Raw genomic sequence first — 46,358 nt, 5'->3', positions numbered from 1 at the left:
CCGCTTTTTCAGCGACCGCGCAATTTGTTCGAACACCGACTGCATGCCAGCAAACTGGCGAATGCCTCTTCTGTTCCAACCATTGTTTCCACGACCACAGGCAAATCCGCAGTCGCTCGCCTGGACCGGCGCCGCAAAGCACGCGACCCCGCGTGAGCGGCTTCTCGGCACAGGACGATTGGACGCCCGGCTTTCCGAGCCGGGATTCCTGAACCCGCAAGGGCGGGGTTCGATATCCGGCGCGGTTCGAAAGAGCACACAAAACGCTCCTATGAATCAAAACCGCCTTCGCACCGCTACCCGCATAAGCTTGCGGCCAAGGAGAGCCTCTCTTGACGCAAGCGCGGATCGTGTCCCTGGGAGTGGTGTAGCTGACGGCTTTGGTCGCCGTGCTCTCCGGCATTGGCCGGGCTGATCAGCGCGCCACGGCTGGCAAGCTGATCAGAGGATCATCGCTCATTTGCGACATCGTTTCCGGTGTCATGTATCTTGCGCGCTGGACGGCCCATTCATCGTTCTGTTCGAGCAGCAGGGCGCCGACGAGGCGCACGATCGCATCGTCGTTCGCGAAGATTCCGACGACCTCGGTGCGCCGCTTGATCTCGCCGTTGAGACGCTCGATCGGATTCGTCGAGTGGAGCTTGGCGCGATGTTCCTTAGGGAAGGTCATGTAGGCCAGCACGTCGGGCTCGGCGTCGTCCATGATTGTCGCCAATTTCGGCACCTTCGGCCGGATCTGGTCGGCGACGGTGCGCCATTGTACGGACGCGGCCTCGGGCGTCTCCTGGGCGAAAGCGGTGCCGATGAAGGCTGAGACGACCCTGCGGCCGCTCTTGCCGGCATGGGCCAGCACGTTCCTGATGAAGTGGACGCGGCACCTCTGCCATGTCGCGCTGAGCACCTTGGTGACGGCCGCCTTGAGGCCTTCGTGCGCATCGGAGACGACGAGCTTGACGCCGCGCAGGCCGCGACGGGTCAGCTTGCGCAGGAACTCCGTCCAGATCGGCTCGGCCTCCGAGGTGCCGATCTCCATGCCAAGCACCTCGCGCCGGCCGTCCGCGTTGACGCCGACGGCGATGATGACGGCGACGCAGACGATGCGGCCGCCACGGCGCACCTTCAGGTAGGTCGCATCGATCCACAGGTATGGCCAGTCGCCTTCGATCGGCCGGTCGAGGAAGGCCTTCACCTTGCCGTCGATCTCCTCGCACAGCCGAGAGACCTGGCTCTCGGAGATGCCGCTCATGCCCATCGCCTTGACCAGGTCGTCGACCGAGCGTGTCGAGATGCCCTGTATATAGGCTTCCTGGATCACTGCGGTCAGCGCCTTCTCGGCCATGCGTCTCGGTTCGAGAAAGCCCGGGAAGTAGGAGCCCTTCCTCAGCTTCGGGATGCGCAGCTCGACCGTGCCGGCGCGAGTCTCCCAGTCCCGGTCGCGGTACCGTTGCGCTGGGCCGTCCGAAGTGGGCTCTTCTCGCCATAGGCAGCACCCGTCGCGGCGCCCACCTCCATCTCCATCAGACGCTCGGCGGCAAAGCCGATCATCTCACGCAACAGATCGGTGTCGGGTGTCTTCTCCACGAGCGCGCGCAGGTTCATCATGTCGTCGGTCATCGGTAGTCCTTCCGGTCAAAGGTTGTGTCGCAACCAGACCCTACCGGAAAGCGCCGATGACCACCGCAAAGCCGCTCGCTCCCTACAGCGCCATCGAGGGCGCGCTCGCGAGCAGCTTTTGCTACCGCCGAGCTACACCACTTACGGGGACACGACCCAAGCGCGGTCATTCAACAACTTATCAACCACCCACAATGCCGCGTGGCGTGGCATTCGACGTCTAGAACAAAGAACCTATGTAGTCAGACGGCGAAAGCAGCGATCTTGACGGTGAAGTTCTCCTTGTCCAGCAAGCCCACAAGACTCTGGAACCTCCGATTGGTGTTTTCCTGAGATATCGGCCAGATCACGGTGAAACCGACAGCCAGTGATTTGGGCACGGATTTCTGCAGCGTCATGAGGGATCGCAAAGGCCTTTCGCGCGTAACGATCGTGCTGGTGGCAAGCACGGCGCGGTACCTATGTGAGCCCGCGTTTCAAAATCAGCAGGAACTTCTCTTACCGGATAACGTTTTCATTTCGGAAACCAGGAGATCACTGCCATGGATTGGGACCGCGTCGAAGGAAATTGGAAGCAGGTTAAGGGCAAGGTCAAGGAACAGTGGGGCAAACTTACGGACGACGACCTAGACCGCATCGGCGGTAAACGAGACCAACTTGAAGGCATCATTCAGGAGCGCTACGGCCTGGAGAAGGATCAGGTTCGCCGGGACATTGACGAGTGGTATGGCAGGCAAGACTGGTAGACGGTTGCCGCGACGCTCGAACGGCATAACAGATTCGTGGTATCCCTTGCTGGCCTCAAGCTCATGCTGCGGACAGCTGATAAGCACCTATCGGCCGTCATTGGCGAGGCTTCGAGCGGCGGGATTGCCCTTTCCATCGTGCGTTGCCGGAATCCGATCAGGACGTGCCGTTCACGGCGGAATTTGGCGAGCGCATCGTGCGCAGAAACTTCCCTGCCCAGCTTCAACCCGCTCCAGCTCGGCGGTGCTTCTTCAGCCTGGTAATCGCAGCCTTGTCGACAGTAATCAGGCCTCCGCAATCAATTCGCACCGTCAATTTATCGGCTTCGCGATCGACGCGAGTAACATCCCCAACGAGAACGACCTTATCTCCTGCTCGGGTTTTAGGTGGCGGATCGATCGCATAGGGATGGTTATATGATGGGATGCTTACTCTAGCGCGCCCGCTGGGGAGAACCGTGATCACCGTACTGGTCAGCGCCACTTCGTCACCGATCTCAAATTCCCGAGGCATGCTATGGTGCAACATGGGTTTCCTGCGGTGCTTTTTCTTAATAATGCTGGCAAACTGACTTGGTTGCGCGAAATCGTAGCGAATGGCGAATGCCGAACTCATTTCTCTCGGAGGGCCCCGCCAGCGTGAAATTTCCTTCCATCGAAACCACGCAGGACAGCGATCGGCTCGGGCCATCTGCTGACCTGCTCCCACCTGGCGATGCTCGGCGCCTCCGTATCGGCACCTCCCACACCACTAAATTTGGTGGGCTAGCCAGATCGGAAGCTAAGAGACGATCACGAACGGTGCTGCGGCGCTCACGTCGCGCCAGCCTGGCACTCCTCCTTGCTTTGCTCGCACCTGCGCACTCAGCAGACATGAACCGCCGCCATCGCGCAGCCGGTAGTGTCTCAGTTTGAAATTCGCCGACCTCTGCGGCGCTGCTTAGAAAGGGCCTTCAATAGGTCCGCTTCATCTGTGATCCCGTTCTGGAAAGCGTTGACGACTTCCTCGGCGAGTGCTTCCATCTGCGCCACGTCTTTCTTGGCGAGGAAGCGCTCCTTGGATATTTGGTCGAACACTCGCTTTAGCAGGGCCAGATCAGCGGCGTCGAATGCTCCGCCATAGCGTCGCAGTGGCATTTGCCGTCCTTCAAACTTGGCTTGATTGCCTGACTGTCTCACAAACGATGAATGACCGCTACCAGCCGTACACGGGAATGGCGCGGCTTTCCCATTATCCAACTTGGAGGGGCGCAATGCTGGAGGTGGAAGGCTGGAAAATCGCTTGGGGCGTGGTTTTCGAATTTGTTTCATATATGGACACTAGCCTTCGGCCTTATGATCCGAAATCTACCGGGCATCGAAGAAATTTCACTGCTCGCTGAAAATTTTCCTATGCGCCCTCTTGAAGCCACAACGCCCTGTTATAAATAACTAATTGCCGGTCGCCAGATGGGGCCGGTAGAGCCTAGGAGGCTTCAAGGCGATCCTAGGCCTTGTTGCAAACCATGTTGCTCAAAGGAGGATATGGCTATGAGGACAAACCTTGATTTTGCCCCCCTGTTCCGGTCCAGCATCGGCTTCGACCGCGTCTTCGACATGCTGGAAAATGCGAGCCGCGTCACTGCGACAGACAATTGGCCGCCCTACGACATCGCCAAGGCTGGTGAGGACGACTATCGCATCACCATGGCGGTCGCCGGCTTCTCGCAGGATCAGCTGACAATCACTCATCAGCCTAACCTGTTGGTTGTGAGTGGGTCGCAACCTGGCGAGGACAATGGCCAGTACCTCTATCGCGGCATTGCCGTGCCCGCTTTCGAGCGTCGGTTCGAACTGGCCGACCATGTGAAGGTCGTCGGCGCCAGCCTGGACAATGGGCTGCTGAACATCGATCTCAAGCGCGAGCTTCCCGAAGAGATGAAACCGCGCCGGATCGCCATCGCCGGCAGCACGGCAAAGGCAGCGCCGCGGCAGATCGAAGCCGAAAAGAACGCGGCCTGAAGTCATCGTGAATCAGAAGCGTCAGGCACCGGCAATCGTCCGGTGCCGCGCGGTTGAACGTGGAGGTGAACGAAGATGAATATGCGTGACCTTATCCCGTGGGGCCGTAACAACAACCAGGCCCCGAGCATCTATAGCGGTGGCGATCCCTTTCTTTCGCTTCACCGCGAGGTGAACAGGCTCTTCGATGACGTGTTGAGGAGCTTCGAGACGCGCTTGCCTACTGCGGGGCAGCTTTCGCCTTTCGATGGCGGCTGGCCGAAGGTGGAGATCTCGGAGTCGGATAATGAGCTTCGCGTCACCGCCGAGGTTCCCGGCATGGAAGAGAAGGACATTGAAGTCCTGCTCGATGAGGACATGCTGACCCTGCGTGGCGAGAAGCGGTCGGAGACCGAGGAGAAAGGCTATTCCGAGCGATTCTACGGCCACTTCGAGCGGCGCATCCCCCTCGGCTATGAAGTCGAGGACGACAAGGTCAAGGCGTCCTTTGCCAATGGCGTCCTGACCCTGACGCTGCCCAAGAACCCGAATGCGCAGTCGAAGGTGAAGCGTATCCCCATCACCCACTGACGCACAGAGCAGGCCGGAGGCGGTACCTAACTGCCTCCGGCGCATCCTTCGCTCCACGGGAGGGACGAATGATGCCGAAGCAAGCAAGTGAAGTCACACTAGTCGTAGAAAGTCTCGGCCCGGCAAACGACAACTGCGGGCGAGCGCTGTCATTCGGCAGATCCGAGTTCCCGCCTGATGCGGTCGCGCGGATCTACAAGCCTTGCCGGTCGGTCATGAGCTCGGGCCGTGCGCGACCGAAAGGATGGCGGCTGGTGTTCGAGCGGCGTATCGCACCCGTCATCGAACCCCTGATGGGTTACACCGGAAGCTGTGACACCCTGACCCAAGTGGAGCTCGATTTTTCGACGGCTCAGGCGGCCATCGACTATGCCGAACGTCAGGGCCTCGCGTACAGGGTTCAAGGAAGCCCGGCGGCCGAAAAATCCATTGTCGAACCTTCCGATGCTGAGAAGCGGCTGCAGCCCGGCGCGGATCTTGTCTGGAACCGCCTCCAGTTGGCGTTGCTACAGACCAGTTACGACGCTGTTTCGCAGGTGTCGCATTATCGGCCCGCATTGACGGACCCGGAGCCACTTTTTGCCTCGCCGATAGAAGTCGTCGTCGACCCCCTTTTGACCGTCGAAGAGAAACGCGCCGTCCTGCGCAACTGGGCGTGGAATGAGTATCTGGTCGATCTCGCAACATCCGAGGGAATGCCGGAAAACGCACGTCCGACCCGGCTCGACGAAGTGGAACAGGCGCTGCTCGCATTGGAACCACGGATGACGGCAGCGAACCTGACCGTTTCGATCTCGGAACAAAAGCAGAAGGCAATGTGAGGTGACGCTATGGATCCGATCATCGTGTTCGATTGTGAAAATGCCGTTCCCAACCGTTTTGCGCTGGCCGTCGCCGCAGCGGGGCGTGCGCTCAGCCGGGGCGCCGAGCCTTGCCCGACAAAGCGACGATGCCAGTGGAACCGCCATGCGCGAGATCGCCGGCAACCGCTTCCGGCCCGACGAGGTCGAGCCTTTCCTTCTGGCCGGCTGGTTCCGCGTGATTGGGCCCGGCAGGTGAAGAAAGCTTCGCGGTGACCACGGACAGTCCTCGGCCGCCGCGCCCGTTCTCAACCAGAGGACGGTTCACTGACCATGTCACGAAAGGAGGATGAACAATGCAGAAATGGCTGAAATCTGAAAATCGTCCGGTGATCGACATCGTCAATTTGGTCGCCGGTATCGCGCTAGCAATATCGCCCTGGTATCTCGGGTTTGCGGCTGAAGCCTATGCGGCCTGGAACGCCTGGATCGCCGGTGCGGTGATCGCCCTGATCGCCGTGGGTGCGCTGGTTGCGTTCCACGAATACGAGGAATGGGCAAACATCGTGGTTGGGCTGTGCACATTGGTCTCGCCTTGGGTCCTCGGTTTTTCGGCCGTGGCAGCGGCCATGTGGGCGCATGTGATCGTAGGCGTCATAGTGGCGGTCCTGGCAGCGGGAAGCCTCTGGTCCTTCGGCAACCGTCCGCTTTCGAAGGCCTGACCAACGCCCTCCTTATCCCGCGTCCGGGCTGCCGTGCGCAGGAACAAAAGCAGATCAAAATGCGTTTCGTCATTCTGACGTGAGGAGAGCGCCATGCAACCTTCGGACCGCGCCAAAAGCGAAAGCATCAATAAGGCCCCTGATGAATGGACTAGCGGTGACGACCCGATGACGCCGGCCCAAGCTTCCTACCTGAAGACGCTTTGTGAGCAGGCGGGCGACGAACAAAGTTTTGCCGAGGACCTCAGTAAGGCTGAGGCTTCCAAGCGCATCGATGCGCTGAGGACCAAATTAAGGCTTTAGAGCTTTTTTGGGGAATCCGGTGACATGCATAGACACTCCCGACCGGGCCATGAGCAGCGGGCGTCGATCGGGTCGTGCTGTGGAATCTTGTCGCCATGAGCGATGAACCGAGGTGACTTGCCGAAGGAACAGCGGTCCCGCGTGCGTCATCACGTCTGCGAGTTTGACGCGGCGTGAAGCGTGCGCTTTGCCAGACGAAACAGCCATCGCCTTGGTTTTGCTTGGAACACCAAGAGCACGGCGATGGCATTTGCACGCGGCAGGGGAACCGGACTAGACGCTCCACGTTTCGATTGATCGAAGTTCACCGGTAGGAATTCTGCGATGGCGGAGAATTTATCTCGCGACGATGAACAGCGCGGCACCAGAAAAGTCCTCAAGTGGGGTGTCGTGATCGCCACCGTGCTTTTTATTGTGCTGCTGGCGATATTCGTCCTCGGCCCGCGTGCGTAGGCCTTCGAGCGGGTCTACGAGCATGTCGGTTGCGGCAAGCGCGCGCCTTTTGGCTTTCCTCCCTTGGCCAAGGCAACCCTGCCCCACCGAAGACGATCGCCACCTTTGAAGTAGCAGCGCTGGAGGAGAGCCGCGCGCCGGCGGCGTTCGAGGCTGATCGCCACCCGTCGTGGTCTTGGGTGTGGGATCCTTGTCGGTCTCTATCTTGAGGGCTCTGCGTTACACCGGCTTCGGCCAGTTCTTTGCCACAGGCGACGGCTGCTGGGACATGACGAACTTTCTCGAGCCCGCTGGAGAGGCCGCGACCACTGCGGAAGGCGTGCTCGTACTCTCCGCCACGCCGGAACTGGGCAGGGTGCCTGGTTCCAGCAATTTCGCCGAGCGCTATGCGGCACGTTTTGGACCGATTGGAAATTACGCCGTGTATTCCTACAACTCAGCCCGCGTCCTGATCGCGGCCATCAAGGCTGCCGCCGATGAAGCCAAGCGGTATCCCAGCCGGCGCGACGTCACGGCGGCAATGCGCAAACTCCGCTTCAAAGGCATCGCCCATGGCGATCCGGTCGAATGGGACGAGAAGGGCGATAATTTGGCCGCCGTGACGGCGCTCAACGTGGTGGAGAGCGGCTACTTTCGACAGGTGGCCGAGATTCCGCGGACCCCCGGCTGATCGGTCATTGCGTTCCCCTTCCTGCCTCTGGCTCACCATCTTTTCCGATGCTTCCCTCGGATCGTTGCACAGCAGCGCCACTACGATCCGGCCCGCTCGGGAACAGCACCTTCAACTTGTGCTCCGCGCCTGCCCAGCTGCGCGAATGATATTGCCACAGGCACCAATTGCTCACCGCAAAGGCGAGAATGCCGGCAACCACGGCGAGACCGAGCGTCGACCCGATGACTGCCTTGGTCATGACGCCGGCAAAGACGCCGGCGATTGCGCCATTGACGACATTCACCATGCCCGCCGTGCTGGTGAAGGCCTGCCAGGGTCTGGGCCTGAGGCCGACATCGGCCAACAAGGCCAGACGTCGTGGGTGGAGTGAACCAGATATCGCGCCATCGAGGGAGTGATCTCCGTGTAGTAGTGCCGGATGCGCGCCATGCCACGGGCATGGACCATATCTTCGATGCCCACCTGCACGGCCCTGACGAAGGTCACCAGTCCGATGAAATAGAGGTAAGGCAGCATGGTCAGGCTGAACAGGACGAAGGGCAGCCCCATCCTGGTCACCTGCGCCACGAACGCGAGAGCGATCGTGGTGCTCGACACCGACGTCAAGAACAGGTTGGCGCGCTGGTTGGCCTCCTGGATGGTGGCGGCCCTGGCGGTCTCCAGCACGAAATGTTCCGTCGTCATCATCTGCAGGAGCTGCTGCCGGCTCTCGCTTTCGTTTGCTTTGATTTCATTTGTATCCGGCATCGCGAACGGATCTATCGGCGGTCGCTGGATTGCCGGCGCGAGGCCGGCTCTCGGCTCGCGACGGTGGGGTGGCGCCAGTATCAACCGGCGCGAACGAGCAGTCGTCGACCGAAGAACGAATGCCGTTCGGGTAAGGTTCCGGCCCGATCGCCGATCGCTGCTTTCACGCTCCATCTATATCCAGTGATCTGCAAGGAACCGTGCTTATTCGTCGGCACGGTTCTAATTGTGGACGCTCTCCTGATTTTTGCCGCGAAGGATTGCGATCGTCGGGATCGACCAGGTCAGATGTGTCGGTCCTGATATCCGATCCCTTGCGCAACGCTTCTCGTTCCGCGGCCGACCGCTTCAGGTCTGCCTTCGCATCAAAATCCTTGCCGGCATTCTTGGTGTTCTCCCGTTCTTCGATGATGCGGATTTGCTGCTCATGGGTTCGGCGTCCGGTCATCGCTTCCTCAAGGTGTTCGGACCCGGGCCTTTTCTCATGGTGGTAATGGTGGTGGTAATGGCAAGGCGGCTGGATCGTTCCGAACGGCGTCGAATAAGCGCTTTGTCGACTGCGGGTATCGGACTCCCCCGGACTGCCTCGCGAAAGCTGCATCGAAATGCCATGTCGGTTCCGCGCTTTCGCGCGGCAGCTTTGCCGCTTCGATGGAACAACCCGGCCCGTCCGCCGTTCGGCCACTGGTCGCGAGATGTCCACGCCCGCGCGTTCGAACGGCTGGAAGCGAGGTGCCGTTCGCCGCAACGCCGGCCAAGCCAAGCACATCAACACCAGAGGAGGCTACGATGCCCAACACCGCCGAGATACTTGTCGACACGCTGATCGCATGGGATGTGCGCGTGATCTTCGGCCTGCCGGGAGATGGCATCAACGGGATCATGGAGGCGCTGCGCACCAGACAGGACAAGATCCGTTTTGTTCAGGTGCGGCACGAGGAATCGGCGGCGTTCATGGCGACGGCCTATGCAAAATGGACCGGCAAGCTCGGTGTCTGTCTCGCCACCTCCGGACCGGGCGGCACCCACCTGCTCACCGGCCTCTACGACGCAAAGCTCGATCAAGCGCCGGTTCTGGCCATAACCGGCATGCAGTTCCATGATCTGATCGAGACCTTCACACAGCAGGATGTCGATCTGACCCGTGTCTTCAACGACGTCACCGTCTTTAACGTCCACGTCGCCGACGCGGCGCATATGGAAAGCGTTGCCGGCCTGGCCTGCCGCTCCGCGCTTGCCGGACGCGGCGTTTCCCATCTGTCGATAGCAAGCGATGTCCAGGAGCAGACAGCGGCGAAGCGCTCAATGCGCAACCTGCCGAAGCACACGCCGGACCGGTGGTTCGAAGGAAGCAAACAACCAGACGAGGCCCAGCTCGATCTCGCGGCCGACATTCTCAACACCGCCTCGAAAGTGGCGATCCTCGCAGGACGCGGCGCGCTGCATGCCAAGGCGGAACTCGAGAGCACCGCCGATCTGCTCGCCGCACCCGTCGCCAAGGCCCTGCTCGGCAAAGCCGTGCTGCCGGATGATCATCCGAACGTCGTCGGCGGCATAGGCATGTTGGGTACCTTGGCCTCCCAGGAGATAATGGAGCAGTGCGAGGCGCTGCTGATCGTCGGCTCGACCTTTCCCTACATCGAATACTACCCCAAGCCCGGCAAGGCGCGCGGGATCCAGATCGACCGCAATGCGCAGCGCATAGGCCTGCGCCATCCAGTCGAGGCTGGCCTGGTCGGCGACGCCGCCGTCACGCTGCAATTGCTCAACAAGAGATTGAAGCAGAAAACAGACAGGTCATTTCTCGAACAGGCCCGGCAAAGCGTGCGGCGCTGGCGCGGCATGATGGCCGAGGCTGAAGGCAAGGACGACGTGCCGCTCAAGCCGCAACGCGTGGTGAAGGCATTCGGCGACCGCATGCCGGCCAACGCCATCCTCGCCACCGACTCCGGCCAAAATACCGAACTTGCCGCCCGCCATATCGATATCAAGGCGGGTCAGGACTTCGCCGTCTCCGGCTCGCTCGCATCGATGGCCTGTGGGTTGCCCTATGCGATTGCCGGCGGGATAGCCTTCCCGGGCCGGCCGGTCTTCGCAGTGGTTGGCGACGGCGGGCTCGCCATGCAGCTTGGCGAATTTTCGACGGCGGTGCGCTACAAGGTTCCGCTCAAGCTCCTCGTGATCAAGAACAACATGCTGAACCAGATTGCCTGGGAGCAGATGATGTTTCTCGGCAACCCGCAATTTGCCTGCGAACTCCAACCGATCGATTTCGCCCTGGCCGCCGAGGCGATGGGCGGCATCGGCTACAGCATCACCCGGCCCGAGGACATTGAAGGCGTTCTTGATGCCGCTTTCGCCACCGTGGGCCCCGTGATCATAGAGGCCGTCGTCGACGCCTACGAGCCTATGCTGCCGCCGCGCATGCCGGATCAATACCGCAAGAACATGCGCACCGCGCTGAAAGAAACGCCGGGTCGACAGGAGATAGAAAAGAACCTTGCCCAGGAGCCCCTGAAGACGATGATGGGCTGACCCTGTCCCGCGCCGCCAGTCACGTCTTGACGTAAGCGCCTGGCTGCCGGCCGCCCTTGGGAGCCTTGGCGTCCTTCGAGCGCTCGGCGACCGCCGGGCCGGCGCCGGACGTCTTTTCGGTTGCCGGGCTCGGGGTGGCTTGCTTTGGCGCACTTTTCCTTGGCGGGTCTTGCCCTTCCGACTGGCGCGTCTTGTCGTCCATCTCGCCCATCCGCCGCGTCAGCCCAATCCCACCGGGAGGCTTCCTGTTGCCGGCCGCAGCCTGGGAGAATTCATCCGCCGCATCCGCGCCGACTTTGGCGGGGTATTTGGTCGCGCCGGTTTCATAGCGGTTTTCGTCCTCGGTCATGACACATCTCCGATTGCATGACGGGTAAACATTTCTGCAGTGCGCGGGTTCCGTCGCATGCATACTGGTTTTGACAGCGAAATATCCCAGATCGGCCGCGGCACATCGAAGATAAATTTTACTGCCGGCTACTGCCACTTCCGGGCCTTTCGCGCGTTGAAGCATCTTCAATGGATGTCCCGCGTGACGGATCGCAATCAGACTTCATCGGTGCTGTTCCCCGACGGGTGCGGACGATGAGCTTCGATCCGCTCTTCTCGACTTCGATCTGTTATGGCAGCGGCGCCCCCGAAGCCGGCTGGACGCTGGCGCTTCCCATCACGTTGCCGCTCGCGGCAGCCGCGTCGCTCTATGCTGCGGGCGCCATCCGGCTTTGGCGGCGGAGCGGACGCGGACGCCCCATGCGATCAAGGCGGGCGTTGCTGTTTGCCGCCGGCTGGGCCGTGTTGGCGGTGGCGCTGGTAAGTCCGATCCATGCCCTCGGCGGGCGCGTCTTTGCCGCTCACATGATCGAGCACGAATTGCTGATGGCGGTTGCGGCGCCTCTGCTGGTCGCTTCCTGCCCGACCGCGCCGATGATGTGGGCGTTGCCGATGCGGGTGCGCCAGGGGCTCGGCGTGGCCGCGCGTGCAGGCATGCTTCGGGCGATCTGGGCATTCATCAGCCGCCCTGTGGTCGCCACCATCCTGCACGGAGCGGCGATATGGGCATGGCACGTGCCGGCATTGTTCGAGGCTGCCCTCCAGCAGGGCCCCTTGCACTATGCCCAGCACGCCAGCTTCCTCAGCACCGGGCTCCTGTTCTGGTGGGTGCTGCTGCCTCGGCCCGGCCACCAGCAAGCCTGTGGCAGGGCCGTCATGCATCTTTTCTTCACCTCTGCGCACACCAGCCTGCTCGGGGTGTTGCTCCTGGTCTCGCCGAGGCTCTGGTATCCGGAAAATGCCATCGGCTCGAAGCTGTGGGACCTCAGCCCGCTCGAGGATCAGCAAGTCGCAAGTGGGCGGCGACAGGCTTCGAACGGCCTACGCCTCGTTTGAATCCATCACCTGAATCCATCCGCAGGCGATTATGGCTCGCAGCCGCGACGGCGTTTCGCTCGCGGTTCCGCGCCGGCCCGGCCGGGAAAACGCAAAACCGCGTCCGGGAGCGCGGTCCCGGCATGTCCGACGGGATTTGGCCCCGCCTGTTCGAAATCGTCCCCGCGCCTTTCCCGGAGCTGTGCAATTCCCGGCGCTGTGAGCACTGCGCGCGCTTTCATCAGGCGGACAAGTTCGGGCCGAAGGCCATCGCCTCTGGCGGCGGCCAATTCATGCAGAAAAGCAAAGGGGTACATTCGACTGACCTTTCGATGGCGACGCCGCCCCTCTTCGGCTCATTTCGTGTCATGACGTTCAACGCCCCGGCCAGAAGCATGTTCCGGCGATTTTGTCCGGGAATCTAGGCCGCCGCGGGTTATCCAATAGATTGGAACCTTCCGACCCAGACAGAAGTTCTGCCTGCAAAGGAGGCGATCATGGCCACATCCACGGACCGAAAACCTGCGGCGAAGACAGCCCATGCCTGGACGGAAGCGGGGCTGGACAAGACGCCGGGGTTCGACCCAGCCGCCGCGCCGTCCAGGACCGACGCTGAGGCGGCGGATACGCCCAATGACGCCGGGCAACCATCTCCCAAACGACAGTCGCGGTTCAAGAACCAAGCAAGCTTTGCCAATGCGATGCGGCCGATGGAGAACCGAGCCGACATACGGCCCGGCAACAACTGGCCCGTCTTGGTGATTGCCATAGCCGTGCTCGTGGCAGCTGCGGTCTTCATACTCGCCGCCATTCTTCGCTAAGGCGTGAACTGATAAACCGGCCCGATGCGCTCTCGGTTCATGCGTTCGCGAACTCGATTGACGACGATGCTCTCAAGTCTTTCGTTAGCTTTCTGGCTAACATTCATTGACGGTTTGCCCCCGTTATAATGAGCTTCAGGGCTAACCAATCGATGCAACTCGACCACATTTTCAGGGCCCTCTCCGACGCGACCCGTCGGGCGATAGTCATGCGGCTATGTGAGGGTGAGGCGTCTGTCGGAGAACTGGCGAAGCCGTTCGAAATGGCGCTGCCGAACCTGATGAAGCACATCGGCCTTCTAGCGAGCAGCGGCCTCGTTACGTCCGAAAAGAACGGGCGCGTCAGGACGTGCTCGTTGCAGACGGAAGCAAACTGAAAGCCAATGCCCCGCAAACGCGTCAAAATGAATCGCCTCTGTCCGCTTGGGCGCTTAATCGAGAGATCGTCCTCTCGCGCGTGATCAACGCGCCACGAGAGCTGGTTTCTGCGCATGGGCTGATCCGCGCCATCTTGCCCAGTGGTTCGGCCCGGCCGGGTCAAGATTAATACGAAATCGATAGATATTCGCGTCGGCGGCGAATGGCGGTTCGAGACCCGCGCCCGACGGCAAGCGATATACGAGCCGTGTGCAATTCCGGCGCATCGAGAGGCCGCACTTGATCGAGTTCAATCACGGCGCCGACAAGACAACGATCCTGGCCTGTTCCGCACCACCATCACGTTCGACGAACAGAGCGACGCAAAGACCGTCATCACTTTGCGACAGTTGCATCCAACGAAGGCTCAGCGCGACGCGGGGATCGGCTTAGGCGCGGCCGAATTTCGGCTATCAGACTCTCGACAAGCGAAAGCAGCACGGCCATTTAGCGACATCGGACAAATCTTCCACGCCCTGGCGTTCAAGCTTTCTTTTGTCAGGTTCTGGTCTGGCCTTTACCCTGCGGATGTTTGCGGCCGCCTTCCATTCGGGAAAGGTCTTTTTTCGTACATAGCAGCCTGGGCCGTGCAGGATCGGAGATGTCGATCTTGTCCCAGGGAATGCGATAAAAGCCGCCGCCGCGGCGTAGCCGGAATAGGTCGAGAACCGCAGCGCCTATGGCTGAAGCGGAGAGACGCTCGAATGCGGCATAGATACCGACATGGAACTCTATAATCGCGAGATCGTCCCCATCCTGTTCGGCGCATATCTCCTCGATATAGCCGATGCTCTCCCCGCGCTGCGAAAGCACGCGTCGCCCGGCAAGCTGTTCGAGATTGACGGTCGTCATCAGCCCGCTCCCGGGATGCGGCCAATGACGTGGTCCCGCAGCCAGTTCTGCCAATCGAAGATTGCCGTCTCGCGCACATCGATGTCGAACTCAATATCGACGCCAATGTCGCGCACCTTGTTCCAGGCGATCCGATGCGGCTCGCCATGGTCCTTGCCGCCCAGCTTTGCCGCCAATCGCGCCATCCAGCGGCCGGGCCGCCGACCAAGCCGACGCGCCAGGGTGATGGACCCAAGTTCGATCGCAGCCACTCTGGGCGGCTTGCCCGGTCTCAGTTCGGCCACCAGCCCATCGACTTTGCCGATCTTGACCTGCTCGCGGTCGACCACTTGCTTGTCCAGAATGTCGCGCACCAGATCCATCACGTGCCTCCGAATATCTGCAATGGGATGGTCACGACCGCCAGCACGAAACCAAGTGCGATGATGAAGACGACCGCCGCGTTCGAGATCATCCCATTGCGATGCTTGCCCACGTAACGTTCATCGTTCAACAGGAAGAGGAAGGGAATCACGCTCAACGGCAGGCTGGCAGCCGTCAAAGCCATGGAGAAGATCGTCAGCTTCAACGGATCGAGGCCGAAAGCGATCGGCAAGGCGCTGAGGAACAACGACAACGTGTAAACCGTGCTGAAGCCTGGATTGTCGCGCGGCTTCTGGTCTTCGCCCCATGTCCAGCCGAAGCCCTGGGCCACGAGATAGGCTTGCTGCAGCCCGACCTCGAGCGCGGCGCCGAAGCAGGCAATGCCTAGCGAAGCGACAAACAGGACAAAACCCCAGAAGCCGAATACCGGGATCAGCATCAGCGGCAATTGATGGTAGTCGTCCACCTGGTCAATGCCGTGGGCGGGAAGCACGAGAGCGGCAACGATCAGCACACCGATGGAGATCGTGCCGCCAAAGGTCATTCCAAGGAACGCAATAGCGCGATTGGCACCGAGATAACTTCTGTCCCACTGGTCCTCGATGGCGCCCGACGAGTAGAACATGAACAGATAGGGCGAGATCGACGCTCCAAGAATACTGACGGCCATGAACCAGTAATTGGCCCGGTCATGAGCCGGCAGCGTGGGAACCGCGCCCGCCGCGACCTGACCCCAGTCGGGCTTGAGCATCACGGCGCCGGCCACAAAGCACAGTGTGACCAGACCGAGCATCGAAACACCTTTTTCGATAAGGCCGAACGTCCCTTTCCAGAGAAACAACCACGCCAGCAATGCCACCAGCAGCGCCCACCACTGGAAACCGATCCCGGTGGCGAGTTCGAGTGCAATGGCGACGCCGCCGATCTCTGCCGACATGACCATGAAGTTGATCAGCAAGATCGCGAGCAGCGGCCAAAGGAAGACGTTGAAGCCAAATCGCTCGCGAATTCCATCGGCGATGGTGTGATGGCTTATCGCGGCGAACCGACCCGCCATCTCGACGAGAAAGATGATGCAGATCGTCCCTAGAACGACCGCCCAGACCAGCTGGAAATGGAATGCCGCACCGGCCTGAGCTGCCGTAGCCATCGAGCCGATCTCGAGAAAACCGCCAATGCTGGTGACGATACCCAACGCTATTTCGAGCAGCTTTTTCATTGTTGCGGCGCCGAGGATTTGGCGTAGGCGCCCAGCGTCGTGGCGGCTCTTCGCAGGTCCCGCTCCGCTTGTTCAACCTTGCCGCGGTCACGATCCCGTAATCCTGTCTGCGCTCTTGCTGCCGCCGACGACAGCTGCTCGATAGCCTTGATGAGCTCCGCTCGGTCGGAGCCCTCCGGTGAACCGGCCGATCGGATTTGCGCTTCGGCATCGGACCAGATGTGGCTGACGGATTGCAATGTCAGCGACGTGTAGTTCCGGGGTGCCGCTCCAGCAAGCCAGGCTTCCAAGACCATCGATGCCGTCTGTGCGGCGGAGGCCGCAGTTCTCGACTGCTGGTATACCTGGTCTGTCGAAGACGTGCATGCGGTCAACGTCGTAGCAATCAACATAACGCATAGAGAGCGAAGTCGACCTTGGAATTTACCGGCGGAATATACCTCATGCATTTCTCGCGTTGCTGCAACACGATTGCCCTCCCCGGCGCGAGACAACTGCGAGTCTGGTATGTTGGATCGCCCGGTATTCATGTCATCGACCCATCCAGCGACCGGCACCTAGCGCGACGCGGCCTCGCCCTTCCTATATTCGTGAATGAGGCCCAGGATCTGCGCCCGGACCAATTCGCGAGCATCAGGCTGGACGAACGGCATCAGCAGTTCGACTTTCTCCTCGACCTCCTTGGGGAGATCCCCTGCAGGATCGGTGAGACTGGTCTCATATTCGTAAAGGTTATCCGACAGCTTTCTGTCGATATCTGACAAGATGCCCATCGCGTCCGCTCCGGTCGTGCTCAGCGTCGTGTTTCAATCGCTGACCAAAGGAAATGTTCCCACGACGGCGCCTGCCGCGCGTCGCATGCGCTTCGAGACATCGCCATTCAAGGCTCTGCTCGAAAGAGGTTGCGGCTTCGCAGAGCCAGCGGGAACAATTGGTCGCGGGTCGGGTTTGTTTAGTCTTCGTGCAAGGATGACTGGCATGAAACCCGCCGTAACCGATCACATTGAGATAAAGAAATATCACCATCCAACCGGCGGCTGGGGGTCGCTTCGGTCCCTGGTTCGCAAGGCGCGCGGCGAAGGCCTTTTGCTTTCAGGGATATGGAGCACGCTGCTCAAGCAGAACAAGGCGGACGGTTATATGTGTGTTTCCTGCTCGTGGGCCAAACCGGCCCAGCCAAGGCCTTTCGAATTCTGCGAAAGCGGCGCCAAGGCAACGATGTGGGATCAGACGAAGCTGCGTTGCGAACCTTCTTTCTTCGCAGAGCACAAAGTGACGGAGCTGCTCGACTGGCCTGATCACGATCTGGAAAAGCAGGGCAGGCTTACCGATCCGCTGCGGTATAATCCCGTCAGCGACCGCTATGAGCCGGTTGCTTGGGATCGTGCGTTCCGTGAGATCGCCACAGAGCTGCGGCGACTCGATCCGAAATCGGTCGTCTTCTACACCTCCGGTCGAGCCTCGCTGGAGGCTTCCTTCATGTATCAGCTCTTCGCGCGAATCTACGGTTCATCCAACCTGCCGGACTCTTCCAACATGTGCCACGAATCCACTTCGGTGGGTTTGCCGGAGTCTATCGGCTCCCCTGTGGGCACCGTACAACTCGACGACTTCGCGAAATGCGACATGATGTTCTTCTTCGGCCACAACACCGGCGTAACCGCGCCTCGGCTGCTGCATCCATTGCAGGAGGCACGTCGACGCCAGGTGCCGGTGTTCACCTTCAATCCTTTGCCGGAAAGAGGACTAAAACGGTTCAAAAACCCGCAAAATCCCGTCGACATGCTGTCACCCGGCCCGGGAACCAAGATGTCCAGCGACTTCTTTCAAATCCGCGGCGGCGGCGACATTGCCGCCATGACCGGCATTGCAAAGGCTCTGCTGGCGCTCGACGACGCTGCGCGTGAACGCGGCAATCAGCGGCTCCTGGATGTCGATTTCATCACCGAACATACGCATGGCTTCGCCGATTTCGAAGCCTATCTGCGCGCCGCCCGCTGGGATGAGATTGTCGGCCGGTCAGGCATTGCGCAGGCCGATCTGGAGCATGTCGCAGAAGTCTACAGTCTTTCGAAGGCGGTGATCGGCAATTACGGCATGGGCCTGACGCAACACAGGCATGGCACCGAGAACGTCCAGATGCTGTGCAACCTGCTGCTGATGCGCGGCAATATCGGAAAACCCGGCGCCGGCATCTCGCCCCTGCGCGGCCATTCCAATGTCCAGGGCCAGCGCACGGTCGGCATAACCGAGAAACCCGAACTCGCTCCATTAGACAAGTTCGCCGAGTTCTATGGCTTCCAGCCACCGCGCCAGAAAGGCCTCGACACCGTGGAGACCTGCGAGGGCGTCATCGGCGGATCGGTGAAGGGCTTTATCGCTTTGGGTGGCAATTTCGTCCGTGCTGTGCCCGAGACCGGCCTGATCGAAAAGCATTGGCGTCGACTTAGCCTGCATGTCGAGATCGCGACCAAGCTTAACCGCAGCCATCTCTTTCCGGGGGCGGTTACCTATCTGCTGCCCTGCCTGTCGCGGCTCGAACGAGATCGCGAGGCGAGCGGTGACCAGACGGTTTCGGTCGAAGATTCGACCGCCTGCATACACGGCTCCTTTGGCTCGCGGCCTCCTGCTTCGCCAAATCTGCTCTCGGAGCCGAAGATCGTTGCGGAACTCGCCATGGCTACGGTGCCCGGCAGGAGTTCAATTCCCTGGGACCAATGGGTTGCCGACTATTCCCGTATCCGTGATGAGATCGAGCGGTGCTACCCCCAGCATTTTCGCGACTTCAACAAGCGGTTTCTCACCCCGGGCGGCTTCCACCGCGACATCAAGGCGTCGAATCGCGTGTGGGAGACGCCCAACAAGAAGGCCAATTTCAAGTTGCCGACCATGCTCGAGGCAAATCCCGACATCGACCTTTCCGGCGATCGGGTGCTGACGCTGATCACCGTGCGTTCCAATGACCAGTTCAACACCACCGTCTACGGCTACAGTGACAGATTGCGCGGCATCCATGGCACGCGCATGGTGCTGTTGATGAACGAGGCGGACATCCGGCGTTTCGGCCTGCGCGCGGGCCAGGATATCACTCTCGAAACCCATGCCCATGATGGTGTAGAGCGGCGCGTTCACGGCCTACGCGTGACGCCTTATTCGATTCCCGAGGGCAATTGCGCCGGCTACTATCCGGAACTCAACCCACTGGTCCCGCTCTGGCACCGGGCCAAGAAGGCTCATGTCCCAGCCGGAAAGTCGGTACCGGTGCGGATTGTTTCTTGAGGCATCCAAGCCGGGCGACACTTTGAGCAGCGCGAGGTCTCGTTCAGCAGTCGGCACTAGACACGAGCCGTCAGGCGCTCTGGCTGCGTTCGACGAACTTGTTGAAACGGCTGGCGTTACCGCCACCCGTTTCTTCCTGGAAAAGGAAGGCCAGATCATTCTCGTCGAAAATCCGGAAGAACTCGTCCCATTCGATGGGCTCCAGCGTTTCCTCCGGCTCGCCAAAGTCAATCCGCAGGATACCGCCCTTGCCCGAGGTGCGTATCACGGCAGGGCGGCCGCCTCTGTCGCTGACCCATTGGCGGATTTCGTCATGATCGGTCGTCGTCCTTGCTTGTGACATTGAAATCTCCGTTCGGTTCCCAAGGTTAGCAACCGGGCCTTCCCTCGCCGATTTTCACACCATCAATCCCGATAATCGGATGATTGGTGGCGCGCCGTAACGGGCCGATCGCTGGGCTCTAACATCGAAGAGCCTGCAATGTTCCAGCGTGCGCTTGGCGTACCGCGGATCGATCTTTGTTGATGCTCAGGGAACAAAGCTTTTGCGAAAAAGTTCGGAACGCCAAGGCGGGTTTGCGTGAGGAGTTGTCGTGAGACGCATATTGGTCACCGGCGGCTGTGGCTTTATCGGCCGACATGTCGCCCAAGAACTCATTGAGCACGATTACGCAGTTTGTATTTTCGACGCGCTGCTGGACCAGGTGCATGGCGGGGAAACGGTAAGCATTCCGGCCGGAGCCGAGCTGATCAGGGGCGACGTGCGCGACCGTGATGCGCTCGCCGGTGCGCTGCAGGGCGTCGATGCCGTCATTCATCTAGCAGCTGAAGTTGGTGTCGGTCAGTCGATGTATGAGATCGCCCGCTATGTCGGCACCAACGATCTCGGCACCGCTGTCCTGCTCGAAGCACTGATCAGACACCCGGTCCAACGGATCGTTGTCGCTTCGTCCATGAGCGTCTACGGCGAGGGTCTCTATGCGTCGCCGGACGGCCGGCGCGTCGGCAATGCGCGGCGGCGGCCGGAAAGCGTCAGGAACGGGCAATGGAATCCCTTGTCGGCGGAGGGCGACGTCCTGTCGCCGCTGCCGACGGACGAGGAAAAGCCGGTCGACCTCGCCTCGATCTACGCCCTGACCAAATACGCGCAGGAACGCGCGGTGCTGATCTTCGGCGAAGCCTATGACATCGATGCGGTGGCGTTGCGGCTGTTCAATGTCTTCGGCGCCGGGCAGGCGCTGTCAAATCCCTACACCGGGGTACTCGCCAATTTTGCCTCGCGGCTGGCCAATGGCCAACGGCCGATGATATTCGAAGATGGCGAGCAGAAGCGCGACTTCGTGCATGTGCGCGATGTCGCCCGCGCCTTTCGGCTCGCGCTGGAACAACGCCAGGCGCGCGGCCATGTCATCAATGTCGGCAGCGGGCGCGCCTATGCCGTCAGCGAGGTCGCCCGGCTGCTGGCCGATGCGATGGATGTGCCGGAGCGCTCGCCGGAAATCCTTGGCAAGGCACGCTCGGGCGACATTCGAAACTGCTTTGCTGACATCTCGAAAGCACGCGATCTGCTCGGCTTTGAACCACGGCTGCAGCTGGAGAATTCCCTGGATGAGTTTGTCGCATGGGTGCGCGGCACGGTCGCAATCGACCGCGGCGCCGACATGAGACGCGAACTGGAAGAGCGGGGGCTGGTATCATGACGTCCGACTTGCGCAACCCTCGCGAAGCCCACGTCGCGATTGTCGGCGGCAGCGGCTTCATCGGCTCGAACCTCGCCGACAGCCTGCTGTCCGACGCGACCCCGGTTCTGATCATCGACAATTTCAGTCGCCCCGGTGTCGAACAGAACCTGGCATGGCTGAAGCAGAAGCATGGCAATCGCATCGCCGTGGAAACCGTCGACGTCCGGGACGCGGACGCCTTGCTGCCGCTTGTGGCGAATTCGGCGGCTGTATTCCATCTTGCCGCGCAGACGGCCGTGACCACGAGCCTCGTGCAGCCGAGCGAAGACTTCGACATAAATCTTCGGGGAACATTCAACGTTCTCGAAGCCGCCCGTCGAAGCGACCGATGCATCCCGGTGATCTTCGCCAGCACCAACAAGGTTTATGGCGGGCTCCCCGACATCGCGGTGTTGGAGGAGGATAACCGTTGGGTGCCTAGTGATCCCGCTATCCGTGCCAACGGCATCGGCGAGAACCGCGGCCTGGATTTCTGCACACCCTATGGCTGCTCCAAAGGCGCGGCCGATCAATATGTGCTCGATTATGCCAAATCCTACGGGCTGCCGACCGTTGTGCTGCGGATGAGTTGCATCTATGGGCCGCATCAGTTCGGCACTGAGGATCAGGGCTGGGTGGCGCATTTTCTGCTGAGCGCCTTGTCCGGCCGCCCCATCACGATCTACGGCAACGGCAACCAGGTGCGCGACATCCTTCATGTTTCCGATGCCGTTGCGGCCTATCGCGCGGCACTTGCCCGGATCGAGGAGGCCAGCGGACAGGCATTCAATCTCGGTGGCGGACCAAAAAACGCGATCAGCCTGCGCATGCTGCTGGAGGAGATCAGCGGCATCACCGGCCGCGACGTCTCGATCCGCTATGAGCGCGAACGCACCGGCGACCAGCCGTTCTTCGTTGCCGACACACGTCGGATCGAAATGACGCTCGGCTGGAAAGCGGCGGTCTCCTGGCGCGAAGGGGTCCGCCATCTCGCCGATTGGCTGCGGCGCAATCGCCTCGAACCGCAGCCTGAGCCTGCGAGGTGCGTGGCATGAGAGTAGCCCTTGTCAATCCGTTCTGGACCTATGAGGAGAGCATCTACTTCGGCTGCCGTCAGCCGCACTTGCCGCTCGAACTGGGCTATTCGAAAGCGATGCTTGAGGCCGATGGCCACGACGTGCTGATGCTGGACGGCCAAATCCAGCAGCTGGACAACAGCCAGCTTGCCGCGCGTGTCGCTGACTTCGGGCCGGCCATGACCGTGATCAGCACCGCGCCGACTTATCTGTTCTGGCGTTGCGCCCCACCTGAGTTGCGCGTGCCGGCCGATTTCCTCAACCGTCTCGCCGGCCGTGGCGGCCGCACCGTCGCGGTCGGCCCGCATGGCTCGGCGACACCGGCACCAACGCTGCGCAAGCTTGGGGCCGATATCGTCGTGCGCGGCGAATGCGAGGAGGTCGTCGCGGAACTTGGCCGACGCGACGACTGGAGCGCGGTTGCGTACACCGCATATCTGCAAAATGGTGAACTTGCCGGCGACGGCCTCGTCCACGCCAGCCCCTTTGTCCACCATGCCCCGCTCGAATGGCCGTCCGACTGGCTCGCCGGCCATACTCATCACCATCATCGCTTCGATGAGAAGCAGTTTGGTTTAGGTGCCGAAGTCGAGGCTTCGCGCGGTTGCCCCTACAATTGCAGCTTCTGCGCCAAGATCGATTTCCGCGATGCGTATCGGCGCAGGAACCACGATGCAGTGACGGCGGAAATTGATCGGCTGATCGCTCAGGGTGTTGGCTATATCTACTTCATCGATGAGATTTTCCTCCCGCAGAAGGCGCTGCTGGAAGCGCTTGTGGATCGCGATGTCAAATTCGGTGTCCAGACCCGCATCGATCTTTGGAAACCCGAGCTCCTGGAGCTGCTTGGCGCCGCTGGTTGTGTCTCGATCGAGGCAGGGCTCGAAAGCCTGACGATGGAAGGACGCGCCATGCTGGCGAAGCGCTGCCGGCTGGGAACCGAGGAATTGGCCGCATTGCTTGTCGACGCGCGGCGTCATGTCCCCTTCGTTCAAGCCAATCTCATCGGATCAGTCGAAGATGATCCGGCTCTGGTCGAATATTGGCGAAAGCATCTCATCGACCGCGGCGTCTGGGCAAACGAACCGGTGCCGCTCTATCCCTATCCCAGTTCACCGAGCTATCGCGAGCTCTGGGGTGACCCCGACGACTTAGCCTGGGAGCGCGCGCACGAGCATTATCTCGCCTCGTTCGGCACCTTTAGCGACATCCAGGAAAAGCATCCTCGTGCGCTAACCGAATTGGAGGCCGCATGTTGCAGTCACTGATCCCGCGCCAGCGACGCATCCTGATGACGGTCGACGCCGTCGGCGGCGTCTGGCGTTATGCGCTCGACCTGACGCGTGAACTGATCACCGGCGGCGATAGTGTCGTTCTTGCCGGGCTTGGCCCCAAGCCATCCGCCGAGCAGGTCGAGGAAGCCGACACCGTCGCGGAGCTGGTATGGCTCGAGACTCCGCCAGATTGGATGACCCGCAACGAGGCCGACCTGGACGGGCTGCCACAGGAGCTGTGCGCCCTCGTTCGTGACTACGCCATCGATCTCGCCCACCTCAACGCGCCGGCACAGGCAGTAGGGCTCGATCTCCCCTGCCCGGTCGTGGCGGTGTCGCATTCATGTGTGGTGACATGGCTGCGTGCGGTGAAGGCACAGGATGCCGGCGGCGAATGGACCTGGCAGAGGGACCGCAACAGAACCGGTTTCGATCGCGCGAACGCGGTGATTGCGCCCAGCCGAAGCCATGCCGCCATGCTTGAAGCCTGCTACGGACCAATTCCCGGCCTCAGCGTCGTCAACAACGGCACCCGGCCCGGTCCGGTGGCCGCGAGGCGGGAAGCCGTTGTCTTCGCCGCCGCGCGCTGGTGGGATGAAGGCAAGAATTCAGTCACCCTCGACCACGCAGCATCGCTGATCCGCTGGCCCGTTTTTGCTGCCGGGTCCGTTCACGGTCCCGATGGGCAAGTAGCCCATTTCAGCAACGTTGCAGCCCTGGGTTCGATCGGACATCAGGAAGTCCGTTTGCTGATGGCGCGAGCCGCCGTCTTCGTGTCGCCGTCGGTTTACGAACCTTTCGGGCTTGCCGCTCTGGAGGCTGCAACATCGGCAACACCGCTCGTGCTGGCGGATATTCCTACCTATCGCGAATTATGGGACGGGGCGGCACTGTTCTACAATGCCAGCGATCCGCATGACCTCGCCAAATGTGTCGACGGTCTGTGTTGCGACGATCAACATAGGAAACGGCTCGGCCAGGCCGCTGCACGCCGTGCCCGCAGGTTCTCGCTTGCAAAACAAGCCGCCGCCATGCGCGACATCTACGGCCGCTCGGCTCTATCCGTGGCGGAACATTGACGATGCGCTTCCTGTTCTACACTCACTCCGTCGTCTCCGACTGGAATCATGGCAACGCCCATTTCCTGCGGGGCGTCATGCGCGAGCTCATTGCCTGCGGACACAAGGCGTTTGCGCTGGAACCGGCGGACGGCTGGAGCCGCTCTAATCTGCTGGCGGAGAAAGGTCCGTTCGCGGTCGAACGCTTCCGAAAGGACTTTCCCGAGCTGGTGCCGGTTACATATGGGGATGCCTTCGATCACGAAAGCTGGCTGTCGGATGCCGACGTGGTCATCGTCCACGAGTGGACGGACCCTCGACTTGTCGCGGAGATCGGGAAGGTGCGGGCGAGAAGGGGCAATTTCACGCTTTTGTTCCACGACACGCACCATCGTGCGGTTTCCGCCACGCAGTCGATCTCGGCGCTACGGTTGGAGCACTATGACGGCGTGCTCGCCTTCGGTGAGGCGCTGCGCGAGACCTACCTCCGCACCGGCTGGGGCAAGCGTGCGTTCACCTGGCATGAGGCAGCGGATGAGCGACTGTTCCAGCCGCACCCCGAAGTCGACTCGAGATCCGACATCATCTGGATCGGCAACTGGGGCGACGATGAGCGCAGCGCCGAAATTCAGGAGTTCCTCGTCAACCCGGTGCGCGAACTTGGCTTGTCCGGCACCGTTCACGGCGTCCGTTATCCGCGAGAAGCGCTCGCCGATCTTGCCGCCGCGGGGCTCCGCTACGAGGGCTGGATCGCCAACGCGGACGTGCCGAAGGCTTTCGCGGAACATCGCCTCACCGTCCACATTCCCCGGCGGCCCTATCGGGAGAGCCTGCCGGGAATACCAACGATCCGCATGTTCGAGGCACTCGCCTGCGGCATCCCGCTCATTTCGGCCCCGTGGAGCGACGTGGAAGAACTCTTCAGACCAGGCACAGACTTTCTTTTCGCCCACGACGGATCAGAGATGCGCCGTCACCTTCGCGACGTACTGAACGACGCGGAGCTGGCCGCCTCGCTGACAAGGTCCGGCCTCGAAACCATCCGCGCGCGACACACTTGCCGCCACCGGGTGCGCGAATTGTTCGACGTGCTCGCCGAATGCGGGCGTCATCAAGCCAACAATCCAGTCGTCGCTGAGGAGGCCCTTGCATGAAGATGGCATTTTACGGATCGAGTCTGCTGTCGTCCTATTGGAACGGCGCGGCGACCTATTATCGCGGACTGCTCAAGGCACTGTCGCGACTGGGTTACCAAATTACCTTTTATGAACCGGACGCATATGACAGACAGAAAAACCGCGACATGGATGCACCGGACTGGTGCAACGTCGTCGTTTACGAAGCGACCGCCAATGCGCTTGTGCAGGTTGCGGCGCGCGCAGCCGAAGCCGACATCGTCGTCAAGGCGAGCGGCGTAGGCTTCGAGGATGATGCGCTGCTGCGCGCCGTGCTCGACAACGCCCGCGCCGATGCCCTTACCGTATTCTGGGATGTCGACGCCCCGGCGACCCTCGGTCAATTGCGTGCCGAGCCGGATCACCCGCTTCACCACGCGCTGCGGCAAATTGATCTGGTCCTCACCTATGGCGGCGGCGATCCGGTCGTCTGGGCCTACCGCACGATGGGTGCGACCGAGTGCGTGCCGATCTACAATGGACTCGATCCGGAGACGCATCATCCCGTCGCCAGAGACAACCGTTTCGTCTGCGATCTCGCGTTCCTCGGCAACCGTCTGCCGGACCGAGAAACGCGGGTCGAGGCGTTTTTCCTAGATCCAGCCGCCAAGCTCGCCGGGCAGCGCTTCCTGCTCGGCGGGTCGGGCTGGGGCGACAAACCGCTTCCGGCCAATGTCTCATGGCTCGGCCATGTCGGAACGCGGGATCACAACGCTTTCAATGTCACACCAAAGGCGGTGTTGAACATCAGCCGTGACAGCATGGCAGCGAACGGCTTCTCGCCAGCCACGCGCGTTTTCGAGGCCGCGGGCGCGGGCGCCTGCCTGATCTCGGATGCCTGGCTCGGAGTCGAATTGTTCCTGACTCCCGGCGAGGAAATCCTGATGGCGCGCGATGGCGATGATGTCGCCGAAATCATGGCCACCCTGACGGTCGAACGGGCAAAGGCGATCGGCGCAGCCGCGCTTCGCCGCGTCTTGGCTGAACACACCTATGCGCTGAGGGCTGCCGTGGCCGACGCGGTGTTCAAACGGCATTTCGAACATCCCACCGTGGAGGCAGCGGAATGAGGAAACGGCTCGACATCGTCTTTCTCGGCCTGTCGCTGTCTTCATCGTGGGGAAACGGCCACGCCACGACGTTTCGAGGGCTGCTAAAAGGCCTTCACGAACTCGGTCATCGCGTCACTTTCCTGGAGCGCGAGACACCCTGGTACGCAAACCATCGCGATCTTCGCGATCCCGATTTCTGCACATTGCGCTACTATGAAACAACCACCGAGCTTCATCGCAACTATGCCCGCGAGCTGCAGCGGGCCGACGTCGTGGTCGTTGGCTCCTTCGTTCCGGAGGGAAAGGCGGTTATCGACATTCTGGCTGCACTTTGCGTCGGGCAATTCTGCTTTTATGACATTGATACGCCGGTGACGCTTGCCAAGCTCGTCGAAGATGACTGCGACTATCTGAGCAAGCGGCAGGTACCCTATTTCGATATCTATTTCTCTTTCACTGGCGGGCCGACGCTTGCCCGTCTCGTCACGGACTTTGGTGCGCGGCGGGCCGAGCCGCTCCATTGCTCCGTCGATCCGGCACGGCATCATCGAACCGGAAACGCAGTCGACTGGGATCTCGGCTATCTTGGGACTTACAGCTCGGACCGGCAGATGGCATTGGAGGCGCTGCTGCTCGAACCGGCGCGCCAGATGCCGGACAAACGCTTTGTCGTCGCCGGTTCGCAATATCCGCCGGATACGGCCTGGCCGGACAATGTCGAACGCATCGAGCATTTGGCGCCCACCGATCATGCTGAGTTCTACAGCCGCCAACGCTACACGCTGAACCTGACCCGCCAGTCGATGATCACGGCTGGATGGTCGCCGAGCGTAAGGCTTTTCGAGGCAGCCGCTTGTGGCACGCCGATCATCAGCGATCGCTGGCGGGGGCTTGAGAGCTTCTTCCCCAAATCGACGATCCACACCGCCGCTCGATCTCAAGACGTGATCGAGATCCTGTGCGGCCGATCGGAGCGTGCCAGGCTCAGCATGGCCATGAAGGCGCAAGCCCTTGTACTGGCGTCACATACCGGCGCGGCAAGAGCTCGCGAATTGGTTTCGCTGTTGACCCGGTCGAGGCAGGAACCTCCGGTCCTGGACATCGGGAGTGCAGCATGATTGGCAGACAGGAGAAAATCGTGACGCGGCAGTCAAAAACAAAGGCGCGGCGGACGCCGACGGTGCTCGTCGCCGGCGGCGCGGGTTTTGTCGGTTCGCATCTTAGCGAGAAGTTGATCGAGTGCGGCTACCGTGTGATCTGCGTCGATAATTTCCTGACGGGCCGCATGGAGAACATCCGACCGATCATGAATCATTCGCGCTTCCGGTTGGTGGAGCAGGATATTTGCCGATCTTTGAAACTGGGGGAACCAGTCGAGCGCATCTTCAACCTGGCCTGCGCCGCATCGCCGCCGCGCTACCAGGCGGACCCGATCCATACCACCCGGACCTGCGTGATCGGGACACTGAACCTGCTTGATCTCGCCGCTCGAAATAACGCTCGTTTCCTGCAAGCTTCGACCAGTGAGGTCTATGGCGATCCAGAGCAGCATCCGCAAAGGGAAGACTATCTCGGCCATGTGAACTGCACAGGCCCGCGCGCCTGTTACGATGAGGGCAAGCGAACGGCGGAAACTCTCTGCTTCGATTATCTGAGGGCGGGCAAGGCCGACACGCGCGTCGCGCGGATTTTCAACACCTATGGTCCGCGAATGGATCCGGCCGATGGCCGCATCGTCTCGAACCTTATCGTGCAAGCTCTTGAAAGGCGACCGCTGACGATATTCGGCGATGGCAAGCAGACCCGATCCTTCTGCTTCGTCACCGATTTGGTGGATGGCCTGCTTAGGCTCATGGATGCCGAGCCCAATCCACGCCAGCCAGTCAATCTTGGCAATCCGGGAGAATATACCATCCTTGAGCTGGCCAAACTGGTCAGCGAAATGGCCCGCATCAGGCCCGCTCTGAAGTTCCTGCCTTTACCGCAGGATGATCCTCGCCGGCGGCAGCCCGACATATCCCGCGCAAAGGCACTTCTCGGCTGGTCGCCCAAGGTACCGCTCCGGCATGGCTTGGTGCAAACGATTGCCTATTTCGCCGAGCTTGAGACAAGCCGGATGGATGGCCCGATGACGCCGATCGCCAAAACCATCCCTCCCTCTCTGGGCAAGCTGCAGGATCTGCCGGCCTGAGCCCGTCTTATCGCCTGCAAGCTCCTCGGCGTGCAGGCGTGGGCCTGGCGGATTTCATGGTTCACTTTTTTCACGAACACGGAACATCCTGCCGGACTTGGGGTTGAGCCATAGGACCTGGCATGGAGAGCCTTGCTGTGCAGCCAAAACGATCCGCCAAAGACTTAGAGCAGGTGGCCGCCCAGGAGACGGCCGCCTTTCTGCGAAGAGCCTCGATTACTTATCTCGAATGTTGCGTTAGCCTGATGATGACGCACCTCGAACGTGAGGAAGTGGCTGCCATTCTCGAGCAGGAAGCCGACATGCTGCGAAACCTCGATTGAGACTGGCTGCTGTTGGTCCGCTCAAAGCGACCGATTTTGGGGCGGCTGGCGTAAGCTTTGTAATTATTCCGTATCGCAAGGAACATTCGGGCGCGCAGACAGTTCGGCCATGGAACTTACCTCAACAGCACATGGCGGCAGTTTCGTGGAATCAAAAAAGGTTCGGATTGCTATAGCCGGGGTGGGCAATTGCGCGTCTTCCCTAGTCCAGGGTCTCACATACTATCGAGACGCCAGAGGCAACGAGCCGATCCCGGGCCTCATGCATGCTGATCTCGGCGGCTATCACGTCGATGACATCGAGGTGGTCTGCGCTTTCGACATCGCCAAGGGCAAGGTGGGCCGCGATGTCGCGGAAGCCATCTACAGCGCACCCAACAACACATTCCGCTTTGCCGACGTGGCAAAAACAGGCGTTCGCGTCGAGCGCGGCCCGACGCTTGACGGCATCGGCAAATATTTGCGCGATCAGATCGAGGAGGCGCAAGAGCCGGTCGCCGACGTCGGCGCACAGCTTCGGCAAAGCGGCGCCGACGTGCTGATCTCATACCTGCCGGTCGGATCCGAGGAAGGAACACGCTTCTACGCCGAATGCGCGCTTGAAGCCGGCTGTGCCTTCGTCAACTGCATTCCTGTTTTCATTGCCTCACGGCCGGAATGGCGCCTCCGCTTCGAACAGCGCGGTCTGCCGCTGGTCGGCGACGACATCAAAAGCCAGGTCGGCGCGACGATTGTCCACCGTTTGCTTGCCAATTTGTTCCGCGAACGCGGCGTCCGCATCGACCGCACCTATCAGCTCAATTTCGGTGGCAACACCGACTTCCTCAACATGCTGGAACGAGAACGACTGGAATCGAAAAAGATCTCCAAGACGCAATCCGTGACGAGCCAGATCGATGTACCGCTCGAAGCCGGCAATATCCATGTCGGTCCAAGCGATCATGTGCCTTGGCTTACCGATCGCAAGTGGGCCTATATCCGCGTCGAGGGCACGACTTTCGGCGGCGTGCCGCTCAATGCCGAGCTGAAGCTGGAAGTGTGGGACTCGCCAAATTCGGCCGGAGTCGTGATCGATGCGGTGCGCTGCGCCAAGCTGGCACTCGACCGGGGCATAGCCGGCGCCCTGACCGGACCCTGCAGCTACTTCATGAAGTCGCCACCCGAGCAGTTCACAGACGCCGAGGCTCGGCTGCGCACGCTTTCCTTCATCGCCGGCAGGGACGAGCCGATGCTCGATGCCGCGGAATGACGACCACGTTCTTCCTGATCCGCCACGCGGCGCATGACCATGTCGGCGACTATCTTGCCGGACGCATGGCGGGAATTCGCCTTGGCGCGACGGGCAAGGCCCAAGCCCTGCGCCTGGCCCGCCGCATGGCAAGCGAGCCTATTGCAGCCGTCTTTTGCAGCCCGCGCGAGCGCACGCAGGAGACTGCGGATCCGGTTGCTGTCCTTTGCGGCACCGGGACCTGCATTGTCTGTGAGGAACTCGACGAAATCGACTTCGGCGTCTGGTCGGGCAGGACCTTCGAGGAATTGAGCCGCGACGCCGCCTGGCGACGATGGAACGACCACCGACAGGAGGCGATGACGCCTAGCGGCGAAACCATGCTGGACGTCCAGCGCCGTATTGGTTCGCTGATCGAGCGCCTTCGCAAACGCCACCAGAACAAGGCCATCGCACTGGTAAGCCACGCCGATGTGATCAAGGGCGCCGTCTGCGGCGTGCTTGGCCTGTCACCGGGAGACTGTTTTCGCTTCGACATCGATCCCGCTTCGATCACGACAATCGTCTCCGGCGACTGGGGCTCTAAGCTGATCCGCTTGAACGAAGCGGCCTGATGAGGACAGCCAGATGCGGATGGTCATTTTTGGTCTCACCGTCACGTCCTCATGGGGAAACGGGCATGCCACGCTGTGGCGCGGGCTGATCCGTGCCCTTGGCGGGATGGGATGGTCGGTCACATTTTTCGAACACGACACGCCCTACTACGCCCGAACGCGCGATCTCCACCATCTCGACGGCGGCGATATCGTTGTCTATCCCGACTGGGAGGTCATCCGCCAGATCGCCGAACACGCGATCGAGCAGGCAGACGTCGTGATCGTCACCTCCTACTGCCCCGACGCAGTCGACGCTTCACTTCTGGCCCAAAGCGCATGTCGCGGCTTGAAGGTATTCTATGACCTGGATACGCCCGTTACGCTTGCCCGCATCGAACAAGGTGAACTTCCGCCTTATTTCGGACCCGAGGGCCTTAGAGATTTTGACCTTGTCCTGAGCTATACCGGCGGAACCGCAATCGACGCGCTCAAGACAACTCTGGGCGCGCGCCTCGTCATGCCGCTCTATGGCCATGTCGATCCCGAGCGGCACCGGCCGGCGGAGGCCAGGGCCGAATTTGCCGGAGATCTGTCCTACCTCGGAACCTACGCGGCGGACCGTCAGGCCGGTATGGAAAGGCTGCTCGTCCGCCCGGCCTTGCGCCTGCCCGAGCGCCGCTTCGTCATCGGCGGCGCACAATATCCACTGGAGTTTCCGTGGAGCGAAAACATCTTCTTCGTCAGGCACCTGCCGCCCGCGGACCATCCGGCCTTCTTCTGCTCCTCCCGCCTGACGCTGAACGTAACACGCGAGGCAATGGCCAGAAGGGGCTGGTGTCCCTCGGGCAGGCTGTTCGAGGCTGCCGCTTGCGGCGCAGCCATCGTCACCGACGCCTGGCCAGGTCTCAGCAGCTTCTTTAAGCCCGGCAGCGAGATCATCGTCGCCGACACCACCGATGATTTGGTCGCCGCGCTCCACTTGCCGGACAGCGATATCGACGAAATCCGGCGCCGCGCCCGCGAACGGGTTCTCGACGAACATACCTCCGCGGTACGCGCCAGGGATCTCGATCGCATCCTGTCGGATGCGCGGCACGGCTCAACGCCGCAGCAGCCGTTGAAGGAAGCAGTCTGATGTTGGGCATCGTGCCTGCCGCCGGGCGCGGCAGCCGCATTCAACCGCTCGGCTTCTCAAAGGAGCTCTTGCCGGTCGGCAGTCGTATCGACGGCGCGGCCGAGCGCCCCTGTGCGGTGAGCGAATATCTGGTGCGCCGCATGGTGCGTGCCGGTACCGACAAGATCTGTTTTATCATCGGATCGGAAAAATCGGATATTCTCGAGTACTACGCGGCCGGGTATGGCGATGCAGTCGCTGTCTTCGTAGTGCAGCCCTCCCCCGTTGGCCTTTGCGACGCAATCTTCCGCGCCGCGCCCCTCGTCGCACAAGACGAGACAGTCCTGATCGGCTTGCCCGATACGATCTGGTTTCCAGAAGAAGGCTTCAGCCGCCTGCCGGATGACAAGCTTTCGTTCCTGCTGTTCCCGGTAGACCGTCCTGAACTCTTCGATGCCGTCATCCTGGAGCAGGACGGCCGGGTGCAGGCAATCCAGGTCAAGCAGCAGGACGCCGCTACAAACTGGATCTGGGGCGCATTCAAGATGCCGGGCCACGTGTTTCACCAGCTTGCGGCGTTGTGGCGCGAAAGAGACCGTTCCGACGAATATATCGGCACGCTTGTCAACGCATATCTGGCAGCCGGGGGCGAAGCCTTCGGCGTCAAGGCGGGCACAGCCTATGTCGACGTCGGCACCTTCAACGGCTACCGCGCGGCGCTTCGGCTGCTGGAGAACAGTACGGCCACGTTGAATATAACTGAGGATCTGCCCCTCTCGCTGTCTGCTCACGCGAAAATGCCGCTTCATCCAGGCGAAGGAGGCTAGCCATGCTCCAGTCCAGCGCTGAAATCCGCCGTCGCATCGATGCCCTCGGCCCATGGTTCCACAACATGGACCTGGCAGGCATCGAAACCGCGCCTGATCATTTCCTCGGCAACTACCCATTGGTGAAATGGCGCAAGTTCGCCGACGCCATTCCTGCCGACCTCTCCGGCAAGGCCGTGCTCGACATAGGCTGCAATGCGGGCTTCTATTCGATCGAGATGAAACGGCGTGGCGCCAGCCGCGTGCTCGGCATCGATTTCGACGAGGCCTATCTGGCGCAGGCGCGCTTTGCCGCAGAGATCGCCGATTGCGACATCGAATTCCAGCTGCTCTCGGTCTACGACGTCGGCATCCTGCGCGAGACCTTCGACATCGTGTTGTTCATGGGCGTGCTTTATCACCTTCGGCACCCCCTGCTTGCCCTCGATCTGGTCCGCGAGCACGTCGCCGGCGATCTGATGGTCTTTCAATCGATGCAGCGTGGCAGCTCCGACCTGCCCCTCCTGGAGCAGAATTACCCCTTCTGGACGCACGATATGTTCGATCGACCGGAATTTCCGAAACTGCATTTCATCGAGCATCGCTACGCCGACGATCCAACCAACTGGTGGATTCCCAATCGTGCCTGCACCGAAGCGATGCTGCGCAGCGCCGGCTTCGAGATCGTGCTGCATCCCGAGCAGGAGGTCTATTTCTGCCGCGCCACAAGCGAACCCGCCGGCGGCGGCGCCGTCTACCCGTCGAAAGGAGACCTTCATGATTGAAGCCGCGATGATCTGGAATGAGCCGAACAACAAGTCCCACTGGGACCCTGAGCTGGACCCCGAATGGCGCCGCTTCGCCGACATGACTATCCTGGCCGCTCAGGCAGTCGCCGTGGCCAACCCGGCGGTGACCAGGGTCCTCGGCGGCATCTCGCCGATCGATGCCGATTTCATGAAGCTGATGAAGCAGTTCGGCGTGCTCGACCATGTCGATGCGGTCGCCGTCCATGGTTTTCCTCTCGACTGGAACCTCTGGCAGATCCAGGAATGGCCCCAGAGGCTTGGCGAGATTTCGACCGTCACCGATCTTCCCGTGTGGGTCAGCGAGGTCGGCGTTTCGAGCTTCGGCGCAGAGGAAATACAGGTCTGGGGTTTGCGCCGGACCGCTGAACTGCTGCTCGGCAATTCGCCACGCATACAATGGTACAGCCTCTATGATCTGCCGCGTGAATGGGGAGCAACGACGCGCCATCGCGAAGCGGAAGGCTCCTCCTATTATCGCCACTTCTACATGGGTCTTCTGCGGCAGGACGGAACACCCAAGCCCGCGCTCGACGAATTCATTCGTCACACTCCCGAAATGGGACTGGCGCAATGGTTCCACTTCGAGGACCCGAGGCTGGATGACGCGGTCGCCTGGATGAAGCGGTTGGGGGTCACGCAGCTGCGTACCGGGCTTTCCTGGGCCGACAGTTTCAGGCCGAACGCCCTGGACTGGTTCGACAGGCAGATGGAGGCGCTTGCCGATTTCGACGTGACCGTAACCTTTTGCTTCACGCCCGAGCACCGCGGAATGATGCCGCATCATACGAGCCCGCCCCTCGTGCCGGAGGAGTTCGCGGAATTCTGCGCGGCGATGATCCGCCGCTACGCCCCCGGAGTGATCGCTTCGCAAGCCAGGGCATTCGGAGCTACGGCTATATGATCATGTCATTGAGCACATGTTCCGCCGCGATGGCGTCCCATGATTTTCCGGCCTGGTCAGGCGGAGGCTCTGGTCCGGCGTTCTGGCGTCGGATCGCTGTTTCCAGGAAGCTTTGGTTCGACCGGACATGACACTCACGATCCTGAATGTCGCCTACCCCCTCGCCGCGACCGGGCCGGACGCGGTCGGCGGAGCCGAACAAGTGCTGTCGATGCTCGACCAGGCGCTGGTACGCGCGGGTCACACGTCCATCGTGGTCGGCTGCCAGGGCTCCAAGGCAGCAGGCATTCTCGTTGAAACGCCTGCCGAGCCAGGCGTGCTCGACGATGCGGCGAAAATCCGGGCACGACAGGCTCATCGCACCGCGATTGCGGCGGCGCGGGCCCGTTGGCCGATCGATGTCGTCCACCTTCACGGCATTGATTTCGACGCCTATCTGCCTGACGATGGCCCGACGCTCGTATCGTTGCACCTGCCGCTCGATTGGTATCCCGCCGACGCCCTGCGCCCGGCGCGCGATGATCTATGGCTGCATGCCGTGTCGGCCTCCCAACAGAAGACGGCGCCGCCAGGCGCCATGCTCGTTGCGCCGATTCCAAATGGCGTCGATATCGATCAATTGTACGAAAGGCGATCCAGGCGCGCCTTCGCGCTGGTGCTCAGCCGCATCTGTCCGGAAAAGGGCATCCATCTGGCTCTCGACGCGGCCAAGCAGGCTGGTCTCCCGCTTGCTGTCGCGGGCAAGGTCTATCCCTACGAGACCCACACGCGCTACTTCGACGACGAGGTTCGGCCGCGGCTCGACAGGCAGCGCCGCTTCGTAGGTCCGCTCGGTTTTGCGGCGAAACGCCGGTTCCTCAACGCGGCTCGCTGCCTCGTTATTCCGAGCCTAGCGCCCGAAACCAGCTCGCTTGTGGCGATGGAGGCGCTCGCCTGCGGCACACCGGTGATTGCCTTTCCAAACGGAGCGCTGCCGGATGTGGTCGAACACGGCAGCACCGGCTTTCTCGTCGACAATGTCGACGACATGGCGAAGGCCATCATCGCGTCATCCGACCTAGACCCCGAGACATGCCGCGCCGCGGCACGGCACCGCTTTTCGCTCGATCGCATGGTCTCGTCGTATATCGACACCTATCATGCCCTTGCTCGGCTCGGCACCGGCCACAGCAGCCCTGCAGTGGCGACAGGGTGAGCGGACATGCTGCGCGGCGAGGTGATCGATGATCCCACCGCCCTTGCCGCTCTGGAGCCCCACTGGTGGCGGCTCTGGGCATCCAGCCGGACGGCGACGCCTTTTCAGTGCCCTGCCTGGCTGCTTGCATGGTGGGAAGCATTTGCACCTGGCGAACTGGCGACGATTGCGGTCTGGCGTGACGAGGATTTGGCAGGACTGGCGCCGCTTTATCGGGAACGGGCAATTTCTGGTTCGAGGCTGCTTCCGGTCGGAATCTCCCTGAGCGACTATCTGGACATTCTCTGCCTGCCCGGCATCGAAATGGCTGTTGCCGGCATCATTGCCGACGTGGTTGCCAAGATCGAATGGTCGCAATGGATTCTACCGGACCTGCCGGCCGACGCTGCCGGCCTCGCCATCAGCCATCCCGCGATGGAAGCCAGCGAGGCCGTCAACCATGCGGCTTGTCCCGTACTCGCGATTGCCGGTGACGACCGGCTTGCAGGCTGCGTTCCTTCACGGCGACGGCGACAATTGCGTCGCGCGTACAGAGCCGCTTGCGGGCGCGGCCGTGTCTCGGTCTGGCCGGCACAGAACGATCCCCGATTGTTCCTCGATCATCTGGTTCGCCTGCACGGCGCGCGCTGGGCCGGTTATGGTGACGGCGTGCTGAACGGCCCCAATGTCAAAGAGTTCCATAGCCACGCACTGCCCCCGCTCGCCGCGCATGGTCTTGTCCGATGCTGGCTCATAGCCATCGACGACCAGGTCATAGGTGCCTATTACGGCTTTCACCATCGTCAGCGCGCCTATGCCTATCTTGGCGGTTTCGACCCAGACTATGCCGAGGTCAGTCCCGGCGCGATCCTAATCGGCCACGCCATAACCGAGGCACTTCGAGAAGGCGCTAGCGAGTTCGACTTTTTGCGCGGGCGCGAGGCTTACAAGTACAGTTGGGGCGCCGTCGATCAATGGACAAAGCACAGGATCTGGACTCGAGGCTCGATCCCGTGAGCGGGGCCGGACATTCGCCACGGGCATCGGCCGCAAGAAAAGCGATCGAGCATTGGATGTCGGAAGGCGCCGGCGCCGAAACGATCATCGCCAGGCTCGCGCTTCTTTTCGAAGTAGGCATAGACGCTGGCGAGCTGGCTCAGATCGCACAGGACATGTCTTCGACGGATCTTCAAAACCAGGACAAGCTACAACGGGTCGCCAGCCTGCTCCGTCACAGGCCCGATACCTTGGCGCTGTTGCGCGAAACAGGTGCTGCTGTTCGCCATCGACGCGACGAAGCGGAAACGGATGCAGCGGTGGTCCAGCGACTTGCGTCGAGCTTCGATGCGGCAGCGAGGATTTCATCGGCGGCAAGCGTCCAGTTGTCGTCCCTCGGCGATGAGGAAAAGCTCTCGGCTGCCACCGCTGAGATCACCGGGTGGCTGCAAAGACAAGGCTTCACCGGCGCCGGACTTCGTATACTGGACATTGGCTGCGGCATCGGGCGTTTTGAAATCGCGCTTTCCCCCGCCGCGCTGCGGGTCGTCGGGATCGATATATCGCCGAGCATGATTTCGATCGGGCTTGAGCGGTGCGCCGCGCTGCCAAATGTGGAACTCCGGCTGACCTCGGGCCTCGATCTCGCCGATTTCGGCGACGCCAGCTTCGATTGCGTGCTGGCCGTCGACAGCTTTCCCTATCTGGTGCTGGCCGGACTCGCGGAGCGATACTTGAAGGAGATTGGGCGCGTGCTGAAACGACCGGGCATGGCTGCAATTCTGAACTACTCCTATCGCGGCTCTCCAGCGCTGGATCGCTCCGAGATCAATCACCTCGCCGAAGCATACGGCATGCAGGTTGTGATCGATGGCGAGAGGCCATTCCGCCTGTGGGATGGAACTGCCTTCATGCTCGTACCGGTTGGAACATTACGGCCCGGCGCGGGTTCGGGCGTCGATGAAGAGCGCAGCGTGAGGTCAACTTGACGGCAGTGCATCGATCCGATTTGGATCTGGCCCCGATCGGTGCTTCCGCCTGCTGCGACAAGTGTCGGGTGATGTGATACCGGCTGAGCCGCGACGTCCAAACTGGCGGACGCTCGGCGCAAAATAGCAGGTCATAAACGAAGCCCGGCGCGTTGATCGGCTCGACGCTGCCCGCAGTTGTGGAAATAATGACCAGGGTTCGTTTTGTTGGCGTAGACGGCCCTGCAGCGTTATTGAACAGTTCGGTTCTGTGCTGGCAACATGACGAGGATAGAACCTGGTAGGGAACACGATGTCTCGCTCGAGCGACGATAACATTGATCCGCAGGTCAGTCTGGTGCTGGACCGGGAAATAGCCTCCTTGCTGGCGGCGATAGAGCAGGAGAAGGTCCCCAATCGGCTGAAAGACCTGGCGGTTCAATTGCAGAACGCGCTCGTCGAAAAGCGTCGCCTGGCGGCAAAGAGGAATTAGCTGCCTCGCCTATCGTGTGCCGAAGCCCAAACGTCCTTCGGACACGTGACCGCGCCTTTCCAGCAGCGTCTGCAGCGAATTTTCCCCAAGACGCTCGAGTACGCCGGCGCGTGCGCGGTTGAGACGGCTTTTAACCGTTCCCACCGCACAGCCGCAGATTTTGGCCGTTTCTTCATAGCTCACGCCGAGAACTCCGATCAGCATCAACACCTCGCGTTGTTGTCTCGGTAGTTGCTGGATGGCGCTATAAACTTCCTTGCGCTGGATCGACCACTCCTGCGCAGCCTCCGAAACGGGAACCAGGGAGGCGCAGTCGAGCAGCCCCGGGCTCTCCCTGTCGGCAGCTTTTATGCGCGTGTAGAAGGTGTTGCGCATGATGGTAAAGAGCCACGACTTCATCCGGGTTCCCGCTTCGAATCTATCGAGGTTGGCAAGACCCTTGGTCAACGTTTCCTGGACAAGATCATCCGCATCGTCCGGACTGCGGCAGAAGGTACGCGCAAAGGCCCGCAAGGCGGGTATCAGGTCAACGATCGAAACTTGCTCGGTTTCTTGGTTGGCCAAAGCAAAGCCCCTGGAGGACAATGGTGCAGCTCCCGGCAGAGATGAATTCTGTGACGCAGACGTAGCTAAATGCGTGAGGGTTTGGATCGTTCCTGACTTCGAGATAATCACTCAAAAATCCCGCATCGAGTCGCCATCTGTAGTGAGAGCGGCGCGCTACCCTGCGCGCGTTGCCGCCTCGGCAAGGTCGCGAAATTCGGACTTTGTCAGGCCGAGCCTCGGCCCGGCAATTCGGTCTGCTGCCTGACCTGCTCCGGCAATTCGTCACGCGCACGCTTCGCTTCGCCGGTGGATTGAGATGCGCCCCGCCCCAATCGATCCTGTCGGTCCAGTTCGTGCTCCACCGTGTGGCGCGAACCCTCCGCCGGGTCCTCTTCGGGATGGTTGTTGGCGGGATCATCAGCTTGCTCTTTGGGCTTTCGTGCCCTGCTTTCGCGGCCTTGCTTGAGGCGATCGTCTTTACCTGGGACGGTCCGGTTTCCGCTGATTGTTTTGCCTGTGTTTTTCATGAGTTCGGTCCTGACGGTTTGCGGCGTGGCGTTTGCCGATGCTGATGCCGTACCGCGTGCTCGGAGGAACGACAGACCGACCATTTGGTTGCGTCCGCCTAGCGTTAGAGCCGGCAGGCCCAGCTTCCCGCCATTCCACATTCCTTGAACTGAAGGGTGGTTGCCAAGGCATCCTTTTACAACCAATCGCGTTATGGCCTCTGGCATTGATGGTGATTTCTTCATGGCAAGGTGCACGAGCCCGGTCGTCCGCCCCAGGAAACGGAGACGACCATCCGTATCGGCTAGCCTTTCGCATCCAGCTCGAAGCTCGTTCGGCAATCACCTTGCAGGCATCGCGAACCCGGCCGGCACCGCCTCAATATTGGCCTTGACGGGATGCAGCGACTGGCAATCCGCGCTCCATGCGCGTGGTTCCAATGCCCGCAGCATTCTTGATCTCATCTGGTCCTTTGGCGCGGTTGCGACGACAACATGGCTGCTTGTCATGGCGGCAATGGCAATGGCGCTTTTCCACCGCCGTCGGGCGAGAGCAGGCCAGCCGCCGCTGCGTATCGACAACCACCGGGAGCGCCGGTTCGGCCGCGCTGTCGTAGGCGCCACAGCGTCGACCGTGTTAATCTTGGCTGCGCTGACGTTAACGAGCTTCTTCGCGGGCCGATCCGTTGCCTCGCTGAGCGGGACAGCGACGCTCACCGTTCGCATCACCGGGCATCAATGGTGGTGGGAGATACGCTATCCCGGCGATAATCCATCGCGGATGATCGTCACGGCCAATGAAATCCATGTCCCTGTCGGCGAGCCCGTCAAGATCAATCTCGATTCGCCGGACGTCATTCACAGCTTCTGGGTGCCAGGCCTCGCTGGCAAACGGGACCTCATCCCGGGCCGGCCGAGCGAACTCACCCTCATTGCCGATAAGCCCGGCGTCTACCGAGGCCAATGCGCGGAGTTCTGCGGCTACCAGCACGCCCATATGGCCATCACCGTCATCGCGGAAAGCCGCGAGGCGTTCGACATGTGGCGATCGAGGCAAGATGCCGCCGCAGCCGCGCCCGTCGGAGACGAAGAACGCCGCGGCCAGCAAGCCTTTCTTTCCACCGGCTGCGCGCTCTGCCACACTGTAAGGGGCACGCCGGCCAACGGAACCATTGGGCCTGACCTTACTCATCTCGCAAGCCGACGCGCATTGGCCGCCGATACGCTGGCGATGACACCCGGTGCGCTTGCCGCATGGATCGCCGATCCGCAGTCGACGAAACCCGGCGCCAAAATGCCGCGTGTTGCGCTCAGCGCCGACGATCTCAACGCGGTCGCCACCTATCTTGGAAGCCTCGAATGAGCGGCATCGCGGGAAAGGCAGTCGGGCAAAAGCAGGAAAAGGGTCTAAAAGGTATACGCGACACCGGCCTCGAGGAGGCGCGGCTGCACGCCTTTCTGGCGCATGCCTGGCAGACACCGAAAGGTCTGTATGGCTGGCTGGTGACGGTCGACCACAAGCTGATCGGCCGGCGCTATATGGTAACAGCCTTTGTGTTCCTCGTCCTGGCGGGCCTGTCGGCGCTCGCCATGCGGTTTCAGCTCGCAACGCCCGAGGCCGGTCATATCGGCCCCGATTTGTACAACCAGCTCTTCACCATGCACGGCACGACGATGATGTTCTTGTTCGCCGTGCCGATAATGGAGGCGTTCGCGATCTACCTTGTGCCGCTGATGATCGGCACCCGCAACGTCGCGTTCCCGCGGCTCAACGCCTTCAGCTATTGGGTCTATCTTTCGGGTGGCCTGATGATCTGGATCGCCTTCGCATTCGACACGGGGGCGGATGCCGGCTGGTTCTCCTACGTGCCGGTGGCCGGGCCCGAATATGGAATCGGCAAGCGCCCCGACTTCTGGGCGCAAATGGTGACCTACACGGAAGTGTCGGCACTGGCGGTTGCCGTCGAGATCATCGCGACGGTTTTCAAGCAACGCGCACCGGGCATGACGCTCGATCGTATCCCGCTCTATGTCTGGTCGGTCCTGATTATGGCGTTCGTCATACTGTTCGCCATGCCCGCGGTGATGGTGTCAAGCACGATGCTGATCCTCGACCGGCTGGTCGGCACCAAATTTTTCGACCCCGAAGCCGGAGGCGATGTGCTGCTGTGGCAACACCTCTTCTGGTTCTTTGGACATCCTGAGGTCTACATCATCTTCATTCCGGCAACCGGCTTCGTCTCCGCGATCCTGCCCACCTTCGTCCGCCGACCGGTGTTCGGCTATCTTGGGATCGTGCTGTCACTGATAGCTATTGGCTTGCTTTCCTTTGGGCTGTGGGTGCATCACATGTTCGCCACCGGCCTGCCGCAGCTCGGCGAGAGCTTCTTCACCGCCTCCTCGATGATGATCGCCATTCCGAGCGGCATCCAGATCTTCTGCTGGATTGCGACGATCTGGGGCGGCCGGCCGATCTTCGCCACGCCCATGCTTTTCGTACTCGGCTTTATCTTCACCTTCGTGATCGGCGGCCTGACCGGGGTCATGGTCGCCTCGGTGCCGCTCGACCTGCAGGTGCACGATACCTATTTCGTGGTCGCGCATCTCCACTATGTGCTGGTCGGCGGCGCCGTCTTCCCTTTGCTCGGCGCCGTCTATTACTGGTTTCCCAAGATCACCGGTCGCATGCTGTCCGAGAGGCTCGGCCGCTGGAATTTCTGGCTGGTCTTCATCGGTTTCAATCTCACTTTCTTTCCCATGCACATTCTCGGCCTGCAGGGCATGCCGCGCCGCGTCTACACTTATCCGCCGGCAAGCGGCTGGGGCGAGATGAACCTGTTCATCAGCGTCTCGTCGCTGGTGGTGTTCGCCGGCTTTGCGCTTTTTTTCCTGAACGTCCTGCTCAGCCTTCGCGGCGGCAGCATTGCAGGAGACAATCCCTGGGGGGCGAGCACGCTGGAATGGGCGACGACGTCGCCGCCGCCTTCCTACGATTTTTCGCGCCTGCCGGTCGTAACGCATAGGGAGCCGCTCTGGGATGAGCCCGACACGCTTCCGGTCGTCGAGGGCTTGCGCGTCGATGCCCGCGAAGTGCTTGCCAGCACGGTCGCCGACGCGGTGCCGCAACTGCGCCAGCCATCGGCCGGCAATTCGATCTGGCCGCTGCTTTCGGCCATCGCGGTGGGCGGCGCGTTTCTCGGTTCGATCTACACGCCATGGGCCGTGGTGTGGGGTGCAATACCGGTCTCGATCAGCTTTATCTGCTGGTTCTGGCCGAAAGGCGAGCCGGAGGACGAGGAATGAGACACCGCCCGGTCGCCGACGTCAGCCATCTGCCGACATATGATTTCGGCGCCGCAAGCCCCATGTGGTGGGGAACCCTTGCCTTCATCGCTCTGGAAGCAACCGGTTTTGCCTTGGCGATCGGTACCTATTTCTATCTGGCCGTGCTGGCCAAGCATTGGCCGATTGGCGCGCCGGCGCCCGATCTTTTGCCAGGCACGACGATATTGATCATGCTGCTTGCGAGCGTCGTCCCCAACCATCTGGTGGAGCTTTGGGCGCGGCGGCAGGACCTCACCAAGGTCCGCATCGGCATTGTGATCATGTCGATTGCCGGAATTCTTCCCCTGATCGTTCGCATCTGGGAATTTCCTGCGCTCCGGATCTCCTGGGACCAGAATGCCTACGGGTCGATTGTCTGGTTCCTGCTCGGTCTTCACACCTCACATCTTCTTACCGATGTCGGGGACACAATCGTGCTTGCGGTTCTCATGTTCACGCAAAAGGGCAAGGCCGGACGCCGTCTCAGCGACGTGTCGGACAACGCCTTCTACTGGGACTTCGTGGTCGTCTCGTGGGTCGTGCTCTATCTCATCATCTATTGGGTTCCGAGGATCTAAAGATGCAGGCGATCCGCACCGGTATTTCCTGGGCAGGTCTGGTGGCCGGACCAACCGCGTGGGCGGTATCGCTGCAGCTCGATTATGCTATTGCGTACTGGCAATGCCACACCGGCTTTCGTCCCACCGCCTTGTTCTCCCTGATCGGTGTCGCCGTCGCGACGGCGGGCGTCCTGTTGTCGTGGCGCGCCGCCCATGACCGCAGGCACGGTACGAGCCCGCCCATGAAGGCACGCACGCGTGCGTTTCTAGCCAGAACTTCGGTTGGCATCGGAACGCTGTTCATGCTCATCATGCTGGCGCAAATGGCGGCCGGACTGATCTTCACCGGGTGCGAATTGTGACCATGCGCAGGAGCCTGCGGTCGGCTATCTGTTGTCGGAAGGCTTCGCTTCGGCTTATCGCGATCCCTGCACCGTTGGGCCTCGTCTTTCAGATCATTACGGTCGCCTCGATAGTGTTGGTTCCGTGCACACAGCTGCGGGCGGATGAAATCCAGAAAGGCGAGTATCTCGCCCGTGCCGCCGATTGCGTCGGCTGCCACACGTCCAACCCGAGCCGCCCGTTCGCCGGAGGCTACCGCGTGCCAACCCCCTTCGGCGATGTCTATTCGACCAACATCACACCGGACCTCGATACTGGCATCGGGCGCTATTCCGCCGACGAGTTCGTGCGGGCGGTTCGGGAAGGCGTCAGGCGCGACGGGGCCGATCTTTACCCGGCCATGCCCTTTGACAGCTTTGCCAGAATGACCCGCGAGGACGTGCTGGCGATCCGCGCCTATCTGCTCACGCAAGTGCCGATCGCCCAGCCCCGACCGAGCAATATCCTTCCCTTTCCATTCAACCAGCGTTGGGCGCTCGGGCTGTGGAAACTTGCGAATGTCCATGTCGGCGGCTTCGCACCGGATCGGAGCCGAACCGGAGCTTGGAACAGGGGCAGCTACCTGGTCGAGGTCCTTGGCCACTGCGGCGCCTGTCACACACCGAGGAACACCACATTCGGCATGGATGAAGATCGCAAGCTTGCCGGCGGCACCGCTGGCATCTGGCAGGCTTTCAACATCACCAATGACAAGATCGCGGGCATAGGCAGCTGGAGCGACGACGAACTGTTTCGATTTCTCAAGACTGGCGCCGTGCCTGGGAAAGCCTATGCAGGCGGTCCGATGGCCGAAACAGTCATGAACAGTCTGCAACACCTCTCGGATGACGATATTCGAGCCATGGTCACCTATCTAAGGGATGTGCCTGCCCAATCAGGCGAGGAGAAGCGGCCGCGTTTCGCATGGAGCAATCCGCCTGTTGCCACGGCCAATGACTCATCGAGGACCACGGCGCAGGGCAGCGGCAACTCGGCAGGCGCCGATCTTTATCGGTCGCTCTGCGCGGGATGCCACGGGGGGAATGGAGAGGGATCGGCGGACGGCTCCTATCCGTCGCTCACCCGCAACAGTGTGCTCGGCGCCGCTGCTCCCGAGAACGTCGTCATGACGATCCTAGCCGGCGTCAGGGCGGGCGACGTGGCCGGCCGCAAATCGATGGCGGCCTTTGGCGACTGGCTGGATGACAGCCAGGTGACGAGCCTTGCCAATTATGTGACCGCGCGGTTCGGAAATCCCGAAGTAAGCGTCACAGCAGCCGACGTGCGCCAGATGCGGGCGGGCTCGACAACAGAACAGACGGTCATGCTGCTGGCAGCACAGGCTCTGGTGGCTGGTGGAGCGGGATTTATGCTCGTTTTGGCGTTCCTGCTCGCAAGGCGCCATGGAGCAATTGCAAGACAAATGTGAAGCGGCCGTCCGTCGGGAATGCGAGCGAGGAATCTGCACCCAGGCCGTTTCACGTTCGTGCGTAGAGATAGGCGGTGATGTCGCGCGCCTCCTGCTCTGACAGGTTGGTGTTGGGCATGGCCGTCCTCGGATCGACGTCCCGCGCTCTGCTGATCCAGCGCATCATTGCATCTGGAGAGGTTCGCAAGACGGTGCCTGCCGCATACGTTCTCTGCGCAACGCCCCGCAAGGAGGGGCCGACCGTGCCTTGAGCACCGGGGACACCAGGAATTTCGTGGCATCCGCCGCAGCCATTGCGGATCATCGCCGGAATGCCGCGCTCGGCATCGCCGCCGACCGCCTGCATGATCGTAGTCTCGCGCAGGCTCTCGCGGTGGTTTGCCTGGACGAACCAGACCGCCAAGCCGAGGCCGACGGCCGCCAATATGCCCTGCGCCCATAAGAGCCCCGACCTTGCTTGCCGGATGGACGCAGGCTGTCGACCCATGGATCCGCCACCTTCTCTTGCAGCCGCAAACATGCTGCCGGTTGTGCATTCACTGGAAGTGAACAAACCGGCAGCGCTTTCAGGCAGGCGCTTATTTGTTGCAGTTCTGAACGTTCGACGTTGCCGTGCCGCTGGCGGTGTTGTTGTCGACATCGTTGCCCGCCGTGTCCTTGCAGCGATCATTCATGCCGTTTGGGCCCCTCGTCGAATTTGTCGCGTTTGGATCGACAGATGTTGTCGGCGTACCGGAGCCGGTGCCCATGGTGCCGTTGGTGCCGGTCGTGCTGCCCGCCTGGGTCGTGGTGGAACTTGAACCATTCGATTGCGCCATGGCCGAGGTAGCCAAGGCGATGGTGAGCAGGGACGCGGAGAGGATTTTCGTAATCATGTAAGCCTCCATCGGTTCATGTGCATTGCCACAACCAACGAGCATTTTTCGGAGAGGTTCCCTTGAATAGAATTGTGTTCGGTCAGGTTTTTTCACCCCGGATTTCAACTGCCCTGCCGTTGAATTCGTTGGTGGTGCACAAAAGGGCTGACCATCAGTCGGCAGGTTCGGGCGCTTCGAATTACGGAGTGTTCGAGACCGTCGCCGTTCAGCTTTGCGACTGAGGGAATTCTACGGCTCGTCGATGTCCAGCTTCGAGGGGTTCTGCGAAATGAGACGCTCTTCCTCGTCATCCGGCAGCG

At 61.2% G+C, this 46,358-nt stretch carries 55 protein-coding genes and 2 pseudogenes; 38 read left to right on the top strand and 19 right to left on the bottom strand.

Going from position 1 to position 46,358, the window contains the following annotated elements:
- Positions 1-415: 415 nt before the first annotated feature.
- Positions 416-1,614: pseudogene (locus NKI20_RS26560) on the bottom strand (IS256 family transposase).
- Between the two features lie 242 nt (positions 1,615-1,856).
- The gene (locus tag NKI20_RS26555; protein ID WP_352487745.1) at positions 1,857-2,012 is read right to left on the bottom strand and encodes a hypothetical protein; all 156 of its coding nucleotides are present in this window, start codon (positions 2,010-2,012) and stop codon (positions 1,857-1,859) included.
- Between the two features lie 144 nt (positions 2,013-2,156).
- Between NKI20_RS26555 and NKI20_RS26550 the strand changes: the two genes are divergently transcribed.
- A complete protein-coding gene (locus NKI20_RS26550) occupies positions 2,157-2,360 on the top strand; it encodes a CsbD family protein (RefSeq protein WP_023763179.1) in 204 nt (67 codons plus the stop codon).
- Between the two features lie 223 nt (positions 2,361-2,583).
- On the opposite strand, the gene NKI20_RS26545 is transcribed toward NKI20_RS26550, so the two are convergent.
- Positions 2,584-2,976: a preprotein translocase subunit YajC gene (locus NKI20_RS26545; protein ID WP_023763180.1), complete on the bottom strand. Its 393-nt coding sequence runs from the start codon at positions 2,974-2,976 to the stop codon at positions 2,584-2,586.
- A gap of 290 nt (positions 2,977-3,266) precedes the next feature.
- On the bottom strand, positions 3,267-3,497 hold the full coding sequence (locus NKI20_RS26540; RefSeq protein WP_023763181.1) for a hypothetical protein: 231 nt from the start codon (positions 3,495-3,497) through the stop codon (positions 3,267-3,269).
- Positions 3,498-3,890: 393 nt separating this feature from the next.
- Between NKI20_RS26540 and NKI20_RS26535 the strand changes: the two genes are divergently transcribed.
- The 3 genes from NKI20_RS26535 to NKI20_RS26525 all read left to right on the top strand — a co-directional run bounded on the left by NKI20_RS26535 (position 3,891) and on the right by NKI20_RS26525 (position 5,752).
- Complete coding sequence (locus NKI20_RS26535; RefSeq protein WP_352835924.1) at positions 3,891-4,361, top strand: Hsp20 family protein; 471 nt, start codon at positions 3,891-3,893, stop codon at positions 4,359-4,361.
- Positions 4,362-4,436: 75 nt separating this feature from the next.
- Positions 4,437-4,931, top strand: coding sequence for an Hsp20/alpha crystallin family protein (locus NKI20_RS26530; RefSeq protein WP_023758330.1), 495 nt, complete (start codon positions 4,437-4,439; stop codon positions 4,929-4,931).
- A gap of 68 nt (positions 4,932-4,999) precedes the next feature.
- The gene (locus NKI20_RS26525; RefSeq protein WP_352835921.1) at positions 5,000-5,752 is read left to right on the top strand and encodes an NADH dehydrogenase ubiquinone Fe-S protein 4; all 753 of its coding nucleotides are present in this window, start codon (positions 5,000-5,002) and stop codon (positions 5,750-5,752) included.
- Positions 5,753-5,843: 91 nt separating this feature from the next.
- Here NKI20_RS26525 and NKI20_RS26520 read toward each other — a convergent pair whose 3' ends face one another.
- The gene (locus NKI20_RS26520; RefSeq protein ID WP_352835918.1) at positions 5,844-6,059 is read right to left on the bottom strand and encodes a hypothetical protein; all 216 of its coding nucleotides are present in this window, start codon (positions 6,057-6,059) and stop codon (positions 5,844-5,846) included.
- A gap of 28 nt (positions 6,060-6,087) precedes the next feature.
- On the opposite strand from NKI20_RS26520, the gene NKI20_RS26515 reads away from it, so the two are divergent.
- The 4 genes from NKI20_RS26515 to NKI20_RS26500 all read left to right on the top strand — a co-directional run bounded on the left by NKI20_RS26515 (position 6,088) and on the right by NKI20_RS26500 (position 7,879).
- Positions 6,088-6,453 (top strand): SPW repeat protein, encoded by a 366-nt coding sequence (locus NKI20_RS26515; protein WP_352835915.1) that lies wholly within the window; start codon positions 6,088-6,090, stop codon positions 6,451-6,453.
- 93 nt (positions 6,454-6,546) lie between these two features.
- On the top strand, positions 6,547-6,756 hold the full coding sequence (locus NKI20_RS26510; protein WP_352835912.1) for a DUF3072 domain-containing protein: 210 nt from the start codon (positions 6,547-6,549) through the stop codon (positions 6,754-6,756).
- Positions 6,757-7,080: 324 nt separating this feature from the next.
- Positions 7,081-7,209: a hypothetical protein gene (locus tag NKI20_RS26505; RefSeq protein ID WP_352487372.1), complete on the top strand. Its 129-nt coding sequence runs from the start codon at positions 7,081-7,083 to the stop codon at positions 7,207-7,209.
- A 169-nt stretch (positions 7,210-7,378) separates the two neighbouring features.
- The gene (locus NKI20_RS26500) at positions 7,379-7,879 is read left to right on the top strand and encodes an ABC transporter substrate-binding protein (RefSeq protein ID WP_502898164.1); all 501 of its coding nucleotides are present in this window, start codon (positions 7,379-7,381) and stop codon (positions 7,877-7,879) included.
- Positions 7,880-7,883: 4 nt separating this feature from the next.
- On the opposite strand, the gene NKI20_RS26495 is transcribed toward NKI20_RS26500, so the two are convergent.
- From NKI20_RS26495 to NKI20_RS26485, 3 genes and pseudogenes are all read right to left on the bottom strand, one after another.
- The gene (locus NKI20_RS26495; RefSeq protein ID WP_352835905.1) at positions 7,884-8,168 is read right to left on the bottom strand and encodes a hypothetical protein; all 285 of its coding nucleotides are present in this window, start codon (positions 8,166-8,168) and stop codon (positions 7,884-7,886) included.
- A complete protein-coding gene (locus NKI20_RS26490) occupies positions 8,162-8,569 on the bottom strand; it encodes a hypothetical protein (protein ID WP_352835902.1) in 408 nt (135 codons plus the stop codon). The genes NKI20_RS26495 and NKI20_RS26490 overlap by 7 nt, the downstream gene beginning before the upstream one ends.
- A gap of 282 nt (positions 8,570-8,851) precedes the next feature.
- A pseudogene (locus tag NKI20_RS26485) lies at positions 8,852-9,077 on the bottom strand (hypothetical protein).
- Between the two features lie 341 nt (positions 9,078-9,418).
- Between NKI20_RS26485 and NKI20_RS26480 the strand changes: the two are divergent.
- The gene (locus NKI20_RS26480; protein WP_352835899.1) at positions 9,419-11,164 is read left to right on the top strand and encodes a thiamine pyrophosphate-dependent enzyme; all 1,746 of its coding nucleotides are present in this window, start codon (positions 9,419-9,421) and stop codon (positions 11,162-11,164) included.
- A 19-nt stretch (positions 11,165-11,183) separates the two neighbouring features.
- Here the strand turns inward: NKI20_RS26480 and NKI20_RS26475 are convergent, their stop codons facing one another.
- Positions 11,184-11,513, bottom strand: a complete 330-nt coding sequence (locus NKI20_RS26475) for a hypothetical protein (protein WP_023758321.1) — start codon at positions 11,511-11,513, stop codon at positions 11,184-11,186.
- 236 nt (positions 11,514-11,749) lie between these two features.
- Here NKI20_RS26475 and NKI20_RS26470 point away from each other — a divergent pair, with 236 nt between their 5' ends.
- From NKI20_RS26470 to NKI20_RS26455, 4 genes are all read left to right on the top strand, one after another.
- Positions 11,750-12,550: a cytochrome c oxidase assembly protein gene (locus tag NKI20_RS26470; protein WP_023758320.1), complete on the top strand. Its 801-nt coding sequence runs from the start codon at positions 11,750-11,752 to the stop codon at positions 12,548-12,550.
- A gap of 122 nt (positions 12,551-12,672) precedes the next feature.
- The gene (locus NKI20_RS26465; protein WP_031259847.1) at positions 12,673-12,954 is read left to right on the top strand and encodes a hypothetical protein; all 282 of its coding nucleotides are present in this window, start codon (positions 12,673-12,675) and stop codon (positions 12,952-12,954) included.
- 72 nt (positions 12,955-13,026) lie between these two features.
- Positions 13,027-13,350 carry a hypothetical protein gene (locus tag NKI20_RS26460; RefSeq protein WP_023758318.1) on the top strand — a complete coding sequence of 108 codons (324 nt, stop codon included), beginning with the start codon at positions 13,027-13,029 and terminating at the stop codon, positions 13,348-13,350.
- A gap of 128 nt (positions 13,351-13,478) precedes the next feature.
- A complete protein-coding gene (locus NKI20_RS26455; RefSeq protein WP_023758317.1) occupies positions 13,479-13,727 on the top strand; it encodes an ArsR/SmtB family transcription factor in 249 nt (82 codons plus the stop codon).
- Positions 13,728-14,265: 538 nt separating this feature from the next.
- Here the strand turns inward: NKI20_RS26455 and NKI20_RS26450 are convergent.
- The 5 genes from NKI20_RS26450 to NKI20_RS26430 all read right to left on the bottom strand — a co-directional run bounded on the left by NKI20_RS26450 (position 14,266) and on the right by NKI20_RS26430 (position 16,974).
- Complete coding sequence (locus tag NKI20_RS26450; protein ID WP_352835893.1) at positions 14,266-14,619, bottom strand: hypothetical protein; 354 nt, start codon at positions 14,617-14,619, stop codon at positions 14,266-14,268.
- Positions 14,619-14,981: a hypothetical protein gene (locus NKI20_RS26445; protein ID WP_023758315.1), complete on the bottom strand. Its 363-nt coding sequence runs from the start codon at positions 14,979-14,981 to the stop codon at positions 14,619-14,621. The genes NKI20_RS26450 and NKI20_RS26445 overlap by 1 nt, the downstream gene beginning before the upstream one ends.
- Entirely contained in the window at positions 14,981-16,201 is a 1,221-nt protein-coding gene (locus NKI20_RS26440) for an NRAMP family divalent metal transporter (protein WP_023758314.1), read from the bottom strand. The genes NKI20_RS26445 and NKI20_RS26440 overlap by 1 nt, the downstream gene beginning before the upstream one ends.
- On the bottom strand, positions 16,198-16,497 hold the full coding sequence (locus NKI20_RS26435) for a hypothetical protein (RefSeq protein ID WP_245266508.1): 300 nt from the start codon (positions 16,495-16,497) through the stop codon (positions 16,198-16,200). Before NKI20_RS26435 ends, NKI20_RS26440 begins: the two co-directional genes overlap by 4 nt.
- A gap of 261 nt (positions 16,498-16,758) precedes the next feature.
- The gene (locus tag NKI20_RS26430) at positions 16,759-16,974 is read right to left on the bottom strand and encodes a hypothetical protein (RefSeq protein WP_023758312.1); all 216 of its coding nucleotides are present in this window, start codon (positions 16,972-16,974) and stop codon (positions 16,759-16,761) included.
- A 205-nt stretch (positions 16,975-17,179) separates the two neighbouring features.
- Here NKI20_RS26430 and NKI20_RS26425 point away from each other — a divergent pair, with 205 nt between their 5' ends.
- Positions 17,180-19,480, top strand: a complete 2,301-nt coding sequence (locus NKI20_RS26425; protein ID WP_352835887.1) for an FdhF/YdeP family oxidoreductase — start codon at positions 17,180-17,182, stop codon at positions 19,478-19,480.
- A gap of 70 nt (positions 19,481-19,550) precedes the next feature.
- On the opposite strand, the gene NKI20_RS26420 is transcribed toward NKI20_RS26425, so the two are convergent.
- Positions 19,551-19,823 carry a hypothetical protein gene (locus NKI20_RS26420; RefSeq protein ID WP_023758310.1) on the bottom strand — a complete coding sequence of 91 codons (273 nt, stop codon included), beginning with the start codon at positions 19,821-19,823 and terminating at the stop codon, positions 19,551-19,553.
- 250 nt (positions 19,824-20,073) lie between these two features.
- Here NKI20_RS26420 and NKI20_RS26415 point away from each other — a divergent pair, with 250 nt between their 5' ends.
- The 19 genes from NKI20_RS26415 (at position 20,074) to NKI20_RS26325 (ending at position 38,435) form a co-directional block, all read left to right on the top strand.
- A complete protein-coding gene (locus tag NKI20_RS26415; protein ID WP_023758309.1) occupies positions 20,074-21,180 on the top strand; it encodes an NAD-dependent epimerase/dehydratase family protein in 1,107 nt (368 codons plus the stop codon).
- Positions 21,177-22,256 carry an NAD-dependent epimerase/dehydratase family protein gene (locus NKI20_RS26410; RefSeq protein ID WP_352835882.1) on the top strand — a complete coding sequence of 360 codons (1,080 nt, stop codon included), beginning with the start codon at positions 21,177-21,179 and terminating at the stop codon, positions 22,254-22,256. Before NKI20_RS26415 ends, NKI20_RS26410 begins: the two co-directional genes overlap by 4 nt.
- A complete protein-coding gene (locus NKI20_RS26405) occupies positions 22,253-23,545 on the top strand; it encodes a TIGR04295 family B12-binding domain-containing radical SAM protein (protein ID WP_352835878.1) in 1,293 nt (430 codons plus the stop codon). The genes NKI20_RS26410 and NKI20_RS26405 overlap by 4 nt, the downstream gene beginning before the upstream one ends.
- The gene (locus NKI20_RS26400; RefSeq protein ID WP_352487393.1) at positions 23,530-24,630 is read left to right on the top strand and encodes a glycosyltransferase family 4 protein; all 1,101 of its coding nucleotides are present in this window, start codon (positions 23,530-23,532) and stop codon (positions 24,628-24,630) included. Before NKI20_RS26405 ends, NKI20_RS26400 begins: the two co-directional genes overlap by 16 nt.
- 2 nt (positions 24,631-24,632) lie before the next feature.
- The gene (locus NKI20_RS26395; RefSeq protein WP_352835874.1) at positions 24,633-25,763 is read left to right on the top strand and encodes a CgeB family protein; all 1,131 of its coding nucleotides are present in this window, start codon (positions 24,633-24,635) and stop codon (positions 25,761-25,763) included.
- Positions 25,760-26,854 carry a CgeB family protein gene (locus NKI20_RS26390; RefSeq protein ID WP_023758305.1) on the top strand — a complete coding sequence of 365 codons (1,095 nt, stop codon included), beginning with the start codon at positions 25,760-25,762 and terminating at the stop codon, positions 26,852-26,854. Before NKI20_RS26395 ends, NKI20_RS26390 begins: the two co-directional genes overlap by 4 nt.
- Positions 26,851-27,954: a CgeB family protein gene (locus NKI20_RS26385; protein WP_352835869.1), complete on the top strand. Its 1,104-nt coding sequence runs from the start codon at positions 26,851-26,853 to the stop codon at positions 27,952-27,954. Before NKI20_RS26390 ends, NKI20_RS26385 begins: the two co-directional genes overlap by 4 nt.
- Positions 27,951-29,027, top strand: a complete 1,077-nt coding sequence (locus tag NKI20_RS26380) for a UDP-glucuronic acid decarboxylase family protein (protein WP_352835929.1) — start codon at positions 27,951-27,953, stop codon at positions 29,025-29,027. The genes NKI20_RS26385 and NKI20_RS26380 overlap by 4 nt, the downstream gene beginning before the upstream one ends.
- A gap of 122 nt (positions 29,028-29,149) precedes the next feature.
- Positions 29,150-29,350, top strand: a complete 201-nt coding sequence (locus NKI20_RS26375) for a hypothetical protein (protein WP_031259830.1) — start codon at positions 29,150-29,152, stop codon at positions 29,348-29,350.
- Between the two features lie 145 nt (positions 29,351-29,495).
- Positions 29,496-30,599 carry an inositol-3-phosphate synthase gene (locus tag NKI20_RS26370; RefSeq protein WP_023758301.1) on the top strand — a complete coding sequence of 368 codons (1,104 nt, stop codon included), beginning with the start codon at positions 29,496-29,498 and terminating at the stop codon, positions 30,597-30,599.
- Positions 30,596-31,192: a histidine phosphatase family protein gene (locus NKI20_RS26365; protein WP_023758300.1), complete on the top strand. Its 597-nt coding sequence runs from the start codon at positions 30,596-30,598 to the stop codon at positions 31,190-31,192. Before NKI20_RS26370 ends, NKI20_RS26365 begins: the two co-directional genes overlap by 4 nt.
- Before the next feature lie 13 nt (positions 31,193-31,205).
- Entirely contained in the window at positions 31,206-32,309 is a 1,104-nt protein-coding gene (locus NKI20_RS26360) for a CgeB family protein (RefSeq protein ID WP_023758299.1), read from the top strand.
- The gene (locus NKI20_RS26355; protein WP_352835863.1) at positions 32,309-33,115 is read left to right on the top strand and encodes a nucleotidyltransferase family protein; all 807 of its coding nucleotides are present in this window, start codon (positions 32,309-32,311) and stop codon (positions 33,113-33,115) included. Before NKI20_RS26360 ends, NKI20_RS26355 begins: the two co-directional genes overlap by 1 nt.
- A 2-nt stretch (positions 33,116-33,117) precedes the next feature.
- Positions 33,118-33,879, top strand: coding sequence for a TIGR04290 family methyltransferase (locus NKI20_RS26350; protein WP_023758297.1), 762 nt, complete (start codon positions 33,118-33,120; stop codon positions 33,877-33,879).
- On the top strand, positions 33,872-34,804 hold the full coding sequence (locus NKI20_RS26345; RefSeq protein ID WP_023758296.1) for a glycosyl hydrolase: 933 nt from the start codon (positions 33,872-33,874) through the stop codon (positions 34,802-34,804). The genes NKI20_RS26350 and NKI20_RS26345 overlap by 8 nt, the downstream gene beginning before the upstream one ends.
- 127 nt (positions 34,805-34,931) lie before the next feature.
- Complete coding sequence (locus NKI20_RS26340; RefSeq protein WP_352835858.1) at positions 34,932-35,999, top strand: glycosyltransferase; 1,068 nt, start codon at positions 34,932-34,934, stop codon at positions 35,997-35,999.
- 6 nt (positions 36,000-36,005) lie between these two features.
- Complete coding sequence (locus NKI20_RS26335; protein WP_352835854.1) at positions 36,006-36,995, top strand: GNAT family N-acetyltransferase; 990 nt, start codon at positions 36,006-36,008, stop codon at positions 36,993-36,995.
- Between the two features lie 230 nt (positions 36,996-37,225).
- Positions 37,226-37,963, top strand: a complete 738-nt coding sequence (locus NKI20_RS26330; RefSeq protein ID WP_352835851.1) for a class I SAM-dependent methyltransferase — start codon at positions 37,226-37,228, stop codon at positions 37,961-37,963.
- A gap of 292 nt (positions 37,964-38,255) precedes the next feature.
- A complete protein-coding gene (locus tag NKI20_RS26325) occupies positions 38,256-38,435 on the top strand; it encodes a hypothetical protein (protein WP_023758292.1) in 180 nt (59 codons plus the stop codon).
- A gap of 9 nt (positions 38,436-38,444) precedes the next feature.
- On the opposite strand, the gene NKI20_RS26320 is transcribed toward NKI20_RS26325, so the two are convergent.
- Entirely contained in the window at positions 38,445-38,999 is a 555-nt protein-coding gene (locus NKI20_RS26320; RefSeq protein ID WP_023758291.1) for a sigma-70 family RNA polymerase sigma factor, read from the bottom strand.
- Positions 39,000-39,205: 206 nt separating this feature from the next.
- Positions 39,206-39,592: a hypothetical protein gene (locus NKI20_RS26315; RefSeq protein WP_352835846.1), complete on the bottom strand. Its 387-nt coding sequence runs from the start codon at positions 39,590-39,592 to the stop codon at positions 39,206-39,208.
- Positions 39,593-39,842: 250 nt separating this feature from the next.
- Here NKI20_RS26315 and coxB point away from each other — a divergent pair, with 250 nt between their 5' ends.
- From coxB to NKI20_RS26290, 5 genes are all read left to right on the top strand, one after another.
- Positions 39,843-40,850, top strand: a complete 1,008-nt coding sequence (gene coxB / locus NKI20_RS26310; protein WP_502898165.1) for a cytochrome c oxidase subunit II — start codon at positions 39,843-39,845, stop codon at positions 40,848-40,850.
- Positions 40,847-42,790 carry a cytochrome c oxidase subunit I gene (ctaD, locus tag NKI20_RS26305; RefSeq protein ID WP_352835840.1) on the top strand — a complete coding sequence of 648 codons (1,944 nt, stop codon included), beginning with the start codon at positions 40,847-40,849 and terminating at the stop codon, positions 42,788-42,790. The genes coxB and ctaD overlap by 4 nt, the downstream gene beginning before the upstream one ends.
- On the top strand, positions 42,787-43,389 hold the full coding sequence (locus NKI20_RS26300) for a cytochrome c oxidase subunit 3 (protein ID WP_352733477.1): 603 nt from the start codon (positions 42,787-42,789) through the stop codon (positions 43,387-43,389). The genes ctaD and NKI20_RS26300 overlap by 4 nt, the downstream gene beginning before the upstream one ends.
- A gap of 2 nt (positions 43,390-43,391) precedes the next feature.
- Positions 43,392-43,733, top strand: a complete 342-nt coding sequence (locus NKI20_RS26295) for a hypothetical protein (RefSeq protein ID WP_352835836.1) — start codon at positions 43,392-43,394, stop codon at positions 43,731-43,733.
- A 239-nt stretch (positions 43,734-43,972) separates the two neighbouring features.
- Positions 43,973-45,181: a c-type cytochrome gene (locus tag NKI20_RS26290; protein ID WP_352835834.1), complete on the top strand. Its 1,209-nt coding sequence runs from the start codon at positions 43,973-43,975 to the stop codon at positions 45,179-45,181.
- Positions 45,182-45,230: 49 nt separating this feature from the next.
- Here NKI20_RS26290 and NKI20_RS26285 read toward each other — a convergent pair whose 3' ends face one another.
- Both NKI20_RS26285 and NKI20_RS26280 read right to left on the bottom strand, forming a co-directional pair.
- Positions 45,231-45,668, bottom strand: a complete 438-nt coding sequence (locus tag NKI20_RS26285; RefSeq protein ID WP_352835831.1) for a c-type cytochrome — start codon at positions 45,666-45,668, stop codon at positions 45,231-45,233.
- A 91-nt stretch (positions 45,669-45,759) separates the two neighbouring features.
- Positions 45,760-46,056 (bottom strand): hypothetical protein, encoded by a 297-nt coding sequence (locus NKI20_RS26280; protein WP_031259823.1) that lies wholly within the window; start codon positions 46,054-46,056, stop codon positions 45,760-45,762.
- Positions 46,057-46,358: the final 302 nt, after the last annotated feature.

The sequence above is a fragment of the Mesorhizobium sp. M0830 genome, from assembly GCF_040319965.1.
Lineage (GTDB): Bacteria > Pseudomonadota > Alphaproteobacteria > Rhizobiales > Rhizobiaceae > Mesorhizobium.
This window is presented reverse-complemented; position numbering and strand designations above follow the sequence as displayed.

What these genes read in the sequence shown, in the direction of transcription:
- NKI20_RS26355 (WP_352835863.1), top strand. Translation starts at nt 32,309, where the DNA reads ATGTTGGGCATCGTGCCTGCCGCCGGGCGCGGCAGCCGCATTCAACCG.
- NKI20_RS26385 (WP_352835869.1), top strand. Translation starts at nt 26,851, where the DNA reads ATGAGGAAACGGCTCGACATCGTCTTTCTCGGCCTGTCGCTGTCTTCA.
- NKI20_RS26380 (WP_352835929.1), top strand. Translation starts at nt 27,951, where the DNA reads ATGATTGGCAGACAGGAGAAAATCGTGACGCGGCAGTCAAAAACAAAG.
- NKI20_RS26510 (WP_352835912.1), top strand. Translation starts at nt 6,547, where the DNA reads ATGCAACCTTCGGACCGCGCCAAAAGCGAAAGCATCAATAAGGCCCCT.
- NKI20_RS26335 (WP_352835854.1), top strand. Translation starts at nt 36,006, where the DNA reads ATGCTGCGCGGCGAGGTGATCGATGATCCCACCGCCCTTGCCGCTCTG.
- NKI20_RS26375 (WP_031259830.1), top strand. Translation starts at nt 29,150, where the DNA reads ATGGAGAGCCTTGCTGTGCAGCCAAAACGATCCGCCAAAGACTTAGAG.
- NKI20_RS26390 (WP_023758305.1), top strand. Translation starts at nt 25,760, where the DNA reads ATGAAGATGGCATTTTACGGATCGAGTCTGCTGTCGTCCTATTGGAAC.
- NKI20_RS26440 (WP_023758314.1), bottom strand. Translation starts at nt 16,201, where the DNA reads ATGAAAAAGCTGCTCGAAATAGCGTTGGGTATCGTCACCAGCATTGGC.
- NKI20_RS26455 (WP_023758317.1), top strand. Translation starts at nt 13,479, where the DNA reads ATGAGCTTCAGGGCTAACCAATCGATGCAACTCGACCACATTTTCAGG.
- NKI20_RS26555 (WP_352487745.1), bottom strand. Translation starts at nt 2,012, where the DNA reads ATGACGCTGCAGAAATCCGTGCCCAAATCACTGGCTGTCGGTTTCACC.
- NKI20_RS26365 (WP_023758300.1), top strand. Translation starts at nt 30,596, where the DNA reads ATGACGACCACGTTCTTCCTGATCCGCCACGCGGCGCATGACCATGTC.
- NKI20_RS26285 (WP_352835831.1), bottom strand. Translation starts at nt 45,668, where the DNA reads ATGGGTCGACAGCCTGCGTCCATCCGGCAAGCAAGGTCGGGGCTCTTA.
- NKI20_RS26405 (WP_352835878.1), top strand. Translation starts at nt 22,253, where the DNA reads ATGAGAGTAGCCCTTGTCAATCCGTTCTGGACCTATGAGGAGAGCATC.
- NKI20_RS26315 (WP_352835846.1), bottom strand. Translation starts at nt 39,592, where the DNA reads ATGGTCGGTCTGTCGTTCCTCCGAGCACGCGGTACGGCATCAGCATCG.
- NKI20_RS26540 (WP_023763181.1), bottom strand. Translation starts at nt 3,497, where the DNA reads ATGCCACTGCGACGCTATGGCGGAGCATTCGACGCCGCTGATCTGGCC.
- NKI20_RS26475 (WP_023758321.1), bottom strand. Translation starts at nt 11,513, where the DNA reads ATGACCGAGGACGAAAACCGCTATGAAACCGGCGCGACCAAATACCCC.
- NKI20_RS26545 (WP_023763180.1), bottom strand. Translation starts at nt 2,976, where the DNA reads ATGAGTTCGGCATTCGCCATTCGCTACGATTTCGCGCAACCAAGTCAG.
- NKI20_RS26340 (WP_352835858.1), top strand. Translation starts at nt 34,932, where the DNA reads ATGACACTCACGATCCTGAATGTCGCCTACCCCCTCGCCGCGACCGGG.
- NKI20_RS26395 (WP_352835874.1), top strand. Translation starts at nt 24,633, where the DNA reads ATGCGCTTCCTGTTCTACACTCACTCCGTCGTCTCCGACTGGAATCAT.
- NKI20_RS26435 (WP_245266508.1), bottom strand. Translation starts at nt 16,497, where the DNA reads ATGGTCTTGGAAGCCTGGCTTGCTGGAGCGGCACCCCGGAACTACACG.
- NKI20_RS26525 (WP_352835921.1), top strand. Translation starts at nt 5,000, where the DNA reads ATGATGCCGAAGCAAGCAAGTGAAGTCACACTAGTCGTAGAAAGTCTC.
- NKI20_RS26325 (WP_023758292.1), top strand. Translation starts at nt 38,256, where the DNA reads ATGTCTCGCTCGAGCGACGATAACATTGATCCGCAGGTCAGTCTGGTG.
- ctaD (WP_352835840.1), top strand. Translation starts at nt 40,847, where the DNA reads ATGAGCGGCATCGCGGGAAAGGCAGTCGGGCAAAAGCAGGAAAAGGGT.
- NKI20_RS26480 (WP_352835899.1), top strand. Translation starts at nt 9,419, where the DNA reads ATGCCCAACACCGCCGAGATACTTGTCGACACGCTGATCGCATGGGAT.
- NKI20_RS26345 (WP_023758296.1), top strand. Translation starts at nt 33,872, where the DNA reads ATGATTGAAGCCGCGATGATCTGGAATGAGCCGAACAACAAGTCCCAC.
- NKI20_RS26495 (WP_352835905.1), bottom strand. Translation starts at nt 8,168, where the DNA reads ATGGTGAATGTCGTCAATGGCGCAATCGCCGGCGTCTTTGCCGGCGTC.
- NKI20_RS26400 (WP_352487393.1), top strand. Translation starts at nt 23,530, where the DNA reads ATGTTGCAGTCACTGATCCCGCGCCAGCGACGCATCCTGATGACGGTC.
- NKI20_RS26470 (WP_023758320.1), top strand. Translation starts at nt 11,750, where the DNA reads ATGAGCTTCGATCCGCTCTTCTCGACTTCGATCTGTTATGGCAGCGGC.
- NKI20_RS26450 (WP_352835893.1), bottom strand. Translation starts at nt 14,619, where the DNA reads ATGACGACCGTCAATCTCGAACAGCTTGCCGGGCGACGCGTGCTTTCG.
- NKI20_RS26490 (WP_352835902.1), bottom strand. Translation starts at nt 8,569, where the DNA reads ATGATGACGACGGAACATTTCGTGCTGGAGACCGCCAGGGCCGCCACC.
- NKI20_RS26530 (WP_023758330.1), top strand. Translation starts at nt 4,437, where the DNA reads ATGAATATGCGTGACCTTATCCCGTGGGGCCGTAACAACAACCAGGCC.
- NKI20_RS26430 (WP_023758312.1), bottom strand. Translation starts at nt 16,974, where the DNA reads ATGGGCATCTTGTCAGATATCGACAGAAAGCTGTCGGATAACCTTTAC.
- NKI20_RS26295 (WP_352835836.1), top strand. Translation starts at nt 43,392, where the DNA reads ATGCAGGCGATCCGCACCGGTATTTCCTGGGCAGGTCTGGTGGCCGGA.
- NKI20_RS26425 (WP_352835887.1), top strand. Translation starts at nt 17,180, where the DNA reads ATGAAACCCGCCGTAACCGATCACATTGAGATAAAGAAATATCACCAT.
- NKI20_RS26460 (WP_023758318.1), top strand. Translation starts at nt 13,027, where the DNA reads ATGGCCACATCCACGGACCGAAAACCTGCGGCGAAGACAGCCCATGCC.
- NKI20_RS26465 (WP_031259847.1), top strand. Translation starts at nt 12,673, where the DNA reads ATGTCCGACGGGATTTGGCCCCGCCTGTTCGAAATCGTCCCCGCGCCT.
- NKI20_RS26280 (WP_031259823.1), bottom strand. Translation starts at nt 46,056, where the DNA reads ATGATTACGAAAATCCTCTCCGCGTCCCTGCTCACCATCGCCTTGGCT.
- NKI20_RS26515 (WP_352835915.1), top strand. Translation starts at nt 6,088, where the DNA reads ATGCAGAAATGGCTGAAATCTGAAAATCGTCCGGTGATCGACATCGTC.
- NKI20_RS26410 (WP_352835882.1), top strand. Translation starts at nt 21,177, where the DNA reads ATGACGTCCGACTTGCGCAACCCTCGCGAAGCCCACGTCGCGATTGTC.
- NKI20_RS26350 (WP_023758297.1), top strand. Translation starts at nt 33,118, where the DNA reads ATGCTCCAGTCCAGCGCTGAAATCCGCCGTCGCATCGATGCCCTCGGC.
- NKI20_RS26550 (WP_023763179.1), top strand. Translation starts at nt 2,157, where the DNA reads ATGGATTGGGACCGCGTCGAAGGAAATTGGAAGCAGGTTAAGGGCAAG.
- NKI20_RS26505 (WP_352487372.1), top strand. Translation starts at nt 7,081, where the DNA reads ATGGCGGAGAATTTATCTCGCGACGATGAACAGCGCGGCACCAGAAAA.
- NKI20_RS26420 (WP_023758310.1), bottom strand. Translation starts at nt 19,823, where the DNA reads ATGTCACAAGCAAGGACGACGACCGATCATGACGAAATCCGCCAATGG.
- NKI20_RS26535 (WP_352835924.1), top strand. Translation starts at nt 3,891, where the DNA reads ATGAGGACAAACCTTGATTTTGCCCCCCTGTTCCGGTCCAGCATCGGC.
- NKI20_RS26445 (WP_023758315.1), bottom strand. Translation starts at nt 14,981, where the DNA reads ATGGATCTGGTGCGCGACATTCTGGACAAGCAAGTGGTCGACCGCGAG.
- NKI20_RS26360 (WP_023758299.1), top strand. Translation starts at nt 31,206, where the DNA reads ATGCGGATGGTCATTTTTGGTCTCACCGTCACGTCCTCATGGGGAAAC.
- NKI20_RS26300 (WP_352733477.1), top strand. Translation starts at nt 42,787, where the DNA reads ATGAGACACCGCCCGGTCGCCGACGTCAGCCATCTGCCGACATATGAT.